Origin of the sequence: Rothia sp. HMSC072B04 (genome assembly GCF_001813725.1) — a bacterium.
Classification (GTDB): domain Bacteria; phylum Actinomycetota; class Actinomycetes; order Actinomycetales; family Micrococcaceae; genus Rothia; species Rothia mucilaginosa.
In genome coordinates this window covers 378678-436348 of sequence record NZ_KV813803.1, presented here as the reverse complement: position 1 = coordinate 436348, position 57671 = coordinate 378678, and the positions used below count along the sequence as shown (strand labels likewise).

At 58.3% G+C, this 57671-nt stretch carries 41 protein-coding genes (2 of these 41 cut by a window edge); 8 read left to right on the top strand and 33 right to left on the bottom strand.

The features are described 5' to 3' along the window. From HMPREF2928_RS06100 to HMPREF2928_RS06035, 14 genes are all read right to left on the bottom strand, one after another. Positions 1 to 1515, bottom strand: the 5' portion of a protein-coding gene (locus HMPREF2928_RS06100; protein WP_070687717.1) for a RelA/SpoT family protein. It extends 963 nt beyond the left edge of the window; 1515 of the gene's 2478 nt are visible here — the first part of the coding sequence; it begins with the start codon at positions 1513 to 1515; its stop codon lies beyond the left edge, outside the window. A 295-nt stretch (positions 1516 to 1810) separates the two neighbouring features. Further along, positions 1811 to 2989, bottom strand: coding sequence for a protein translocase subunit SecF (gene secF, locus HMPREF2928_RS06095; protein WP_070615798.1), 1179 nt, complete (start codon positions 2987 to 2989; stop codon positions 1811 to 1813). Between the two features lie 2 nt (positions 2990 to 2991). After that, complete coding sequence (gene secD / locus HMPREF2928_RS06090) at positions 2992 to 4683, bottom strand: protein translocase subunit SecD (protein ID WP_070687715.1); 1692 nt, start codon at positions 4681 to 4683, stop codon at positions 2992 to 2994. 99 nt (positions 4684 to 4782) lie between these two features. After that, a complete protein-coding gene (gene yajC / locus HMPREF2928_RS06085) occupies positions 4783 to 5142 on the bottom strand; it encodes a preprotein translocase subunit YajC (RefSeq protein ID WP_049342021.1) in 360 nt (119 codons plus the stop codon). 392 nt (positions 5143 to 5534) lie between these two features. Then, on the bottom strand, positions 5535 to 6521 hold the full coding sequence (gene ruvB, locus HMPREF2928_RS06080; RefSeq protein ID WP_172855776.1) for a Holliday junction branch migration DNA helicase RuvB: 987 nt from the start codon (positions 6519 to 6521) through the stop codon (positions 5535 to 5537). 171 nt (positions 6522 to 6692) lie between these two features. Then, the gene (gene ruvA, locus HMPREF2928_RS06075) at positions 6693 to 7313 is read right to left on the bottom strand and encodes a Holliday junction branch migration protein RuvA (RefSeq protein ID WP_005505871.1); all 621 of its coding nucleotides are present in this window, start codon (positions 7311 to 7313) and stop codon (positions 6693 to 6695) included. A 231-nt stretch (positions 7314 to 7544) separates the two neighbouring features. Further along, on the bottom strand, positions 7545 to 8201 hold the full coding sequence (ruvC, locus tag HMPREF2928_RS06070) for a crossover junction endodeoxyribonuclease RuvC (RefSeq protein ID WP_070687860.1): 657 nt from the start codon (positions 8199 to 8201) through the stop codon (positions 7545 to 7547). 265 nt (positions 8202 to 8466) lie between these two features. After that, positions 8467 to 9225: a YebC/PmpR family DNA-binding transcriptional regulator gene (locus HMPREF2928_RS06065; RefSeq protein ID WP_005508777.1), complete on the bottom strand. Its 759-nt coding sequence runs from the start codon at positions 9223 to 9225 to the stop codon at positions 8467 to 8469. Between the two features lie 133 nt (positions 9226 to 9358). Further along, on the bottom strand, positions 9359 to 10126 hold the full coding sequence (locus HMPREF2928_RS06060) for a type 1 glutamine amidotransferase (protein WP_070687713.1): 768 nt from the start codon (positions 10124 to 10126) through the stop codon (positions 9359 to 9361). After that, positions 10126 to 11409 (bottom strand): Mur ligase family protein, encoded by a 1284-nt coding sequence (locus tag HMPREF2928_RS06055; protein WP_049342027.1) that lies wholly within the window; start codon positions 11407 to 11409, stop codon positions 10126 to 10128. Before HMPREF2928_RS06055 ends, HMPREF2928_RS06060 begins: the two co-directional genes overlap by 1 nt. Before the next feature lie 191 nt (positions 11410 to 11600). Beyond that, positions 11601 to 12782, bottom strand: coding sequence for a hypothetical protein (locus tag HMPREF2928_RS06050; protein ID WP_070687711.1), 1182 nt, complete (start codon positions 12780 to 12782; stop codon positions 11601 to 11603). A 514-nt stretch (positions 12783 to 13296) separates the two neighbouring features. Next, positions 13297 to 13872 carry an HIT family protein gene (locus tag HMPREF2928_RS06045; protein WP_070687709.1) on the bottom strand — a complete coding sequence of 192 codons (576 nt, stop codon included), beginning with the start codon at positions 13870 to 13872 and terminating at the stop codon, positions 13297 to 13299. A gap of 87 nt (positions 13873 to 13959) precedes the next feature. Then, the gene (locus HMPREF2928_RS06040) at positions 13960 to 14607 is read right to left on the bottom strand and encodes a hypothetical protein (protein WP_070687707.1); all 648 of its coding nucleotides are present in this window, start codon (positions 14605 to 14607) and stop codon (positions 13960 to 13962) included. A 467-nt stretch (positions 14608 to 15074) separates the two neighbouring features. Beyond that, positions 15075 to 16757, bottom strand: a complete 1683-nt coding sequence (locus tag HMPREF2928_RS06035) for a potassium channel family protein (RefSeq protein WP_070687706.1) — start codon at positions 16755 to 16757, stop codon at positions 15075 to 15077. Positions 16758 to 16870: 113 nt separating this feature from the next. Between HMPREF2928_RS06035 and HMPREF2928_RS09090 the strand changes: the two genes are divergently transcribed. The 3 genes from HMPREF2928_RS09090 (at position 16871) to HMPREF2928_RS06025 (ending at position 21502) form a co-directional block, all read left to right on the top strand. Beyond that, on the top strand, positions 16871 to 17101 hold the full coding sequence (locus HMPREF2928_RS09090; protein ID WP_141744435.1) for a hypothetical protein: 231 nt from the start codon (positions 16871 to 16873) through the stop codon (positions 17099 to 17101). Positions 17102 to 17241: 140 nt separating this feature from the next. Next, entirely contained in the window at positions 17242 to 18237 is a 996-nt protein-coding gene (locus tag HMPREF2928_RS06030; RefSeq protein ID WP_070687704.1) for a restriction endonuclease, read from the top strand. Between the two features lie 355 nt (positions 18238 to 18592). Next, entirely contained in the window at positions 18593 to 21502 is a 2910-nt protein-coding gene (locus HMPREF2928_RS06025; protein WP_070687700.1) for an FAD-binding and (Fe-S)-binding domain-containing protein, read from the top strand. Between the two features lie 102 nt (positions 21503 to 21604). Here the strand turns inward: HMPREF2928_RS06025 and HMPREF2928_RS09270 are convergent, their stop codons facing one another. From HMPREF2928_RS09270 to HMPREF2928_RS05985, 8 genes are all read right to left on the bottom strand, one after another. Then, positions 21605 to 22084 carry a hypothetical protein gene (locus HMPREF2928_RS09270; RefSeq protein ID WP_246823573.1) on the bottom strand — a complete coding sequence of 160 codons (480 nt, stop codon included), beginning with the start codon at positions 22082 to 22084 and terminating at the stop codon, positions 21605 to 21607. Beyond that, on the bottom strand, positions 22066 to 22491 hold the full coding sequence (locus HMPREF2928_RS06015; RefSeq protein WP_070687699.1) for a hypothetical protein: 426 nt from the start codon (positions 22489 to 22491) through the stop codon (positions 22066 to 22068). The genes HMPREF2928_RS09270 and HMPREF2928_RS06015 overlap by 19 nt, the downstream gene beginning before the upstream one ends. 388 nt (positions 22492 to 22879) lie before the next feature. Continuing rightward, positions 22880 to 24076, bottom strand: coding sequence for an STAS-like domain-containing protein (locus tag HMPREF2928_RS06010; protein ID WP_168165533.1), 1197 nt, complete (start codon positions 24074 to 24076; stop codon positions 22880 to 22882). A 1027-nt stretch (positions 24077 to 25103) separates the two neighbouring features. Then, on the bottom strand, positions 25104 to 27137 hold the full coding sequence (thrS, locus tag HMPREF2928_RS06005; protein ID WP_070687695.1) for a threonine--tRNA ligase: 2034 nt from the start codon (positions 27135 to 27137) through the stop codon (positions 25104 to 25106). Positions 27138 to 27269: 132 nt separating this feature from the next. Continuing rightward, entirely contained in the window at positions 27270 to 27695 is a 426-nt protein-coding gene (locus HMPREF2928_RS06000; RefSeq protein WP_005508792.1) for an ArsR/SmtB family transcription factor, read from the bottom strand. A 128-nt stretch (positions 27696 to 27823) separates the two neighbouring features. Further along, entirely contained in the window at positions 27824 to 30538 is a 2715-nt protein-coding gene (locus HMPREF2928_RS05995; protein ID WP_070687693.1) for a Rib/alpha-like domain-containing protein, read from the bottom strand. A gap of 867 nt (positions 30539 to 31405) precedes the next feature. After that, positions 31406 to 32296, bottom strand: coding sequence for a fumarylacetoacetate hydrolase family protein (locus HMPREF2928_RS05990; protein WP_049356817.1), 891 nt, complete (start codon positions 32294 to 32296; stop codon positions 31406 to 31408). 68 nt (positions 32297 to 32364) lie between these two features. Next, positions 32365 to 33063 carry a lipoate--protein ligase family protein gene (locus HMPREF2928_RS05985; RefSeq protein WP_070687691.1) on the bottom strand — a complete coding sequence of 233 codons (699 nt, stop codon included), beginning with the start codon at positions 33061 to 33063 and terminating at the stop codon, positions 32365 to 32367. A gap of 142 nt (positions 33064 to 33205) precedes the next feature. On the opposite strand from HMPREF2928_RS05985, the gene HMPREF2928_RS05980 reads away from it, so the two are divergent. Beyond that, the gene (locus tag HMPREF2928_RS05980; RefSeq protein WP_070687858.1) at positions 33206 to 34687 is read left to right on the top strand and encodes a glycoside hydrolase family 1 protein; all 1482 of its coding nucleotides are present in this window, start codon (positions 33206 to 33208) and stop codon (positions 34685 to 34687) included. 166 nt (positions 34688 to 34853) lie between these two features. Here HMPREF2928_RS05980 and HMPREF2928_RS05975 read toward each other — a convergent pair whose 3' ends face one another. The 10 genes from HMPREF2928_RS05975 to HMPREF2928_RS05930 all read right to left on the bottom strand — a co-directional run bounded on the left by HMPREF2928_RS05975 (position 34854) and on the right by HMPREF2928_RS05930 (position 50488). Then, the gene (locus HMPREF2928_RS05975; RefSeq protein WP_246823572.1) at positions 34854 to 35933 is read right to left on the bottom strand and encodes a GNAT family N-acetyltransferase; all 1080 of its coding nucleotides are present in this window, start codon (positions 35931 to 35933) and stop codon (positions 34854 to 34856) included. Positions 35934 to 36045: 112 nt separating this feature from the next. After that, entirely contained in the window at positions 36046 to 38934 is a 2889-nt protein-coding gene (gene uvrA / locus HMPREF2928_RS05970) for an excinuclease ABC subunit UvrA (protein WP_070687687.1), read from the bottom strand. A gap of 140 nt (positions 38935 to 39074) precedes the next feature. Continuing rightward, the gene (locus HMPREF2928_RS05965; protein ID WP_070687685.1) at positions 39075 to 39848 is read right to left on the bottom strand and encodes an MBL fold metallo-hydrolase; all 774 of its coding nucleotides are present in this window, start codon (positions 39846 to 39848) and stop codon (positions 39075 to 39077) included. A 1358-nt stretch (positions 39849 to 41206) separates the two neighbouring features. Then, positions 41207 to 42919 (bottom strand): formate--tetrahydrofolate ligase, encoded by a 1713-nt coding sequence (locus tag HMPREF2928_RS05960; RefSeq protein ID WP_005505800.1) that lies wholly within the window; start codon positions 42917 to 42919, stop codon positions 41207 to 41209. A 233-nt stretch (positions 42920 to 43152) separates the two neighbouring features. Further along, a complete protein-coding gene (locus HMPREF2928_RS05955; RefSeq protein WP_070687683.1) occupies positions 43153 to 44196 on the bottom strand; it encodes a zinc-dependent alcohol dehydrogenase family protein in 1044 nt (347 codons plus the stop codon). 300 nt (positions 44197 to 44496) lie between these two features. Next, positions 44497 to 45474: a class 1b ribonucleoside-diphosphate reductase subunit beta gene (gene nrdF, locus HMPREF2928_RS05950; protein ID WP_005508801.1), complete on the bottom strand. Its 978-nt coding sequence runs from the start codon at positions 45472 to 45474 to the stop codon at positions 44497 to 44499. A gap of 147 nt (positions 45475 to 45621) precedes the next feature. Continuing rightward, the gene (nrdE, locus tag HMPREF2928_RS05945; protein ID WP_070687681.1) at positions 45622 to 47802 is read right to left on the bottom strand and encodes a class 1b ribonucleoside-diphosphate reductase subunit alpha; all 2181 of its coding nucleotides are present in this window, start codon (positions 47800 to 47802) and stop codon (positions 45622 to 45624) included. Next, positions 47775 to 48305 (bottom strand): class Ib ribonucleoside-diphosphate reductase assembly flavoprotein NrdI, encoded by a 531-nt coding sequence (nrdI, locus tag HMPREF2928_RS05940; protein ID WP_049342045.1) that lies wholly within the window; start codon positions 48303 to 48305, stop codon positions 47775 to 47777. The genes nrdE and nrdI overlap by 28 nt, the downstream gene beginning before the upstream one ends. A 74-nt stretch (positions 48306 to 48379) precedes the next feature. Next, positions 48380 to 48604 carry a glutaredoxin-like protein NrdH gene (nrdH, locus tag HMPREF2928_RS05935; protein ID WP_005505794.1) on the bottom strand — a complete coding sequence of 75 codons (225 nt, stop codon included), beginning with the start codon at positions 48602 to 48604 and terminating at the stop codon, positions 48380 to 48382. Between the two features lie 774 nt (positions 48605 to 49378). Then, positions 49379 to 50488 carry an App1 family protein gene (locus HMPREF2928_RS05930; protein ID WP_060824702.1) on the bottom strand — a complete coding sequence of 370 codons (1110 nt, stop codon included), beginning with the start codon at positions 50486 to 50488 and terminating at the stop codon, positions 49379 to 49381. Positions 50489 to 50665: 177 nt separating this feature from the next. On the opposite strand from HMPREF2928_RS05930, the gene HMPREF2928_RS05925 reads away from it, so the two are divergent. Together HMPREF2928_RS05925 and HMPREF2928_RS05920 are read left to right on the top strand one after the other, a co-directional pair. Then, entirely contained in the window at positions 50666 to 51775 is a 1110-nt protein-coding gene (locus tag HMPREF2928_RS05925) for a polysaccharide deacetylase family protein (protein WP_060824701.1), read from the top strand. Positions 51776 to 52016: 241 nt separating this feature from the next. Next, the gene (locus HMPREF2928_RS05920; protein WP_070687679.1) at positions 52017 to 52757 is read left to right on the top strand and encodes a DsbA family oxidoreductase; all 741 of its coding nucleotides are present in this window, start codon (positions 52017 to 52019) and stop codon (positions 52755 to 52757) included. Positions 52758 to 52979: 222 nt separating this feature from the next. Here HMPREF2928_RS05920 and HMPREF2928_RS05915 read toward each other — a convergent pair whose 3' ends face one another. Continuing rightward, positions 52980 to 55571, bottom strand: a complete 2592-nt coding sequence (locus HMPREF2928_RS05915) for a Z1 domain-containing protein (protein ID WP_070687677.1) — start codon at positions 55569 to 55571, stop codon at positions 52980 to 52982. Between the two features lie 337 nt (positions 55572 to 55908). Here HMPREF2928_RS05915 and HMPREF2928_RS05910 point away from each other — a divergent pair, with 337 nt between their 5' ends. Together HMPREF2928_RS05910 and HMPREF2928_RS05905 are read left to right on the top strand one after the other, a co-directional pair. After that, positions 55909 to 57024, top strand: a complete 1116-nt coding sequence (locus HMPREF2928_RS05910) for a DNA cytosine methyltransferase (RefSeq protein WP_246823571.1) — start codon at positions 55909 to 55911, stop codon at positions 57022 to 57024. A 22-nt stretch (positions 57025 to 57046) separates the two neighbouring features. Then, positions 57047 to 57671, top strand: the 5' portion of a protein-coding gene (locus HMPREF2928_RS05905) for a restriction endonuclease PLD domain-containing protein (protein WP_070687673.1). The gene runs 560 nt beyond the window's last position; 625 of the gene's 1185 nt are visible here — the first part of the coding sequence; its start codon is at positions 57047 to 57049; the stop codon falls past the right edge of the window.

Genomic DNA, 57671 nt, shown 5'->3' with positions numbered 1-57671 from the left:
GAAGTCCACGGGGGTGGATCCGTTGGGCAGGGCGATTGCCTCGCCGTTGGGGGTAAGGACCACGATTTCGTCGGTGTCAAGGGTGTCAGCGAGCGACTCGTAGAACTTCTCCGACTCCGGGTTGGAGTTCGAAATCTCGGCAATAGACTGCAGGATGCCGACGTTCATCATTGCCAAGGTCTGGGTGCTCGGCTCCTTCGGGTCCTTCGCGGGCGCGCCTGCGCGAGGCGCAACCTTCTCGCCGCGCGATGCCGCCTTGTAGCGCCAGTGCGCAGCCACACCGTACTCGGCCTCTTCGTGCATCTTGTAGGTGCGGATCTGAATCTCAAGCGGCAGGTTGCCCGGACCGTACACGGTCAGGTGCAGCGACTGGTAGTTGTTGTTCTTCGGGTTCTTAATGTAGTCCTTGAAACGGCCAGTCATCGACGGCCACAGGGACAGCACGTGGCCGAGCACGGTGTAGCATTCCGCCTCTTCCTCAACCATGATGCGCACGGCGAGGATGTCATTAATCTCGTCGAAGCTGCGGCCCTTCGTCTTCATCTTCTGATGAATCGAATAGTAGTGCTTCGGGCGGCCCGTCACGGTCGCGTCGATGCCCACCTCTTTCAGGCGGTCCGTAATCTTGGTGCGCGCCTCGTTCAGGAACTTTTCGAGCGCGGGGGTGCGTTCGCCGACCATGCGCACCATTTCGGCGTAAATTTCCGGGCTCATGGCGGCGAAGGACAGGTCCTCCAGCTCCCACTTAATCGTGTTCAGGCCCAGGCGATGCGCGAGCGGCGCGTAAATTTTCAGGGTCTCTTCTGCCTTCTTCGCGGCAGAAGCCTGCGGCACAAAACGCCAGGTGCGGGCGTTGTGCAGGCGGTCGGCAAGCTTGATGAGCAGCACGCGGATGTCCTTGCTCATGGACAGCACGAGCTTGCGGATCGTCTCAATGGAGGCGTTCTCGCCGTAGGTCATCTTGTCCAGCTTGGTCACGCCGTCGACCAGGTAGGCGACCTCCTCACCGAACTCTTCGGTGAGCTGCTCCATCGTGTAGTCGGTGTCTTCCACGGTGTCGTGCAGCAGGCCGGCAGCGAGCACGGGGCCGGTCGCGCCCATCTCCGCAAGAATCGCGGTCACGGCGACCGGGTGGGTGATGTACGGGTCGCCACTCTTACGCTTCTGACCCTCGTGGCAGCGGTTCGCCACCTCGTAGGCGCGCTGCAGCACCTGGATGTCCTCATCCGGGTGGTAGCGGCGTACGGCACGCACGACCGGCGCAATCATCGGGGAGAAACGGATGGTACCGCCGTGCGAATCGGACGCCTCCATCTTGCTGCTGCGGCCACCAAAAACGAGGCGGTTAGGCACACGCCCGCTAGCAGCCATGACACGGTGCGAGCCGCGCTTCCTCTTCGCATCAGACGAATCAGTTTCAGGCAGAGGAATCGGGCCAGCGGGCCGAACCGCGGGCTTCTCGGCGGTCCCTGCAGGGTTCTCAGCGTTGGTGTTCACGGCAGGTTCTGCACTCATTCCGGGCTCCTTTGGACGTAACAGCGATGACCTGAGCCCCCGAATCTGCTCGTCGTTGAAAGGCGTGGATGCGGGCGCGCAGTATCTTCTACCTTTATCCTACCCAGCACACGGATATGAGCCAAAATATGCGCGTAAACTATGCCGCACTGTGACACATTAGACCTGTGAAATATTAGGCCGGCAGGAACAGACCAGCGGGTATAAGACCCCGGGCACGCTAAAGGGGAGCCGACACCTTTCGGTATCGACTCCCCTATCGTTAGCAACGCCAGTAGCGCTGGCGGAACGCTGGCTAACCGTTCAGGTTCACGCGGTGAATCTCAATGGTTGCACGTGCCGGCTTCTTAGCAGGCTTCTCGGTTGCCTTCTCGTCCTCGGTCGCCTTGTCAGCAGATTCCTCAGACTTCGCAGCCTTCTCAGCCTCGGCGGGCTCCTCCGAAGAGTCACCCTCAGCCTCGTCAGCATCCTCAGCGTCCTTGAAGCTGCCGCTCTCCACCTTCGCGGTGTGCTCACGAATCTGAGCCTCACCCAAACGCAGCGAAGCATACAGCGGCGCAGACACGAACAGCGTGCCGAACATGCCCACCAGAATACCCACGAACAGCGACAGGGACAGGTCCTGCAGAGTACCCGCACCCAGGATGAACGCACCAATGAACAGGATCGCGCCCACCGGCAGAACACCCACAATAGCGGTGTTAATCGAACGGACCAGAGTCTGGTTCACCGCCAGGTTAATCTGCTCGGCAAAGGTCGTGTCGCGGCGTTCCAGCACATCCTCAGTGTTCTCACGGATCTTATCGAACACCACCACCGAGTCGTATAGCGAGTAGCTCAGAATTGTCAAGAAACCAATAATCGCACTCGGAGTGATCTCGAAGCCGAACGCGGCATACAGGCCAACCGTCACCACCACGGTGAAGAACAGGCCCGCAATAGACGCCAGCGACATCTTCCAGGTACGGAAGTAGAACGCCATACCAATCAGCGCAAGCACCACAAACGCGACCAGACCCCAGAACGCCTGACGGGTCACATCCGCACCCCAGGTCGGGCCCACAAACGAGGAGGTCACGTCATTCTCAGAGACGCCGTAACCCTCCTGCAGAGCCGCCTTCACCTGCAGAGTCTCATCATCGCTGAGCTTGCTCATCTGGGCACGAATCGTACCCGGCGCAATATTGGTCACGCGAACATCCGAAGCGTCCTTCGCCTTCTCGTGAATAATGCGCTCACCCGTAGCAGTATCAACGTGCGCAGTCTTCGAGACCACGAACTCCGAACCGCCACGGAAATCAATACCCAGGTTGAAGCCGCCACCAACAGCCGGAATCAGAACCGAAACCGCCATCAGCACAGCCGCAAGCAGCAGCCACAGGCGGCGCTTACCCACGAAGGGGTACGAGCGGGCGCCCGAATGCAGGTCATTACCGAAGCGGGCAAAAGCATTAGGTTTCACATCGGTAGCCATGCTTAGCTCTCCTTCTTCTCATCAGAAGCAGACTCGTCAGCCTCAGCGGCAGCACGCTCTGCACGGCGACGCTCAGCAATGCTCAGCTGCTTCTCCTCCGGGGTGCGGAGGCGACCGGCACCACGGTACAGCGGCGTAGCGCCCAGCGACTCAGGCGACAAGCCCGAGTGGCGGTGACCCTCACCGAAGTAGCGGGTATTCGCCAGCAGAGTCAGCATCGGGTGGGTGAACAGGTACACGACCACAAGGTCAGCAATCGCAGTCAAACCAAGGGTGAACGCGAAGCCCTTCACCGAACCGACCGATACCACGTACAGCACCACAGCAGCCAGCAGGTTCACAGCCTTCGACGCCAGGATAGTGCGGGATGCACGCTGCCAACCGTGGTTCACCGCCGACGGGATCGTGCGGCCCGCACGGATCTCATCACGGATACGCTCAAAGTAGACGATGAACGAGTCAGCCGTAGCACCAATCGCCACAATCAGACCCGCCACACCAGCCAGGGACAGGCGGTAATTCAACGCCCAACCCAACAGCGCAATCGCCTCGTACGAAATAATGCCCGCAACAACCAGCGACGCAATCGTCACAAAGCCCAGCAGACGGTACTGGAACAGCGAGTACACAAACACCAGCAGCAGACCAATCAGACCGGTCAGCAGACCCACGCGCAACTGCTCCGAACCCAGGGTCGCAGAAATCTGCTGCTCCGACTGGATCGTGAAGCTAATCGGCAGGGCACCGTACTTGAGCTGATCGGCGAGAGCCTTCGCCTCCTGCTCAGTGAAGTTACCGGTAATCTGCGGCTTACCATCAGAAATCACAGCCTGCGACACCGGGGAAGACAGCACCTTGCCGTCCAGCAGAATCGCGAAGCGGGCACGCGGATCATGTGCGTTCTGCGCACGAATCGCGTTCAGGCGAGAAGTAATGTTCTGGAACTTCTCACGAGCCTCATCGTTGAACTGAATGTTCACAGCCCAACGGCCCGTAGTCACGCCCTGACCGCTCGTCTCCTGCGAGTGGCTTGCGGTAGAAATATCGCTACCGCTCAGCTCCACAGGACCCAGAATGTACTTCTCCTGACCGTCAGTGGAGCACGCCACCATCGGCTTAGTCGGGTCCGCACTATCGGCGTCCTCATTGCGTGCCGCGGTGCAGTCCTTCGCCTCGTACTGCTTGTACAGGTCCGCCGTAATCCAGTTACGGTCCGAACCATCAGTCGGCTCCGCAGACGGCTTGGGCAGCTTATCGTCCGCAGTGCGGGCATCCTCAGCCACCGCAGTACCGGCACCAGAAAGCAGCACCGGGCGGAACGTCATATTTGCAGACGCCTGAATCAGCTGACGAGTCTCAGCGCTAATCGTTCCGGGAACCGAAACAACTACGTTATTACCCGAGCCGAAGGAGGTGGTAACCTCCGCCTCCGAAACGCCGGCACCATCAACGCGCTGACGAATAATCTCAACCGCCTGGTTCAACTGCTCCTGGGTGACGTTCCCATCCGAAGAGCCATTGACCTTCGGAGAAAGAATCATCTGAGTACCACCCGAAAGGTCCAGGGCGAGCTTCGGTGCCCAAGAACCTCCCGAGTAGGTGGTGCCGAAAATACCGGCAGCCATAACAACCATGAGCAGGACCATCGAGAGGAGTGCCCCTCGCGCGGCTGCAAGCGGTGAACGCTTAGCCATAATGTTCCTTCTTCGTGTGAATAGTATTGAGTGTTCTACAGATTCCGTAACGCGAAAACCCGACGCCGCTCACTGGGCGCCGGGCTCATACGCGCTGAATTACTTAGCAGTATCAGAAGAGGTATCGGAAGCGGGAGCTTCGGATGCGGTAGCCTCGTACACGTCCTCGGTCAGGGGCGCTGCGGGGGCTTCCTCCTCAACGACGGCCATAATCGCGTTCAGTGCCAGGGTGATAACAACACCGTCCGCAATCTGAAGCTGCAGCTTGTTGTTCTCAAGGTCAGTGCTGACAACGGTGCCGTAGATGCCGGAACCAGTCATCACCTGGGTGCCGGGGACGAGAGACTGCTGCATTGCGCGCAGTTCCTCCATCTGCTTACGCTGACGCTTCTGGGCGGAGAACATCATCCATGCCAGCAGCGCCATCATGGCGATCATAATCAGGAGGTTAAAATCCATGGTCTCACTTTCACATCCGCACCCGTGCCGCTCACCGCGAGGGTTGAGCGTACCAGAAGGTGTGGAATCGTAGATACAGTACGTATCCATCCTACGCGAGAGCATGAGCTTTAGCGCCCCGAACCAGCGTTTTTGTGAGGTTAACCTGAGTTTTGGACTCTCTCGGCGTAATTTTATGTCGCCGACAGAGCCCGGTAGAGCCCAATGGAACCCGACAGCGCCTGCAGAACCGGTAGAAGAGTGCCGCGCCTGCAGAAGAGTTACCGCCCCTGCAGAAGAGATACCGTGCCTGTAGAAAAGCTACCGGGGCACAGAGAAGCCCGCAGGAGGCGGATACCTCCCACGGGCTACTACAGTGTTATCAGCTGGTGCGGGCCTAAGCTGATACGGATCTAGAGTTGAATCTCGGGCGCTTCCAAGCCGAGGTGCTCCCACGCCGCGGGCAGAGCCACACGACCGCGCGGGGTGCGACCAATCAGGCCCTCACGCACCAGGTACGGCTCGGCAACCGTCTCCACGGTCTCCGTCTCTTCACCCACCGCAATGGCGAGGGTGGACAGACCCACCGGGCCACCGCCGAACTTGTGAATCAGCGCCTCCAGCACGGCGCGGTCCAGACGGTCCAGGCCGCGCGAATCTACCTCGTACATGTCCAGCGCGGTTGCGGCATCGGTCGCATTGATGCGGTCCACACCGTTGACCAGTGCCCAGTCACGCACACGACGCAGCAGGCGGTTCGCAATACGCGGCGTGCCGCGGGAACGACCGGCAATCTCGGTGAAACCCTCGGAGGTAATCTGCATATCCATCAGACCAGCGCTACGGCGCAGCACCAGCTCCAGCTCCTCCACCGAGTAGAACTCCAGGTGACCGGTAAAACCGAAACGGTCACGCAGAGGACCGGGCAGCAGACCCGCACGGGTCGTCGCACCCACCAGAGTGAACTGCGGCAGCTCCAGCGGAATGGAAGTCGCACCCGCACCCTTACCGACCACAATGTCCACACGGAAATCTTCCATCGCCATGTAGAGCATTTCCTCAGCCGGGCGGCTCATACGGTGAATCTCATCCAGGAACAACACCTCACCGGGAGTCAGCGAAGACAGAATCGCCGCCAAATCACCCGAATGCTGAATCGCCGGACCGGAGGTGATGCGCAGCGGCGCCTCCATCTCTGCCGCAATAATCATTGCGAGAGTGGTCTTACCCAGACCGGGAGGGCCCGACAGCAGCACATGGTCGGCGCTACGGCCACGCATCTTCGAAGCCTCCAGCACCAGGGACAGCTGCTGACGCACACGGCGCTGACCCACAAAGTCGTCCAGGGACTTAGGGCGCAGTGCTGCCTCAATCATCTTCTCTTCAGGCTCTTCTTCCATCGCCACCAGGCGCTGGGCGGGAGCTGAAGACGCCTGCGTGCCGGGCACCTGACCGGGAAAATACCCGCCGGAAACCAGGGACGCCGCGGGCTGCGGCTCATAGGGATTCTGGCTCATAGAATTCTTCTTTCACAAAAGTTTGAGTGGGATACATCGAACAGGGCGCGCCGCTTAGTGGCGGCCCACCGTGTTCTGAGTACCCAAGGATGCGAGCACACCACGCAGAGCCACACCCACCGGCTCAGTCTCTGCGGCAGGGTTGTGCTGCACGTAAGCGTCAATAGCGGCGGAAGCGTCCTTCTCGCTCCAGCCCAGAGAGGTGAGAGCGTCAAGCACCTGCGGCTTCCAGACAATGCCCTGGCTCAGCGGCAACTCATCGGTCTGGCCATCGCTGAGAATCAGCTTGCCGGCAAGCTCCAGCACAATACGGCGGGCACCCTTCGGACCAATACCGGGAACCTTCGTGAACGCCTTATCGTCACCGGTCGCCACGGCGCGCTCCACCTCAGCGGCAGTGTGAACACTCAACACCGCCAGAGCAATACGCGGACCAATACCGGAAACCGAAAGCATCATATCGAACACTTCACGCTCGGCAGGCTCCGAAAAACCGTACAGAGTCATCGACTCTTCACGCACAATCATGGTGGTCAGCACGGTAGCTTCCTCACCGGTGCGCAACTTGGAGAGAGTACGCGCGGTAGCGTACACAAGCATGCCGAAACCGTTCACGTTAATCACCGCATGATCAAGGCCCACCTGAGCCACACGACCGGTCAGGGATGCAATCATTTCTCTCCACCTTTCAACACCGCGCCCACAGATTGAGGCTCGCGGCAGTGTGAGGGCACCGGGCACTCCGGCACCCACAGAACGCACTCCCCCAATTCAACGGGGAGACATTACAAGTATATTAGAATATTTCTTCTGGAATCAAGCATATATTCGAACTTCTTAGCGAATACATGCGAGCCAGCAAGAGGTACGAAAAAGCCCACGAAGGCACCTCTAGCGGCGGCATCTCTAGCGACGAGCGCGCGCCTCCGCCTCCATCCAGGCACGCTGCGCCGGAGTCAACGACCCACCACGGCGAGCCTTTGCCGGGCGTGAACCCTGGTGAGTCTGCGTCTGAGCGGACATATTAATGCCCGAACCGATACCGCCGCCACGCCAGCCGTGACAGATCGCAATCGCCAGGGCATCGGCAGCATCGGCGGGCTTCGGCATGGATTCCAGCCCCAAAATGCGGGTCACCATGCGGCCCACCGACGCCTTGTCCGCGCGGCCGCTACCGGTCACCGCCGCCTTCACCTCCGAGGGGGTATGGAAGAACACCGGCACGCCGCGCATCGCCGCAGCAGAAATCACCGCGCCCGAAGCGTGCGCCGTACCAATCACCGTGTTCACCTGCTCCTGAGCGAAGATACGCTCAATCGCCAGGGCATCCGGCTTGTAGGTGTCGAGCCAGTGGGAGGCGGCGTTGAAAATCCAGAGAATACGCTGGTCCAGGGACTCCGCCGGGATTGTGCCGGCAACACCCACGTTCACGAAGTGCGCCTTACGGTCGGCGGTCATATCGAGCATGGAGAAGCCGCAGCGGGTCAGACCCGGGTCAACACCCATGATGCGGGTTGCACCCGGCACACGCTCCACAGCGGCGGCAGTACGGTTCTCACGCATGCTATCGCGTGCGGCAGGTTGAGCAGCGGCCATCATCTCCCCTTTCGACAAACTCCCTCTAGAATCTCTAGATTCTAGCCCTTCAGAATCCTAGCACCCGGCACCGGGGCACGCCACGGGAACGGTCACCGCACGCGCCCTCAAACGCAACATCCCCAGACGCTAAGAAGCCACTCCCCCAACCAGCCACCGCGCGGCGGCTCGGTTAAAGGAGCGGCTTCTTCAAGCATCAGATATCAGAACCTGAGTGATTACTCAGCTGTGATTACTCAGCTTCCAGCTCTGCCATGACCTCAGCAGAAACGTTAGCGTTCGAGTAGACGTTCTGAACGTCGTCGAGCTCTTCAATAGCGTCTGCCAGCTTCATGAACTTCTTAGCACCCTCAGCGTCCAGATCAACCTGCATGGTCGGACGGAAGACCGGGTCGTCGTTGTTGTACTCCAGGCCAGCCTCGTCCAGTGCCTTACGGATCTCGGGCAGGTCGGTCGGTGCGGAAACAACGGTGAACACGTCGCCCTCGTCCAGAACCTCTTCGGCACCTGCATCCAGAACAGCCATCAGAACGTCGTCCTCGGTCAGACCGTCAGTCTTGGTGACCTCAGCAACGCCCTTACGCTCGAACAGGAACGCAACCGAACCCTGGTCAGCCATGGTGCCGCCGTTACGGGTCACAGCCAGGCGAACCTCAGACGCTGCACGGTTACGGTTATCGGTCAGACACTCAATGTACAGAGCGGTACCCTGCGGGCCGCGTGCTTCGTACATGATTTCGGTGTAGTCAATGGTCTCACCGGTCAGGCCAGCGCCACGCTTGATTGCGCGGTCAATGTTGTCGTTAGGAACGGAGTTCTTCTTCGCCTTCGACACAGCCAGGTCAAGAGCGGGGTTACCAGCAATATCAGCGCCACCCATACGTGCCGCAACTTCAATTGCCTTAATGAACTTCGCGAAAGCCTTCGCGCGCTTAGCGTCGATAGCAGCCTTCTTGTGCTTAGTAGTCGCCCATTTAGAGTGACCGGACATTCGTATCTCCCTTAGTCAAAACCTCTGCACGGACACGGCGAAACGCCCCGCGCACTGTACTATAACTCAATCAACTATACCGTAGCGGAGGCGCACACCACCTCAGAAAGTGCACGCCACCGCCAGGAATAGGCTAGCGGGGGCGGGACGCAGCCGAAGCGCGCGCCTTCTCCACCAGCGAGTCGTCAATCGTGTTCGGCGTGAACTCGCCAAACTTACGCTGAGCCGCCTGCTTAATCAGGTAGTCCGAAATCTTCGGGTTCTTCGGCAGCAGCGAACCGTGCAGGTAAGTGCCAATCACGTTGTGCACGCGCGCACCCTCATACGCATCGGTCACGTTGTTGCCCTCACCCTTGGTGACGGTAGCCAGCGGGGTGCAGCCGGAACCCAGGTAAGTCAGGCCCGAGTGGTTCTCAAAACCAATCACGGTGCCGAACTCCTCAGACTCCGCAACAATATTGCCGATCAGGCGGTCATCGCCGCCGACCGTGTGCGCATCAAAAATGCCGATACCCTTCAGCACCTCACCCTCACGGGTGCGGAATTCCTTGCCGAACAGCTGGTACAGGCCACAAATGACGAGCATCGGCACGCCAGCCTCAGCCAGCGAGCGCAGCGTATCACCGTTCGCGTGCAGGTCATCCTGAATCACGGACTGACCGGAGTCCTGACCGCCACCGCCCAGAATAATGTCAACATCTTCCGGGAAAGGCTGACCGGGGTTGTGGTCCAGAATCTGCACGTCAAAGCCGTGCGCCTGCGCGCGACGAGCCAACGCCAGAGTGTTACCCCAGTCGCCGTAAATGTTCATGTCGAGCGGGTACAGCTGCAGAATACGCAGAGTCTTACCGTTATTGGGGCCGGAGGCGGGGGTGCCCTCAAAAGTGTGAGTTGCCGTCATTAGGAAACCCTCTCAACGTCAGTGATCTTTGCGAGCTCTTCACGCAGAGCCAGCATTGCGGTGTAGGTGCAGAAAATACGCATGGGCGCGTTACCGCTGGAGGCAATGAAGCCCTTGAGCGCATCGGCGAGGTTCTCGTTGACCTCGTCAACCTTCACGCCGTCATGCTCCAGGCGCAGCGCCATATCCCAGGCGCGCACACCCGAAACCATCTGCACGCCGGTCTTCTTCAAGCTGTCGAAGTCAACATCCCACAGCCAGGACACGTCACGGCCGTCAGCGTACTGGTCGTTAATCGTAATCATGGTGGCGTAGTCGTCAGCGTTCGCGCTCGCCAGGGACAGGCGGAAACCGCTCGGGTTCTTCACCAGCAGCAGCTGCAGCGGGCGGCCGTTCACGTTCAGGGTCTCACCGCGACCGAAGGCGGGGGTAATCTTCGCCAGCTCCGCGATGAGCTTATCTTCATCGAGCTTCTCGCCCATGACGGCGCGGGTCAGCGCCATAGCGCCAGCCGCGTTGAAGATGTTGTAAATGCCGTAGAGGTTAATCTCGCCGACTCGCTCCACACCCGCCAGGTCGAAGGTTGCGGAGGTGCCGGAGAACGCGGTCAGGGTGACGTCGGCATCGGGCAGGGTTGCCTTCGCGACGGTGCCGCCGCGCATCTCATCGTCCGAGGGGAAGTACGAGCGCAAGGACTCATCCAGACCGTAGTACTTGACGGTCACGCCCGGCTGCACGTTCTCAGCGAGGGAGCGGATGCGCGGATCCTCACGGTTGAGCACCACGGTGCCGGTCGTTGCGGAGGCGACAGTCGCCAGCATGCGGCGGGTCGTGTCAATCTCACCGAAGCGGTCCAGCTGGTCACGCAGAACATTCAGCAGCAGAGCGTAATCGGGCTTGACGGCCTTGACGAAGTGCACGGCGTGCGCCTCGTCCAGCTCAAGCACAGCGATATCAGCGTCAAGCTTGCCGCCGAGGGTCATCTCGCCCAGCAGTGCCGCGGCAACACCGCGCACAAAGTTCGAGCCGGTGCGGTTAGTGAAAACCTTCAGACCCTGAGCTTCAAGCAGCTGCACAGCCATCTTCGTGGTGGTGGTCTTACCGTTCGTGCCGGAGACAACAACCACGCCGTAGGGCAGCTTCGCGAGCTCTTCAGCAACGAAGTCGGGGTGCAATTTTTCCATGACAAGGCCGGGGAAGGCGGAGCCGCCGCCGCGAAGCTTAGTCGCGGCGCGTACGCCCTGGCCGAGAAGACGAATGAGGGGTTTGGACATGCTTACCATTTTAGTACACGCACGCCAGCGGCTGAATGGTTCGCCCGGCTCGTTCGCTCATGCCGGACGGGGCGGGGTTACTGGGGTTTTGGCGCAGGGGGTGCGGGGGTTTTGGTTCAGGGGGTTTGGTGTGGGGCTCCGGCTAGAGCGGAGCGCCGGGGGTATTAGAACAGCGAGCCCGCCTAGTACAGTGAACCCATCTAGAACAGAGAACCCTGCACCCTCACCCGCGTGAACTCCTGCGCAGGCTCCACCAGCACATTCCGCCACGCGGCAGTATTCACCAGGAACGCCGCGTCAGCATCGCCGGTGTGGGCGCTCAAAAACTGACCCGCCGCACCCGTACAGAAGAAGCCAGTTGCCCCGCTCTCCAGACCAGGATCACAGGGCGCCAGCGGTTCGGGCGATTGCGCGCGCAGAGCCGCGTACGGGCGGTTCATGGCGAGCGACGGAATCCACGGCTCATCCAGGGCGGTGAGCGGCACCTCCGAGTCGGTGCGCGCCAGTTCGGCGAGCGCTTCGCGGGCGCGGGCGACCGCCTCCTGATGGGCAACACGAAGCTGCGCGCCGGGCAGCGGGTTCGTCCAGGCGCGGTACTTGCTCGCCACCTGCTTGACCTGCGGAATCTTCGTGAGGGCGGTCACGGCGTCTTCGGCGCGGCGAATGGCAAGCCCATCGGGTGCGAGCGCAATGTAGGTGGCGGTGGCGACCGCCTGCTCATCCAGGCGGCGCGGGGTCGAATGCAGGGAGCTCGTGCCAACCTTGTGCGTACCGTCGGGGAACGTCGCGATGTAGAGGCGATGCTCCAGCATGGCGTAGGCGCGCATGGATTCGGTGAGCGTTCCGGGGTACAGGTGCGCGCTGTGCAGGGCGGTGAATTCGTCGCGGGCGGTGCAGCGTGGGCACTGCTGGCCACGCCGGATGCGGGTGCCCTCGGGGCAGGGTACGCGGCGGATTCCCGCGGATTCGGGGGCGGCGTCATTGCTCGTGCCGGTGGTGTAGCCGGCGCAGTAACGGTAGAGTTCCCCCTCGCTATCGCGCGGAATACGCAACCCCAGATAGGCGCCGGGAGTCAACGAAATCTGGATGCGAACCCCGCTCGGAACGCCACGCTGCGCGGGGCTTCTTTCCTGGTTAGGGGTGCTCTCTCCCTCCGCTTGAGATGCCCGGTTATGAACTCCTTCAGGGACCCCGCCGGGCACGACCGGTTCCACCTCAATGAGCGGGCGGCGGTTGGACCAGCGGATCTGCCTCCAGATAAGTAGCTGCGGCGCGCCTGCAGAATCACCAGCGGCACCATTACCGGCGGCGGGCACAGTAGCTACAGTGGGCGCGGCAGGCATCTCGTCGAAAGCAGTCTCAAGCAGGTTGGGGTAGTCCATAGCATTCCACTCTAGCGGGTCTGGCGAGTTCTTTCTCGCGGGGCGCGGTGCATCCGGGTATCACGTCTTCGGCGGCGCATCCTGGCGCAACATCCCCGAGGGGCAAAAGCAGCGCCCTCGAAATGCAAAAAGAGGCCAGCGTCCTTCACGCTGATCCGCACCCCCGCAGTGTTGCCGTGCGTTCACGCACGACGGGGTGGGTTCTCAGCTGAGGCGCTGACCTCTGTGGTTGAGGCAGGGCGCTTACCCTGCCAAGTCCGAAAGCGATCGGTGACCGCTATTTTTCGGTGAGCTATGCGGTGTTTCTGGAAGCCGGAAGCTTCCCCGCAGCGTCGCTGCATTTAAAACTTTGCCATATCCAATGGACATAACATCATTCAAATACGCATCGACTGCCCAATCTGCGCATTTATGACGCAGAATTTCTATGCACTAGCTGGCAAATTGAAGCAATTAGTGCAAAATTTCAAAATCACCAAGCCACCCAGACTATCTGACGGATGAACCACGCCATCTAGCTGAGGCGGGCAAACCCCTCCGCAATCGCAGAACGCATATCATCCAGCGTGCGAGACATGGTCTTGGTGTGAGCGATAATCGGCAGGAAATTCGTATCCCCACTCCAGCGCGGCAGAATGTGCTGATGCAGGTGATCAGCAATGCCCGCGCCGCCAACCTTGCCCTGGTTAATACCGATATTGAAGCCGTCATTATGCGACACCTCGCGCAGAACCTTCATGGCGAGCTGGGTCAGCTGCGCAATCTCCATGGTTTCTGCCTCGGTCGCATCATCATAGAACGGGATATGGCGGTACGGGCAGACCAGCAGGTGCCCGGGGTTGTACGGGTAGAGGTTGAGAATCACGAAGGCGTGCTCGCCGCGGTGCACAATCAGCGACTCTTCGTCACTGCGGTTGGGCGCAGTGCAGAAGGGGCAGGTCTTCTCGGTATAGTCCTTCTGGCCACCGCTCACGTAGGCGGTGCGGTGAGGGGTCCACAGGCGCTGGAACTGATCCGGTGCGCTGGGCAGCTCGAAGGAATCCTGCACCGAGGCTGCGGTGCCATGCTCGGGGGTCGTGTTCTCGCTCATAGTCCCATTCTATAGCCCGCACGCGGCAACGGGAACGCCCCGTCCGTCATGCGTGCCAGATATGAGATAACTCCCCCGGCAGCGCGCTTAGCTGTGCTGCTTTTCCAGGTGAATGATGCGGGTGGCACCCTCAAAGGTCATGGGGAAGCTCAGCACGCCGTCCTCCATGACGAATTCCTTAGTTTCCTTATCGGAGGCGTACGGCGCGTGGCTCAGCTTCGCATGGTCCACGTGCGAAATGTAGCTGAAGTTGCCGGTCTTCGCCTCGAAAGTGCCAGCCCAGAAGGGGGTTGCCAGCTCTTCGTGGTTCAGGTGGTAGGTGACCTCGATAATGCCGTCGTGAATGACGGCGTCCATGTAGTTCTCAAGGTTGGTAGAGTCCTGCTGAACCCAGGTGCCGTCCATGATTTTCTGCGAGCGCGCAACGGCTGCCGAGGAAGGCATGGGCGCCGCGGTGTATGCGGCAGGCTCCTGGTTACTCGTGTTGTCCGGCGCGGGGGTCTCAGTAGGCTGGGTCGCAGTCGGGTGAATCGACGGGTCATGCGAGACATTAACCGCCGCCTTAATTCCGGTGCTGTCGTCGCCGGGGGCGGGAACGGCACTAGGCTCGACGGTTTCAAAAGCTGCGGGGTCAACAACCGCACTTGCGGAGGCGTTATTCGGTGCGGGTGCGCACGCGGTGAGGGAGAGCGCGCCGAGTAGAGCGAGCGCGCCCAGAGTGGACTTAGGTACCACGAACGTGTCCTAACAGAGTATGTGTTTGAGTGAGTTTGTGAGTTGAGTGGTGCCTCCCCGTGAGTGAGGTGGGGATACGACGACACCCCGTAGCGCATTGAGGCTACAGGGCGTTCGATAACCGGCACGGTAGATAGTTTATAGGCTCTGGCTAGGAGTTTCACCAGTGGCGGCCATTTTTAAAAGATAGTTTGGTCACATTAGATCTTAAGTTGAGGGGTTTTTCACGCACACGAGCCCCGATTTGCACTCCGCGGGCTAATTTTGCCTCGACAAGGCAAAATATCCCGCACGGTGGCGTGGGCGGTGATTTTCTTGCCTTCGCGTGGGCTCGGCACCCAAACCCACCGCTTCAATAAGTATGCGGTGTGGGTTTGAGTGCCGAGCCTCAACCAAACTGTCATATCTGCGCTACCGCAACCGAGCCGCTACAGCCCGGTTACTGTCCGCGGGTATTTGCGAGCGGGCTACTGCTTACGGGAACGCAACGAGAACTTCTCACGAATAATCGTGAACGTCTGGCGAGTCTCCTCCAGCAGGGCGACCGGCTCCTGCTCACGCACAGCGACCTCATGAGATACCGAGGAATCGGCGGGTTCACCAGCCCGCGCGGCGCCGGGCGCGGTGTTCGGGGTAGCCTCCGCAGAAGCTGCCGCAGCAGCACCCGGAGCGCCAGGAGTACCAGGGGCAGTAAAGCCCGCGGCGGCGCTGAAACCGGCGCGGCGTGCCGCCTCCGCATCCGAAGGAACCGGGTGCACACCGTCTTCATCCACGACCTCACGCAACGTGTAGTCGCGGGCTTCACGGCGCGCATACTCACGAGCCAGCAGGGCACGCAACTCAGAAATCTCCTGGCGAAGATCGTCCACGTCAGCCTTGGTTGCGGGGTACTCCTGCTCCTCCCTGCCACCAAACTTTTCGATAATCCAGCTCGCGAGCGCACCGGTAGCAACCGCGACCAAGCCCCCGCCGTACAGCATGACGATCACGGCGATGACCCTGCCGATACCGGTGACCGGGTAAACGTCTCCGTAGCCGACCGTGGCGAGGGTCGTGAACATCCACCAGTAGGCGGTGGGCAGGTCACGAATCATCGCGCCCGGCTCGGAGGACTCCACCGAATAGATCGACAGGGCAAACATGATGATGAAGATCGCGGTGTAGCCGAAGAGCTTCATCCCCAGTTCGGAGAGCCTCTTATATTGGCGGTTGGTGGTCAGGTGCATCATGGCGAGGAAGCTGACAATACGCCACGGGGGCAGCAGCACGATGGCCAGGTTCATCAGGTTGTGCGTGATGAAGTAGAGTCGCCGCGGCGCCAGGTACAGGCGCACGCAGTAGTCGGCGGCGAAGAGGCCCCACAGAATCATCTGAATGATGTTGAGGTACCCGTCGTACGGCTCCTGAATGCGTGTGCTCATGATGGGCGCGGCGAACGCGAGCAGGTACAGCACGGACGCCACGAACATGGGCGTGGAGGAGCGGTCTTCCCACGCGGCCAGGTTCTTCTCGCCGCGGTACTTGCTGAGCGTGCGGAAGAGGCGGGTTCGCGGAGTGCGACGCGGCGGGTCCGTGACGGTGCGGGTGACCGTGCGGATGGTCGTGGTGTGCGTTTCAGGTTCGTCTACATCAATAATCTCGGCGTCACCATCGGGGTTACCCTGGGTGCCCGCTTTCTGGTCGCCCTTGCCGTGCGGGTGATGCGTGGTGCGGGTGATGCGACGCTCCTCGCGGTGCGTACCGTCCGGCGCGTCGGTGGTGGCGTATTCTTCGACGACCTCTTCGTAGTCGTCGGGGTCCAGGTCGGTGGAGTAGACGGAGTGGGTGCTGTCCAGGCGGGCGCTATCAATCTGCACGGCATCAACCTGTACTGCCTCCATGCCGGGGGCGGTAGCCTCTGCGGGGCTACTTGCTGCAGCACTAGTTTTGGCGGCACTGGATTCTGCCGGTGCCGACTGGGTATAACCAGCCTTCGTGGTATTCTCAGCGGCGGCTTCAGATGCGGTAGTTTCAGATGCAACAGTTTCAGGGCGCGCAGACGCACCCACCGGGCTGTTCCCCGGAATATTGCCCGAGGTATTCCCCGAGGTATTGGGTGCTGTGCCGTTCTTTACCGTGTTGTCTGTCTGGTTCTGTTCTGCCTTATCCATAGTGTGAATGATACTCCACGCCGTTGCGTTTGCGTTTCTATTTCGTTGCACTGTGACCTTGTGCTGTGACCTTTGGGCGGCGGTCTTTACACCGCGGTTTTGTGCACGATACTGTGTCGAAATCGGGCGGCGGTTCGGTTGCGGTGGAGAACCGTTCGGGTGCGAAGATGACGGTGTATTGTGCGGGTGTGGATCGTAAGGAGCGTAGTGTGCCTGCGGGTGGCCGCGTGTTTGTGGAGGATTTGGGGGTGCGTGCTTCGGCGGGTTCTCCCCTATTTTGTGGTGTGGTGACTTCTGATAGTACTGCTAGCTGGAATGTTACGGCCCTCGGCGGGCGTGCCTAAGAGCAGCTGCGGCGCTAATAAAGCCTGCACAAGGGAAAACAGGCACCTCTGGTAACGATTATCTTTTGTATTAGAGGTATATTAAGAACGGACTACCCGCCGTTATTAACCAGCCGTTATCAATCAATGGAGATACACCGATGACCGCTCAGTCGCCTGATACCACTGAGGTTGAACTTCCCAAGTTCTACGAATTCATTCCCAGCATTCTTGCTTACCTATCTGACGGCAACTCCCGCACCAATAAAGAGATTTATAGCGCTGTAGCAGAGCGCTACCCGCTTTCTGACGAGCAGCTACTACCCTACCTGCCGAACGGCAAGCGTCCCGTCTATGTGGACCGCATTAGTTGGGGCTTGACCTATCTCAAGATGTTCGGTGCGGTTGATTCCCCTCGCCGCGGTCAGCAGGTTATTTCTGACGAAGGCTTGAAGCTGATTGAGGCTCATCCTGGGGGCATCCCCGATGATGTCGTCGCGCATATCGTTCGTTCCGCCCGCAGCACGCGTGAGCGTTCCCAGTCTGATAGTTCCGAGCAGGACCCGCAGGAAACCCCGAAGACCGCTACCAAGACTGTTGCCGTCACGACTGCACCCTCTGAGGTGTCTGATAGCACCCCGCAGGAACTCATTGATGAAAGCATCACTCAGATTGAGTCCGCGCTGACGCACGATATTTTGGAACGCGTCCGCGCAATGTCTCCGACTGCTTTTGAGCATCTGGTGGTGGATGTTCTGTTGGCGATGGGCTACGGCGGCCCGGCAGGACGCGGCACCGTTACTCCGGCTTCCAATGACGGCGGTGTTGACGGAATTATTGACCAGGACGCTTTGGGTCTTTCGAAGATTTATGTCCAGGCTAAGCGTTACGCCAAGGACAATGTGGTGGGTCGCCCCGACCTTCAGAACTTTGTGGGTGCGATGCACGGCAAGGCGACTCAGGGCGTGTTTATCACGTCGAGTTCCTTTACATCTGGTGCACGCACCTATGCGGAGAATCTTGGTAGCGGAGTTTCCCTAGTCCTTATTGATGGCGGGCACCTGGCGCGCCTCATGATTAAGTACGGTGTTGGTGTACAGGTGGCACGTACGTACACCATCATGAAGCTTGATGAGGACTTCTTCGACGAAGCCTAAACGTTACACAAGCGTGGGGTGGAAAGCATGTAGCTTTCTGCCCCACACTTTCTTTTGGGCTAGCCGCCTTTTTGGTGAGCCGCTGGAATGTTACGACCCTCGGCGGCTGCGCCTAACAGTAGCCGCGGCGTTCAGCGTGTGGTGGGTGCGCCTCCGCAGGCCCGGGCGTATTTCCCCGGAAAACCAGCAAATAGGCGGCAAAAACGCGCATCGGCACGGTGTATATCCCACCCCCTTTATGGTGACAAGTAGTCGCCAAGCTTAGCCATAGCTAACCGGAAAAGACGGCGTTCAAAGGAAGATACTGGAATAAGGACAGCATTCACACACCTGTCACCAGTAAGGAAGCAAGATCATGACCACCGTCGTGTCAAACACGTCCGAAGCACTCAAGTCCCCCTACGAGGACACCCTCAAGCGCCTACTCTCCGATGCGCGCGCAGAAGCCGTCGAATCCAGCGTCTCCGAACTCGAGCGCCTGGCAATCTCCCACGACGCATCCCACTACCTGCTCGTGCCCGCCGGCCTGATCCGCCCCGACTCCGCCGAAGACGTCGCCAACATCTTCCGCGCAGCCGGCGACCTCGGCCTGCCGCTGACCTTCCGCTCCGGCGGCACCTCCCTCTCCGGCCAGTCCAGCGGCGACGGCCTCATGATTGACACCCGCCGCCACTTCAAGAAAATTGAGGTCCTTGAAGACGGCAAGAAGGTGCGCGTGCAGCCCGGCGCGACCATCATGATGGTCAACAACTACCTGGCACCCTACGGCTACAAGCTCGGCCCCGACCCGGCATCCTGGTCCGCATGCACCATCGGTGGTGTGGTTGCGAACAACTCCTCCGGTATGTCGTCGGGCACCAAGTACAACACGTACAACACCCTCGACTCCATGGTGTTCGTGCTCCCCAGCGGCACTATCATCGACACCGCTGAGCCGGACGCTGACCAGAAGCTGCGCTCCCTCGAACCTGAACTTCACGAGGGCCTGCTGCGCCTGCGCAAGCGCGTCACCGAGAACCCCGAATCCATGGCGAAGATCCGCCAGCAGTACTCCATGAAGAACACCATGGGTTACGGCCTGAACTCCCTGGTCGACTTTGAAACCCCCGTGGACATTCTGCAGCACCTGCTGATTGGTTCGGAAGGCACCCTCGGTTTTGTTGCTTCGGCAACCTACCGCACCCTGCCGATTCTGAAGAACATTTCCACCGGCCTGCTCGTGTTCGACAACCTGATTGATGCTGCACGCTCCGTGCCCGAACTGGTTGCTAACAAGCTGGCAACCGTCGAGCTGATGGACGCCACCAGTATTCGTGTGGCTCAGCGTACCGGCCAGGCTGCGGAGGCGCTCGCCGCCATCGACGTGAAGGACCACGCCGCCCTGCTGGTTGAGTTCCAGGGCAACTCCGAGCAGGAGCTGAGCGACCTTGCCGCCGCAGCGGCACCCATGTTTAAGAGCCTGCCGGTGGCTTCGCCGGTGTCGATGACCAGCAAGCTGTCTGAGCGTAACGCACTGTGGGCGGCACGCCGCGGCCTGTACACCACCGTTGCGGGTAACCGCCGCTCCGGCACCAACGCACTGCTTGAAGACGTGGTTGTTCCTGTTGAGGTTCTGGGTAACACCTGTAGCGACCTGACCAAGCTGTTCGACGCACACGGCTACCAGGACTCCGTGATCTTCGGTCACGCGAAGGACGGTAACATCCACTTCATGCTGAACGAGCAGTTCCGCGACCCGAAGCAGCTGGACCGCTACCGCGACTTCACCGAAGAAATGGTTCAGCTGATCCTTTCCGCTGACGGCTCGCTGAAGGCTGAGCACGGTACCGGCCGTATCATGGCGCCGTTCGTGAGCCGCCAGTTCGGTGAGGAACTCTTCGACGTGATGCGCCAGATTAAGCGCCTCATTGACCCGAAGGGCTTCATGAACCCGGGCGTTCTGCTTGCCGAGCCGGACACCGACTACGTGACCGACCTGAAGGTCGCTGAGACCGTTGAGGAAGAAGTCGACCGCTGCGTGGAGTGCGGCTACTGCGAGCCGGTCTGCCCCTCCCGCAACCTGACCCTGACCCCGCGCCAGCGCATCGTGATGCGCCGTGAGATTGCTGCCGCTGAGGCGAACGGCGACCACGAGCTCGCCGAGCGTCTGCGCAAGGAGTACGAGTACAACGGCATCGACACCTGCGCCGTGGACGGCATGTGCCAGACCCGTTGCCCCGTGAACATTAACACTGGTGACCTGATTCGCCGCCTGCGTTCCGAGAACCAGGACAAGCTGGCTGCTACCGGCTGGAAGGTTGCCGCGCAGCAGTGGGGCATCATGGACAAGGTCGCAGGTAAGGCCCTGACTGTGGCTAAGAAGCTGCCGTTCCCCGTGGTTCACGGCACCACCAACATTGCCCGCAAGGTCATGGGTGATGACATGGTGCCTTCCTACAAGAAGGACCTGCCGGTCGGTGGCCCGGCACGTAAGCCGCACAAGGACGCAACCGCTGAGATTGTGTTCTTCCCCGCCTGCGTGAACTCCATGTTCGGCGGTGTGGATGGCGACGGCAAGCACGACCCGGTCAACGCAACCCAGGCGTTCATCCGCCTGTGCGAGCGTGCGGGCGTGAAGTACCGCATCCCCGACAATATTGGTGAGATGTGCTGCTCCACCCCGTGGAAGTCGAAGGGCTTCACCGACGGCTACTCGATTATGAGTGACCGTGTGCTGAAGTCCCTGTGGGAGGCTACTGACGGTGGCCGCCTGCCGGTCGTGTGTGACGCTTCGTCCTGTACTGAGGGCCTTGAGGTGATGCGCGAGAAGGTTATTAAGGCGCTTGAGCACAAGATCGTGAACGGCCTGAAGCCGGGTGAGCCGGACTACTCGCGTCTGCGCATGTACGATGCGGTTCAGTTCGCCGCGGACAACATGCTGGATAAGCTGAGCGTGTCTGCTCCCCTGCCGTCGATTGCTCTGCACCCGACCTGCTCCATGACTCACCTGGGTACTCAGCCTGCGTTTGAGAAGATTGCGAACGCGATGAGTGACGACGTGTACGTGCCGAAGCACTGGGGTTGCTGTGGTTATGCGGGTGACCGCGGTATGCTGCACCCGGAGCTGACTGCGAGCGCTACGGAGGCGGAGGCTGCGGAGCTGAGCGAGCAGAAGCAGTTTGCCGCATACATTTCGGCTAACCGTACCTGTGAGCAGGGCATGACGGAGGCGACCGGCCACAGCTACCAGAACGTGCTGCAGCTGCTGGAACGCACCACCCGCTAACGGGCTGAGCACATAGCGGCATAAAGAAGGGACCCGGCGGGCTATCTGATGTGATAGTCCGCCGGGTCCTTTCTATCTGTTTCAGTGCTTCTAGGCTTTTCTTTAGGCAGTGACCAGGTGGGTTCCTAGCGCGTTCTGTGCAACTGCCTGCACCGGGCTCAGGTCGCCTTCTAGAACAACTGAGCCGTTCGGGATCATCTGTGCGTACTGCAAGAAGGTGCCGATTGTCAGGTCTTCGTGTGCGGTCTCCGGCTGAGTGACACCGGATGCGCTGGCAACGGTTGTTACGCCTCGTGAGTCTTGTCCAAGGTTTCGGACGCGTTCGGCTTGGATGATTTGGGCGTAGAGCGTTCCGTTGATTTCGGTGACGATGATGACGGCTGATTCTCCAGCGACGTTACGGGAGCGGCGGAAGACGTCAGCGACTTTCTCGCCGGGTGCTGCGGGGATGACGTGGCATTCTCCCCCGGCGCGTTGAGCCGCTAGGGCTACGAGTGCGCGGTGTTCTGGATTGCGGCGGGCAGACAGGTTGAAGCGTCCCGCGATGCGAGCTCGTTCTTTCATCACTTCAATGCTTGCCATTCTTCAATCCTTTCAAATGCGCCTTCTACGATAAAGGCTGTTGCTTCTTCGTAAGCGGCGTTGCTTTCCATAATACTATTCAGGGGTCGGTTCTCTTCGACTACGGAGCGGTCACTGCGGTATTTGTAGCGGTGGTAGTGGAAGTTCCGGTGGGAGGAACAGCCACGAATCACCTGCCAGTACTGCTCCTTTGCCTCTTCGTTGCGGCAAGATAGGGCAATGCTGAAGTTGTACGCCATGTCTCGAGCCGGGTCGGTAGCGGTACAGGTTGTGTGGCGGTCTGTGATGCGGAGGGTGTTCTCATCGTCGAGGTATGAGATAACGGGAGGGTAATCCCAGGTTTCGCTGCAGCTGGGGCACCGACAGTAGAATTTCTCGCCGGATATGAGGCGTTTCTTTTTTGCCATGGTTTTCACTCCTTCACGTGGGTATATGAACCCTACCGTGATTTTGAGGAGCTTGGGCGTTCGTTCGGCAATCTGTGGAAAACTAGCCCCGAAATCGAGAAAAAGACGACTTGTGGAAAATAGTGTCAGCGGCCTTAATGTCAATAAAGTTCATAGCTTGCAACTGTTGGTCAGGCTATTCACCAGATGCGCTCTTACAGAACCTTGGGACTCTCAGGGGCCAACCTGTTCCCCAAGATACATAAAGGAGGGGTCGGCATGCTATCCAGTTGGATAGCATGCCGACCCCTCCTATAAATTAATAAATTATCATGCTTATCATCAAGGACGGGGATAATACTTTTCCGGTTTTATCCATAAAGAAAATTCATAGCCAAGACATATCTAGCTAAATTTTCTTACGGTCATTACGCGCATACTTAAGCACAAGATCAATATCATCATTTTGATTTATGAAAAATATTTTACGATGATACAATATTTCAGCTTTAATTATCTCGTCAGCAAAACTTGATGATATGACATCAATTGACTCAAAATCTAAAACGATATATTCTGCACCATCATTTACTAAATTTCCAATAATATTAGATATTTTAATTCCACCGTTTCTGGTTGCCACATTAGCCGCATATTGACGCATATGAATAACATGCCCCTGAAGGTCTTCATCATAATATTCATCTGTCTCATCCGAGATATAGTCAACATTTAAAATGCTGCTCATATGCACGGGATTAGAGACATCCAGGCTCCAATTGACACATGTTAAATACTTAACATCACTGCTATCCTTATTCTTAAATTCAATCGGTGAATTTCCAAAATTACGAGTCTCAATGGGATTATCTTTTGCCATATTACACTCATAGGCGCCTTTACCGGAATCAATCATGAACGTACCACCATTTTGCATGACAGATTCAGTGAGACCATAAAGACCCATGCCTTTATTTCTGTTACCTTTAGAAGTGACACCCTTATTCACTGCATATTTAATGATTTCCCCATACTTACTATTGCTAAAGTAATCCATAAAAATATCGGAATCAACCTTGGAATCAGCTACCCCAACCCCCTCACTCATACTCCTAATAATTCCTTTTCCAATATCCGTAACCGCTATATTCAATCTCTTTGAACTAACATGATACTGCATAGAAACATACCCATAGTCCGCCCCACTGTGCTGGAAAACGTTGTCCATTACCTCATACAGACTCCACGCAAATGTCTGCAGCAACCCCTCTTCCAGAACAATATTGGACATTATCCACTTTTTATATTTATCAACAATGAGGCTAATATTTTCCTCCGAATATTTAAATACTGTATACAATGAACTATGCATTTTTATAGATATGTCATTAACTACTACAGGGCTATTAATTGAGGACCCCATCTTTATTGACTGCGGATTACTTAACACAACATTCCGGTCTCCTTCATTTTTATAGTATTCACAAATCGCAGCCAGCCATGTTGCCCTGTCCTGAAATACAGGAACTCCTTTTGATATAGATATCTCAATGTTAGAATCATTAGAAGATTCAATTCTTTTGACAATTCTTCCAAATTCAATCATTCTCTTTGATTTCATATATATTTTCATAAGAGCCTCCAAAGTTGTAAATTTCTTGGTCAAATGCGAAAAATAAGAATTATTTATGCGCAAAACATCTTATGTAAGCTTGTTTATCACCTCCATATTAGAAACCGTAGACCAGCATATTCCGCAGAGATAACACGCATTCGGTGCTCATTTGCCGCACTGACATCCTTATCCGAATCGTACAATTACCGGAACCTCCGAACGGCAACGAACGTAAGTACCATCATTCACATTAGCACGAAGACACCCGCCCGGACTAGGAAAAACTCCCCACAACACAACTTTCTGCACCCAACCACACTCCCCCACCCGCACCTCCTCAAAGCACATAGAAACCACCCCCTCCGCAGCTTCCGCCGCAAAGGGGGTGGTTTCTATATATAGGCTCGGTGCCAGTTCGCTAGCTTAGCTGGCCACGGTCAACTGCAGTCAGCCCGCACCGGCCACAGCTACCAGAACGTGCTGCAGCTGCTGGAGCGCACCACCCGCTAAGGGCTGAGGGCATAGCAATGCTATAAAGAGGGACCCGGCGGGCTATCTGATGGATAGCCCGCCAGGTCCTTTTGTCAGTTGCAGCACTTATTTTCGATTATTAAATAGTCCAATAATCAATACCGCTATTGAGATGCCGTAGAGAATTCCAATCACTAGGTCGCTGACATTTGACACTACGTTCAAGATAATTGCCAGGATCAAGAACAGCATCCCAACAGGAATATACTTATTCGACTTCATACGCTCGTGCTCCCTCAATAATCAACATTGGGACATCATTTTCAGGACCATCCAGCTACCCATTTTCTGAATGGCTGTGGAAGTTCGCCTTACTACCACGCTAGCACTCTGGAGCTAAAAACTAGCCCGCGACACAACTTTCCCCACCCAACCATCCCTCCCCCACCCGCGCCTCCCCAAAGCACACAAAGAAACCACCCCCTCCGCAGCTTGTCGCCGCAAAGGGGGTGGTTTCTATATATGAGTTAGACCAGAAAGCCTAGTACTACTCAGCAGCCTCCGTGCTGGGCTTGGGGTCTTCGTTCACGCGGTTGCGGATATGCTCCACAATACGTGCCACAGCCTCGTCCACGGGCACGCCGTTCTCCTGCTTGTTACCGCGGAAACGGAACGAAACAGCGCCGTGCTCCGCATCCTCACCGCCAGCAATCAGAATGAACGGAACCTTCTCAGTAGACGCAGTACGGATCTTCTTCGTGAAGCGATCCGAACCGTAATCCACCTCAACACGCACGCCGTGCGCACGCAGCTTGTCCGCGATCTCAGTCATGTAGTCGTTGAACGCCTCAGCCACCGGCACACCAATCACCTGGACCGGCGACAGCCATGCCGGGAACGCACCCGCATAGTGCTCAGTCAGCACACCCAGGAAGCGCTCAATCGAGCCGAACTTCGCCGAGTGAATCATGACCGGTTCCTGCACGGTACCGTCAGCAGCCTGGTACTCCAGACCGAAACGGCTCGGCTGGTTGAAGTCGTACTGCACGGTCGACATCTGCCAGGTACGGCCAATCGCGTCCTTCGCCTGAACCGAAATCTTCGGGCCGTAGAACGCAGCACCACCCGGATCCGGGACGAGCTCCAGGCCGGTCTCCTTCGCAACCTGCTCCAGAACCGCGGTAGCCGCCTCCCACTGCTCATCAGTACCGATGAACTTATCCTTCTTATCACCCTCAGTGTCGCGGGTGGACAGCTCAAGGTAGAAGTCAGTCATGCCGAAGTCCTCAAGCAGGCTCAGCATGAACTTCAGCAGGTGACGCACCTCGTCCGGTGCCTGCTCCTTCGTCACATACGAGTGCGAGTCGTCCTGGGTGATCATGCGCACGCGGGTCAGGCCCTGCAGCACGCCGGACTTCTCGTCACGGTACACGGTGCCGAACTCGAAGAAACGCAGCGGCAGCTCACGGTACGAACGGCCACGAGAACGGTAAATCTCGTTGTGCATCGGGCAGTTCATAGCCTTCAGACGGTAATGACCGTTATCCAGCTCCATGGGCGGGAACATGCCGTCCGCGTAGTACGGAAGGTGACCAGAAGTGTAGAACAGGTCTTCCTTCGAAATGTGCGGGGTGCTGACGTACTGGAAACCCTCCTGAATGTGGCGGGTACGCACGTAGTCTTCCATCTCGCGCTTAATCACGCCACCCTTAGGGTGAATCACCGGCAGGCCGGGGCCAATGTTCTTCGGGAAAGAGAACAGGTCCAGCTCACGGCCCAGACGGCGGTGGTCACGGCGCTCCGCCTCAGCGATGCGCTCCTTGTAGGCGACCAGCTCGTCCTTGCTCGGCCATGCGGTACCGTAAATACGCTGCAGCATGGGGTTCTTCTCAGAACCGCGCCAGTACGCGCCACCGGCACGCATCAGGGCGTAACCGTTAGCAATCAGCTTGGTGTTCGGCAGGTGCGGGCCGCGGCAGAGGTCCTTCCAGACGGTCTCGCCGGTCTTCGGGTGCACGTTGTCGTAAATGGTGATTTCACCCTCGCCGACCTCCACGGATGCGCCCTCGGCAGCATCCGCACCAGAACCGGGGCCCTGGGTCAGGGAGAGCAGCTCCAGCTTGTACGGCTCGTTCGCCATCTCGGCGACAGCCTCGTCGTGGGTGACCACACGGCGGCGGAACAGCTGGCCGGACTTGATGATCTTAATCATCGACTTTTCGATCTTCTTCAGATCTTCCGGGGTGAACGGCTCAGCCACATCAAAGTCAAAGTAGAAGCCGTCAGTAATGTACGGGCCAATGCCCAGCTTGGCGTCCTTGCGGTACTCCTGCACCGCCTGCGCCATCACGTGCGCAGCGGAGTGGCGCAGAACGTTCAGGCCGTCCGGTTCGTGAATGAAAACCGGCTCAACGGAGTCGCCAGCAGACAGCTCGTGGGAGAGATCAACAAGCACGCCGTTCACGCGTGCCACAACGATCTTCGGGTCGTCAGCGAACAGCTCAGCGGCAGTCTTCGCGGTGACCTCGCGCTCCTCACCAGAAACGCTAATAACAATTGCTGAAGAATCAGCGGCAGACATAAGTCTCCTTAACTCAGGCGCAAGCGTGCCACTCGGGGCGCCGCCGGTGCGCATACTATTCCGCACTGTACTGGTGCACGGACACACACCATCTTACAACGGCTCCCAGCCAACGCTCAGCTTGAGGGCAAACTAGTCCGCATGATGCTCACGCGTATGCTCATACACGTCAACCACAATGTGGCTAATATGGTCGTCCTTCAGACGGTAAATGGTGGTGCGGCCCTGCTGCTCACGGTCAATCACGTGCGCCTCACGCAGGATGCGCAGGTGGTGCGAAGCGAGCGGCTGCGAAATGCCCAGGCAGGTGTGCAGTTCGCTCACGCTGTGCGGGCGGTGCATCAGGTGGTGCGCAATCGCCAGGCGTAGCGGGTTCGCTAGCGCAGAGAAAATCGCCACGGACGGGCCAAACTGTTCCTCCCAGTCTTTGGGGCCGCTGCCTTCGAGGAGGGGCGCGTTGGTGGGCACCTCGTGGGTATGATCCGATGCATGCTCGTGGGCATGGTCAGTGTGGGTGGTGTTAGTTTCGGTCTGGTCTGTGTGCTGGCTCTGAGTCATAGTATTTTCACCTTATGTACAGGAAAGGGGGCACGTCAAGGAAGTTACGCCTGCGCGGCGTGCTTTCTTGACGTGCCCCTCTCCCCTAACTGCGCATCAGCTCGCGGGCTTGCAACCCTAGCGGGCCCTTAGCGGTTAGCGACTGCCACCTGCAGGTAACCTTCAGCGGACTTTACGCCCTTGTCGGTCACTGCGCGGTAGCGGACCAGCGGCGCGAAGCCCTGCTTATTCTTAGCGGATACCGCGATGCCCTGGGTGCCGTCGGGCAGGGTCACCACACGGTAGGTGCCGTATTCGTCGCTGTATGCGCTGACGGCCTGGCCGCGCTGGTTGAGCAGCTCGAGCTTCTTCACGGTTTCGCCGCGGCTGTATGCGCCGAAGGATGCTTCGTCGTTGTTCAGGACTGCCACGTTCTGGGTGGTGCCCGAGTACAGGGAGACGGAGTCCTCACGCGCGATGGGGCTGTTCTTATCGACCACGTGAACCTTCAGCGGGATCGAGTACAGCTGCGCGGCGGAGCCCCTCTTCGCCTTCACATCAGACATGCGTGCGGGTGCCTTGCCGGTGCGGTTCACGGTGATGTTCGTACCGTTGTCGCGGCGCAGATCCCAGGTGGTGCCGGTGACTTCGTGAGTGTTCAAATCGATCGAGTAGGTGCCGGTCTTGCCGTTGGAGGCAAAGCGGATGCCGGTCTCCGCGCTGGAGAACTGGCCGCCAGCAGTGTTGACCTTCTCCTTGTTGACCCAGCGGCTGGGGCGGAAGTTCGGGGTCTGCTGGATTTCCTGGAAGTTGTAGTCGCGCGCGTAACGGTAGTTCGGGGAAACCTTGTGCGACTGGTGAACACTCTGCGCGACTGCGGTCTCGCCGGAGTAGACGGTGGCGTGGTGCTCGGCGGGCTGGTAGAACACGCCGGAGCCGGTGCCGGTCTTACCGTAGGAATCCGAGGGGTACTTGAACTTCACGGCGTCCGAAGCCTGGTTCACTGCCGCGTTCTGAGTCTCGGCGTCGCTGATGCGCACGGCCTTGGGGGTGCGCACGGCGGAGCGGCGCACGGTCACGGGGCGTGCAATCTTGTGCGCGTCAGCGTTCGAGTCGGCAGCCTGGTTGTTGCTCTGCGGCAGAACCTGGGTGCCCTCGCGGCGTGCAGTGTTCTCAGCGGACTCGGTGTAGTTCACGGGCATCCACTGCACCTGCTGCCAGGGGAACTGGTTGCCGGTGAAGCCGCTGGGCACGAAGTTCGCGAACATTGCCGCCAGCTGCGGGTCTTCCTTATACACGTTCTTACCCTGGCGGGCGTAGGGCGCGTAGGAGCTTGCCGCCTCCAGGTTGAATGCGTTGGTGAAGAGGTTGTGGTCCGTGAGGATGAAGCCGTATTCCTTCATTGCGGTCAGGATCATGCGGGTGAGCTGGTCGTCAGCGTGGCCGGTGTTTGCCAGGTGCTCTTCCACATCAAAGCTTGCGGGCAGGAAGCCACGCTGACCTGCGCGGGGTGCGTTCGGGTACTTGCTCGCGTCAATCTTGCCGTCGGTACCCTTCGCGGGGAAGGAGGAGACCAGTGCAGCGTAGTCAGCCGCGGTGATGGACACCATGTGGTTGATCTTGCCGGCCTTGAGCTCGTCCACACCAATCTGGGTGAGCTCATTTGCCAGGCCCACCACGGAGGAGGTGCCGTTCTTGAGGGTCAGCCAGTAGTTGTCTTCGCCCACGCCGCCGAAGTTCGGCTTAGCGAGCATGTAACCGCCGGAGGACACGTGGTAGGTCGCCGGGTAGTCAACCGCAACGGGGATGTCCACGGTGCCGCGGGTGCCTGCGGGAATCTTGTAGGTAATCTCGCCGGTGGTCTCGTTGATGGACGCGCCGGGCACGTTCTTTGCCAGGCGGAACTTCGCGCCGCGAGCAATCGGGTAGGAGGTGCGGGCGTTGCCGGACTTCGCATCGATGCTGACGGGCGCCTTGATGGTGACGGTCTGGCCTGCGTTGCCGCGGCCAACGTTGTCGTACTGAATCTTGGCGCTCTTGGGGGTGGAGGCGTTGCCGCCGCCAACCTGCACGCGGGCGGTGCTGGTGTAGGTCTGTGCGTCTGCATCCTTGACGAACTTGAAGTAGGAGCGCCAGATGCCGGTCGCCTCATCGTACAGGGCGACGGACTGGTCGCCGGAGAGGCCGTGGTCCTCAGCGAGCCAGTTCGGGATCGGGATGCCGCCGGTGAGAATGCGCTTGTTCTCCGCGTTAGCGTTGACGCGCTGGTCGCGGGAGACGACCTCGACGTACTCCTGGTGGGGGTTCGCGGAGTTCACGGCGAGGGTCGGGATATTCTCGTGGCCGCCGACGGTCTGGGTGCGAATCTTCTTGAGGGTACCGCCGTTGATGGCGGTGGTGACGGGGTGGTTGCCCGCATCGCCGCTGTATTCGAGGAAGGTGCGGCTAATTTCGCTGCTGTTGGGCGCGACGGCTTCGGTGCCGGTGAGCTTCTGGGCTGCGAAGGAGTCGCTGGCGAGCTTGCCGCTCAGCGGCGAGGTGTTCTCGGTGGTGGTCAGCTGCTCCTTGGTGAGGGAGGAGTTGACGGGTGCGAGAGTGTCGATGGTCTGTGCCTGCTGGTCGGGGTTCCAGTAGCAGGTCGGACCGGGCGCGACGTTGGTGATGTTAGCGAGGGTCGGCACGGTGCGGTAGCCTGCGTCGACGCAGGTGGTACCGGATACGTTACGGGTGGAAGCGGTCGCACCGAAGGTCGCGGGGAGGTTCGCGCCGGTGATGACGGTTGCCAGTGCTGCGGAGGCAGCGATGGTGGCACGGCGGCGGTTTGTCGGGCGCTGTGCCGGGTTTTTGGTTGCAGTTGTGGTCATGTTTTTCTTCCGTTCGTGTCGGCTTGTTTGAGTGAGTGCGTTTGTATGAACAAACACGGACGTGAGTGAAATATGCATCCGAGGGTGTACCCGGGCGGGTTCTGATCTTCTGGCAGGAATTCTCAGGGAACTCTCAGATAATCCCCATACCCTACATAGTCTTTTGGGTGAACGCAAAACGAGTTTGTGATTCAGGGCACTGATTTTTTGCTAAAGGTTCAAGCTTAGACTCATATTTCTTTACACCTGCGTGCATTGATAGATGTTCAGGTTTTCGGAATTTGCACCGCAGTGTTTTAGCGTTACTCCTAGTCAAGCGAGTTTAGCTTCAGAAAAACGAAAAATGCGCACGGGAAACTAAACCCTCAACCTCAAAGTTCCCGGAATGACGCGCCAAAACGGTCTGTTGAATTTCTCACACGTGACCACAATTTGGGATTCCGTACCGAGGGTAGGTATGGTCTCAGTCACTGAAACAGGGCTTTTGTGAGCCCCATCAACCATTTTCGAGTCGCAATCACCACCGGGGAGCACCCCTTGTTTCCCCCTACAGACCCACAAAACCCACCCAAAACCCTAAAATTTAGGTCAAAGTTTAAAGTTTGCGTGTGTTTAACAGTGTGTAACCATGCATGCACCACACTCCCCCGCGCAGGACACCCTTCACTGTACATTCCAAGAATTCCAAGCCGCCCACCGGGAGCTTTAGAAAGCATAGAAACACCCCGCATGCGCCTCAAAAACACATGCGGGGTGCATAGATATTCACTTGTGGGTGCCTTGCGGTGCACCCAATAGCAGGTGCCGCACCCGCCTCCGTGGGTTCAGGTGGGTTCAATAGCGATTACTCACAGAGCTACCGGATAGCTACAGGGCGCCCGCCTCCGAGCAGACATTCACCAGCTCACCAATGCCCTCAATGCGGGTGCGCACCGTCTGCCCCGGCTTCAACCACTGACGCGGATGCAGCGACAAGCCAACCCCAGCCGGGGTACCCGTCGCCACCAGGTCACCCGGCTCCAGGGTCATAAACCGCGAAATATAGGACAGCAGCTGCGCCGGAGTGAACACCATATCCGCCGTCGTGCCGCGCTGACGCACCACACCATCCACCTCACAGACCAGCTCCAGGCCGGCAACCGGGTCAACCTCATCGGGGCTCACAATCACCGGACCAAACGGAGTCATCGCATCCCAGTTCTTACCCTGGAACCACTCCGAGGAACGACCCTGCCAGTCGCGCACCGACACATCATTCATGACCGTGTACCCCATCAGAGCCTCAAGTGCCTGCTCCTCCGTGGCATTACGCAGGCGAGCGCCCACGACCAGGCACAGCTCAACCTCCCAGTCGATTTTCGTGCTGCCGGTGCCGTCGGCGGCGGGCATGCGGATCTGCTCGCCGGGGCCAATCAGCGCGTTCGGGAACTTCGCGAACAGCGCCGGATGCTCGGGCACCTCAAGGTTCATTTCCGCGGCGTGGTCGCGGTAGTTCAGGCCGGCGCACACAATCTTGCCGGGCTTATCCAGCGGGCGAATAAAGGGTAGGGAGTTCCACAGCTCCTCGCCGTGACCCATGACGGTCGCGCCGTTCTCCTTCAGGATCGCCACGGCGTTCTTCGGGTCGCCAAAGTTCAGCCGGAACCGGCTGTAGAAATTCAGTAGCGGGCTGAGCTTCGCCGGAAGCTCGTACACGGTCTCTTCGAAGAAGCAGACCGCGCGGCTGCCCTTCGAGTCTTTAATTTGTGCCCAACGCATGGATGCTCCTTCGCTTCAGGTGGGGATATCTCGAATAAGTTACGGATAAAAGTCAGAAATAAAACAACCTAGTGAAAGCCGTTTTGGGCGTACACCTCAACGATGGCGTCTTCCAGGTCTTCCATGAGCAGGGCAGGGTTTGCGTCCTGCGCCGCGCCGACCGTGGCGGGGTCCAGCTCCATGCCGAGGGCACGGTACACATCCGCGGTGACCACCCGCAGGGGTGCAGAGTCAGAGACCACGATGCCGGTGCTGAACCACCAGCCGCCAGTCACCACACGCTGGGCAGTGCCGACCAGTTTAATGCGGCCACCACCTGCGGAGGCGGGAAGCTGCGCGTGCACCGAATACTCGCCGGGGCAGTACTCCCCCGGAATCTCGCCCATGCGCGCATCCACGCCGACCTCGCGGAGCGCCTGCGCGTACATGGAACCGAACAGTTCGTAGCGTAGGGTGTTGCCGCTGCGGGCATCGGAGGCGGGCTGAAAATGGTCCACGACCAGGCACCCCTGATGGTAGGCGGCGGCGTGCCCGCCGACCTTGCGCACCAGCACCTCAAAGCCGTGCTCGGCGCACGCCGCGGCGGCTTCCGCGAAGCCGGGGTTCAGTTCGTCACGGCGGCCGAACGCGACCGTCGGGTTTGGCTGATACATGCGCAAGGTGGCTTCACGCTGCCCGCTTGCCACCTCGCGGAGCATCTGCACCGTCTGGTCGTGGTGAATGAGGATATCGCCGGATTCGGGACCGGTCTCTCGAATAATCTGCACGTTCCTATTTTACGGTTACGCCCGCCACAGCTCCTACGTCTCCCCACAATGCGAAAACGCCCACCCGGGTAGCTAAAACCTAGTAATCCCCCACCCCCTCCGCTAGGGTAGAAGAAAACCCCAAAACACCTTGGAGGATGCCGTGCATCAGGACCAGCACATCACCGCCCAACCCGCCCCTCTGCCCAACTCCAACCCGGCACTGACCGAGCCGCAGCCGCTCGGCGCGTTCCCCGCCGGCTTCCTCTTCGGAGGCGCCACCGCCGCCAACCAGTTCGAGGGCGCCTGGAACGAAGACGGCAAGGGCCCCAGCCTGCAGGATGTGCTGCCCGCCGGCGGCCTGCATCCGCGCACCGCCGAACCCACCGAGGACAACCTCAAGCTGGAGGGCATCGACTTCTACCACCGCTACCGTGAAGACATCGCCCTGCTCGCGGAGATGGGTTTCAAGGTTTTCCGCTTCTCCATCGCCTGGTCGCGTATCTTCCCCCGGGGCGACGAAGAAACCCCGAACGAGGCGGGCCTCGCCTTCTACGACCGCGTGCTCGACGAGCTTGAAAAGCACGGCATGGAGCCGCTCATCACCCTCAGCCACTACGAAACCCCGCTGCACCTGGTGGAGCAGTACAACGGCTGGACCAGCCGCGAACTCATCGGCTTCTACGAACGCTACGCCCGCACCGTGTTCGCCCGCTACGGCAAGCGTGTGAAGTACTGGCTGACCTTCAACGAAATCAACTCGATGCTGCACCTGCCGTTCATGTCCGGCGGTATTAACACCCCGGCGGATCAGCTCAGCGACGCCGACCTGTACCAGGCGATGCACCACGAACTGGTCGCCTCCGCGCGCGCCACCGCTGCGGCACGCGAACTGGCGCCCGGTGCCCAGGTCGGTTGCATGATTCTTGCCATGCCCACCTACCCGCTCACCCCCGACCCCGCCGACGTACTCGCCGCCATGCAGACGGAGCAGGCGAACTTCGCGTTCGGTGACGTGCACGTGCGCGGCGCATACCCCGGCTACTTCCTGCGTGCCCTGCGTGAGAAGGGCGTGGAGCTGAATATCACCGAGCAGGACCGCGAGGACCTGAAGAACACCGTGGATTTCGTGTCGTTCAGCTACTACATGTCCACCTGCGCGACCGGCGACCCGGCACGAGGCGAGCGCGGCGAAGGCAACATCCTCGGTGGCGTGGTGAACCCGACCCTACCTGCCAGTGAATGGGGCTGGCAGATCGACCCGACCGGTCTGCGCGTGGTCCTCAACCAGTATTGGGACCGCTGGCAGAAGCCGCTATTCATCGTGGAGAACGGCCTGGGCGCCCGCGACGAACTGGTCGAGGTGAACGGCGAGCTCACCGTGGAGGATGACTACCGCATCGACTACCTGCGCCAGCACCTACAGGCCGTGCGCGAGGCGATTGAGGACGGCGTGAACGTGCTCGGCTACACCACCTGGGGTTGCATCGACATGATTAGCGCCTCCACCGCGCAGATGTCCAAGCGCTACGGATTCATCTACGTGGACCGCAACGACGACGGCACCGGCACCCTGGCACGCTACCGCAAGAAGTCCTTCCACTGGTACCGCGAGGTAATTACCAGCAACGGCGCGGAGCTTTAGAAGCTGAGGCTCTAGAAGTTGTTCCTTATGCGGCGACTCTAGACACTGAACCCCGCGCGGCTAACACGCGAAACTCAGTAACAGAAAGCCCCCGAGACTCTGAATCTCGGGGGCTTTCGCGCATATGCTGTTTGTCTAGTGCCTGTTATGCCTAGCGCAGACGGCTCTAGTCCATGGGTAGGTCGTTCAGGCTGGTGGATACGTACTCCCACCAGGTCGGCACCAACCCGGCATTCATCGCAACCCTCTGCGACAGCATGTGCGACGGGCTCGTACCGTAGAACGGCAGGTACCCTTCCGCCAGGGCCAGGCGTGCCGCATCACGCACCAGCACGCTGGCGATACCTGCGCCACGCCAGGCGGGCAGCACATCAATGCCGATCTGACGCATAATCGGTGAATCGTCACTCAGGCCAACCATAGCGATAGGGTCTGCGAGCGCGGGGCTCTCCCCCGCCGCGGGTGCATCAGGTGCCTTAGATGCGTTCTCATCCACCGGGTATGCGGCGAGCACCAGCACATCCGGGCGGCGTTCGCTAAAGCCCAGCGCGTTCGAGTAGCGTTTGTCCCCGCGGAAACGCTCAAACTGTTCAGCGTCCAGCAGCTCCACGCGCAGGCGGGTTACGCGCGCCTCGGTGTCCTCTGGGTCGACCTCAAGGGCACCCGCGGAAGCGTTCGCCTCCCTGCAGATGGTGCGCTCGCCCGTGATTTCGGCGAGCAGCGCAGCCTTCAGCTCGGCGGGGTCAACGCGGCGCATCATACCCACACCGGGCACGGCGCACTTGACCTCCTGCGCCTGCACGCCCTCGGGTACGACCGAGTTCAGCAGGGCGCGGCCGGGCGTGTAGTAGATGCTCGTGCCGCTGACCTGCTGGGTGTAGGGGGTGAGCAGTTCGTTGAGCTGGCGCAGCTGCGCGTAATCGCCCAGCCAGTTCGACTGGTCACCGAGCATGTAGTCGATGGCCTTGTCCAGCACGCGCGGATGCTTGGCGCAGAGAATGCCGACGCTCGCGTAGTTGGCGACGCGCAACTCCCAGATGTCGTCGTTGCGGCGGCGTGCGGCACCCATCTTCTCGGAGGGAGGCTGCACGGTGGCGAGTAGCGGCAGGCTCTCGGCGTCCGGGTAGTCGCGTAGCTCTTCGAGGGCGCGGCTAATCGAGCCGGGTGCCTGGCAGAAGTCCGCCTCCAGCTGGGTGTGCAGGATGTGCCGCGCACGGTCCGCGGTGGTCACAGCGCCACGGTTCATAGCGCCACGGCGTGCTCCAAAGCCCGCTGCACCCGGAGAGCGCTCGGCTCCCCGCGTGGGTTCAGTTCCTTGAGTATCAGTCACGTAGGTTTCCTCTAGGGCAAATTTTTGACTAGTTCAGGATCTCGGCAAGGAACGCGCCGGTGTGCGAGCCCTTCACCTGAGCCACCTGTTCCGGGGTTCCTTCAGCAATCACGGTGCCGCCGCCGCTACCGCCTTCGGGGCCCATGTCGATGATCCAGTCGGCGCACTTGACCACGTCCAGGTTATGTTCAATAGTGATGACGCTATTGCCCTTGTCGACCAGCGATTGCAGCACGGCGAGCAGCTTGCGGATGTCTTCAAAGTGCAGGCCGGTGGTCGGCTCGTCCAGCACGTAGATGGAGCGGCCGTTGGAGCGCTTCTGCAGTTCGGTTGCGAGCTTCACGCGCTGCGCTTCACCGCCGGAGAGGGTGGTTGCGGGCTGGCCCAGGCGAATGTAGCCCAGGCCCACGTCCACGAGGGTGTTCAGGTGGCGCGCAATCGGGGTGAACGCGGCGAAGAACTCTGCGGCTTCTTCCACAGGCATTTCGAGTACGTCGGCAATGGTCTTGCCCTTGTAGTGCACTTCGAGGGTTTCGCGGTTGTAGCGCTTGCCGTGGCAGGTTTCGCAGGGCACGTACACGTCCGGCAGGAAGTTCATTTCAATCTTCAGGGTGCCGTCACCGGAGCAGTCCTCGCAGCGGCCGCCCTTGACGTTGAAGGAGAATCGACCCGGGGTGTAGCCGCGCATTTTCGCTTCGCTGGTCTCTGCGAACAGCTTGCGGATGTGGTCGAACACGCCGGTGTAGGTGGCGGGGTTCGAGCGCGGGGTGCGTCCGATGGGCGACTGGTCCACGTGAATGACCTTGTCCAGGTGTTCCAGGCCGTCGATGCTCTTGTGGCGGCCGGGTACCTGTTTGGCGCCGTTGAGCTTGTTCGCCAGGGAGGTGTACAGAATGTCGTTGACGAGGGTGGATTTACCCGATCCAGACACGCCGGTCACCGCGGTGAATACGCCCAGCGGGAAGGATACGGTCACGTTCTTGAGGTTGTTTTCGCGGGCGCCGCGCACGGTCAGCTCGCGTTCCTTGTCCACGGAGCGGCGGGATGCGGGCACCTCAATGCTACGGCGGCCAGCCATGTAGTCGCCGGTAATGGACTTGGTATTCTTCAGCAGCTCCTCAAAGCTGCCGGAGTGCACGATTTCGCCGCCGTGCTCGCCGGCGCCGGGTCCTACATCCACAATCCAGTCGGCCTCGCGCATGGTGTCTTCGTCGTGCTCAACCACGATAAGCGTGTTGCCCATGTCGCGCAGCTTGGTCAGGGTTTCAATGAGGCGGCGGTTATCGCGCTGGTGCAGGCCGATGGAGGGCTCGTCGAGCACGTAGAGCACGCCGACCAGACCCGAACCGATCTGGGTTGCGAGGCGGATGCGCTGCGCCTCACCGCCGGAGAGCGTACCGGCGGAGCGTGAGAGGGTCAGGTAGTCCAGGCCCACGTCCAGCAGGAACTGCAGGCGCGCGTCAATTTCTTTGAGGACCTGCTCGCCAATCTTGGCTTCGCGGGCGCTGAGCTGCAGGCTACGCACGAAGGCGAGCGCGTCAGCCAGGGACAGGTCGGTAATGTCTGCGATGGACTGGCCGCCGACCTTCACACCGAGGATGGTCGGGTTCAGGCGCGCGCCACCGCAGGAGGGGCAGGCAACCTGGCGCATGTACTGTTCGTAGCGGTCGCGGGCGAAGTCCGATTCGGTTTCTTCGTGCTTGCGCTTGATGTACGCCTTCACGCCTTCGAATCCGGAGGTGTAGCGGCGTTCGCGGCCGAATCGGTTGCGGTAGGACACCTCAACCTTGTAGTCCTTGCCGTCCAGGATGGCGGCGCGGGTCTTGGCGGGCAGGTCCTTGAAGGGGGTGTTCAGGTCGAAGCCGAGCTCCTCCCCCAGGCCTGCGAGCAGGCGTAGCCAGTATTCGGTGGTTGCTTTGCCCTGCGACCAGGGAGCGATAGCGCCCTCGCCGAGGGTCAGGTCGGGATTGGGTACGAGCAGTTCGGTGTCTACTTCCAGGCGAGAGCCGATGCCGTCGCAGGCGCTACATGCGCCGAACGGCGAGTTGAAGGAGAAGGCGCGCGGCTCGATGGTGTCAATCTGCAGCGGGTGATTATTGGGGCAGGCGAGGTTTTCACTGAAGGAGCGGGTGCGTTCGGGGTCGTCCTGCTCGCGGTCCACGAAGTCGATGAGCACGCGGCCGTCGGCGAGCTTGAGCGCGGTTTCGATGGAATCGGTCAGGCGCTGATGGATACCGTCCTTAATGACGATGCGGTCGACGACCACCTCGATGGTGTGCTTGTACTGCTTGGCGAGCTTGGGCGGGTCGGAGAGCTGCACGGTTTCGCCGTCCACACGGGCACGCGAGTACCCCTGGGTGAGCAGATCCTTGAAGAGGTCTACGAACTCGCCCTTATGTGCGCTGACGACGGGTGCGAGGATCTGCAGGCGGGTGCGTTCGGGGTACTCCTGCAGAATATCCACAATCTGCTGCGGGGTCTGCTGGGTGATTTCTTCGCCGCATTCGGGGCAGTGCGGGTGGCCGATGCGCGCCCAGAGCAGACGCATGTAGTCGTAGATTTCGGTGATGGTACCGACGGTTGAGCGCGGGTTCTTGGAGGTGGACTTCTGGTCGATAGACACCGCCGGGGAGAGGCCCTCGATGAAGTCTACGTCGGGCTTGTCGACCTGTCCGAGGAACATACGCGCGTAGGAGGACAGCGACTCGACGTAGCGGCGCTGACCTTCCGCAAAGATGGTGTCGAAGGCGAGGGAGGACTTACCGGAGCCGGAGAGGCCGGTGAAGACGACCATCGCATCACGCGGAATGGTGAGGTCTACGTTCTTGAGGTTGTTTTCGCGGGCACCCTGAACCCGGATGCTGGTCAGATCGTTCGCTTTGAGTGCGGTGCTACCGTGTGCCGGGCGGGGTGTCATCGAAAATCCTTTCGTCTTATCTTCGAACTTAAATTCTACACCCTCACGCCTTTCACCAGCGGGATTATGCGGCGGGTGAAGGCATGAGGGTGCAGTACTTATATGAGGTGGACTAGGAGGCGCAATTCATCAAGTGCGGCCTACCAGCCGCGGGTTCCCCACTCTTCCAGGTGGGGGCGCTCGTCGCCAAGGGTGGTGGAGCGGCCGTGGCCGGGTAGCACGATGGCGTCATCTTCGAAGCCGCCGAAGAGCTTTTCGAGCACGTTGGAGAAGAGCTCACCGAACTGCTGCGGGGAGTCGGTCTTACCCACGCCGCCGGGGAAGAGAGTGTCGCCGGTGAACAGCAGGGTTGCGGGGGTACCGTCTTCCCAGGTGGCTTCGAGGGTGTAGACGATGGATCCGGGGGTGTGGCCGGGCACGTGCAGGGCGCGGATGACGGTGTCGGAGAGGTAGAAGTCGAAGCTTTCGCCGCCGGTCAGTTCTTCTTCGACGGTGTAGTCTTCCAGTTCCTTAATCTCAGCAGCGTCAGCTGCACCCGCGGAGGTCACGGCACCGGTGAGGTGGTCGAGCTCCTTAATAGCGCGGATGTGGTCCCAGTGGCCGTGGGTGACCAGGATGCCGGTCAGACCGATTGCGCGGGGCCTGATGGAGTTGAAGTCCTCTTCCTTCTCCATGACGCGCACGCGGCGTTCTTCGCCGTCTGCCAGTTCAAGCTGCGGGCAGTCATTCAGGAGCGCGTCGAGAGTGAAAGCGTAGAGTTCTTCTGCGTCGTCTGCAGGGTCGATGAGCACCTGCTCGCCGGTGGCGCGCATGGTGATGAGGTAGACGCTGTTGTCCATCTCGGAGACGCTGAACGCACGGACGGTCAGTTCGGGGTTCTCGAAGATGAGGGTGGGTTCGGGGTAAGTAGTCATAGTTCCAGTGTAGGGGTTGTGACCGCACAGCATGCGCCTATGCGGTTCGCTCCCCTATCAGCGCATTCGGCGTTGAACGCGCGGGATACATGTACGGGTGCATGTGCGGGTTGTATGTATAGGATGCACAGGGAACAGATTCTGGAGCACGCTCGGTACGGATTGGGTTCAGCGCGGATTAGGTTTCGGCTGGATCCCGCCCGGCTGAGGGTTCAGTGAAATTCAAACAGCGAAATTCAAAAGTTAAACAGAGAAGCGACTGCGCATCGATACACAGTCGCTTCTCATGACACCCAGGGGTATCTATCACTCACTCAAACACAAGCAACCCGAGGACTTTGGAAATCTCACGATTACTTGATGACTCAATAGTAGCGAACTTTTTGGGGGCTGTTTTACCACCCAATTTGGTACGGAGAGCCGGATTTAGTGACCCGCACCTCATTGTAATCATTCTGTAATAAAAACAGGTGTTTTTTAGGGTATCCATACGTACCAATTTCATTTTTTTCGAGTTTTAGCGTGACTTATTTCACCCAAAATAATTTTAGAATTTCCCTCTTTTGGCACTTCGGTGCACCTTTAACTTAAGCTCCGCACTCGGCAATCCCAAAGGTTCAATACCCAGTTTTAGCCCGGTATTCTGCGGAAGTAGAGGGTTAAGGTGAAAGTATCTTCAAGTACTTGCAACTTCATAAGCGGGAAAAAATGTACTGCTCACCGTTCAAAATCTACACAATTATTCGCGCGAGGGCAAAATCAATTGGTCTGTTTTACCCCTGTAGGTACCCCCTAAAGTAGAGGTTTTATTACAAAACAATAACATCAGCCCCACTTTCAGGTTCACTGAGTGCACCCATTAAAACCCCTTTCAAAAAGCAAAATACCTAGTCAATGCCGTATTTTCACAAAATGCAAGACAGTGTGTCACTAAAAAATCAACCTCTACAGATTGTTTAATAAAACCTGACCTTCAAGCACAAATAGAGCCCAATTATTAACCAGCACGTACCAATTCCGCCCTCAAAACAGGCGCTATAGAAGCCTCAATGAAAGGTTGAAAGACCCCTCCACTAGGGGTTTCAGGATCCTTCACTCCCCCTGGTTGATGCCTGGTTGCAGCCTAGTTTCAGCCCGGGTTGTAGCCTGGCTGCAACCTAGTTTCACTCTATTTTCAAGAGCTCCGCTCCCCCGCCCTCAAGCGTTGCGCACCTCGTATTCGCCCCTCATGCTTCCATATATCTGGGGCAGAGCCACTCCACAAAAGCGCCACAGGCTACAGCAAAGGCGGCGCCTCTCCCCCGCTGTGGGGAAGGAGCGCCGCCTCCACTAGCTATAAATCAGCTGGAACAGCCGCCTTAGGACAGGCCGATCATCACGCCATTCTCGTCGAAGCCGATGCGCTCAGCTGCGGGGCTCTTGCTCAGACCCGGCATAGTGCGCATGGTGCCGCAGATAGCGTAGACGTAGCCAGCACCTGCAGCCAGGCGAACCTCGCGCACGGGCAGAGTCCAGCCGGTCGGTGCGCCCTTCAGAGTTGCATCCGAAGAGATGGACAGGTGGGTCTTCGCGATAACCACGGGCAGGTGCGAGTAGCCCAGCTCAGCGAAACGCTTCAGCTGCTTAGCGGCAGCGGGAGCAATCGAAATGCCGTCCGCGCCGTAGACCTTGGTCGCAACCTTCTCAATCTTGGTCTCGATGGAGTCCTCAAGATCGTAGGTGTACTTCAGATCCGAAACGTCGTCACATGCCTCAGCAACCACGTCCGCCAGGTCGGTGGTGCCCTTACCGCCCTCAGCCACACCGCGGTGGATAGCGACGCGAGCACCGGCTTCCTCAGCAATACGGCGGATGGTCTCGTGCTCGGACTCGAAGTCGGTCGGGAAGGCGTTGATTGCCACGACCGGCTGAACACCGAAGTTGCGCACAATCTCGATGTGCTTCTTCAGGTTCTCTGCGCCCTTCTCCACGTCGGAGGGGCTTTCCTGCAGCATGCCTTCGGGCAGGGGCTTGCCCGGAACGATCTTGTACAGGCCGGAGTGGGACTTCAGGGAGCGCACGGTTACGACGAGCACTGCTGCGTCCGGCTTCAGGCCGGAGACGCGGCACTTGACGTTGAAGAAACGCTCCGCACCCATATCGGCACCGAAGCCAGCCTCGGTAATCACGTAGTCGGAGTACTCCAGACCAACGTAGTCGGCGACCACGGAGGAGTTACCGGTTGCGATGTTGCCGAAGGGGCCCGCGTGAATCAGTGCGGGGGTGTGCTCCAGGGTCTGCAGCAGGTTCGGGTTGATTGCGTCTGCCAGGATGACGGACATTGCGCCGTCAGCCTTCAGGTCGGCTGCGGTGACGGGCTCGCCGTCGTAGTTCAGGCCGATCACAATCTTTGCCAGGCGCTCGCGGAGGTCCTTGAAGGAGGTTGCCAGCGAGAGAATCACCATGATTTCGGAGGCGCTGGTGATGTCGAAACCGGTCTCGCGGACCACGCCGTCCATGCGTTCGCCCAGGCCCACGACGATGTTGCGCAGGGAGCGGTCGTTCATGTCGATAACGCGGCGCCACTCGATTGCGCGCGGGTCGATGCGCAGCTCGTTGCCGTGGTGCAGGTGGTTGTCGATCATGGCGGCAAGCAGGTTGTGTGCTGCGGTGACGGCGTGGAAGTCGCCGGTCAGGTGCAGGTTCAGCTTCTCCATGGGAACGATCTGGGAGTAGCCGCCGCCTGCTGCGCCGCCCTTGATGCCGAAGGTCGGGCCCATTGCGGGCTGGCGCAGAGCCAGGATTGCCTTGCGGCCGGTCTGTGCGAAGCCCTGTGCGAGGGAGACGGAAGTTGCGGTCTTACCTTCACCGAGCGGGGTGGGGGTGACTGCGGTAACCACGATGTACTTGGAGCCGCGCTTGCGGGCAGTCTCTGCGTTGGTGGTTTCGTCGAGGAGGACCTTAGCGACATACTTGCCGTAGGGTTCAAGGCGATCTTCGCTGATGCCGTTGTCTGCTGCGATCTTGTTAATAGGCCAAAGATCGGCGGCAAGTGCGATTTCGAGGTCGGAAGGGAAAGGCTTCTTCGTCATTGTCATCCTTCGAGTTGTACGAATCATGCTCTTTTATTCTATGCCTTGGCTCACTCATTTGTCCCTCACCTCGCCGGAAGGTGGCAAATAAACCCAATTTTTAATGCACTAATCCCCGCGACCGGCACCCTGCGCTCACGTGGAGCGGCAGGATCGGTGCGGGGATTAGTAGCGCATATACGCCGGGTTGCGGGTACAGCAGCCGGTATAGGAACCGGCGATACGAGCGGCTATTACGGCATAGTCAGCAGAACCTTGGTAGCGGTACGCTGGTCCATTGCCTCGTAACCCTTAGCCGCCTCGTCAATGGGCAGAACCAGGTCGAAGACACGGCCGGGCTCAATTTCGCCCTTGTAAATCAGGTCGATGAGGGTCGGCAGGTACTTGCGCACGGGGGCGGGGCCACCTTCCAGGTGAACCTGCTTGCCGAAGAGCTTATCGGTGCCGATGGAGCTGTCGTGCGGCACGCCCACGAAGCCGATGTAGCCGCCGTGGCGTACGCAACCGAGAGCCTGGTCGAAGGACTGCTGAGTGCCGACAGCCTCCGCGACGCCGTGTGCGCCCACGCCGTCGGTGAGCTCCAGAACCTTGGCGATGCCCTCTTCGCCGCGCTCTTCCACAATGTGGGTTGCGCCGAATGCCTTAGCGAGCGCCTGACGTTCGGGGTTGCGGGACATGATGATGATCTTCTCCGCGCCGAGCTGCTTAGCGCCGATAACTGCGCTCAGGCCGACCGCGCCGTCGCCAACAACGACGATGGTCTTGCCGGGGCCTGCCTGCGCTGCGTCTGCTACGTACCAGCCGGTGCCGAGCACATCGGATGCCGCCATCAGGTGCGGGATCTGCTCTTCGGTGGGTGCGGCGGGGGTCTTGACGAGGGTGCCGTCTGCGAAGGGTACGCGGGCGTATTCTGCCTGGGTGCCGTTGGAGCGTGCGCCAATGAAGGCGTCGCCTGCCGCGATTGCCTTGAGGCAGCGGGAGGGGTAGCCTGCGGTGCAGGTTTCGCATTCGCCGCAGGAGATGCAGAAGGAGCCTACGACGAAGTCGCCGGGGGCTACGGTGGTGACCTCGGAGCCGACCTCGACGACCTCACCGATGTATTCGTGGCCCATTGCCCGGTGGTCAACGGGCTGTGCGCCGCGGTAGGGCCACAGGTCGGAGCCACAGATGCAGGATGCGGCGAGCTTGATGATGGCGTCGGTGGGTTCGAGGAGGGTCGGCTTGTCGACTTCGTTGACGACGACTTTGCCGGGGGCTTCCATGACAACTGAACGCATGATGTTCCTTTCAAATCTGCGTTGATGGTTAGTCGTATCAGAGTACGCCCCGCACCCCGATATATCAATAATTTTTTATGCTACGGGGTGAAGGTAAAAATTCCGACAGTCGGAACCAGAAAGACCGCTCCAACTCCCCCGATTCCCCAGCGCTTCCACGCCAGGTTACACCGGGAAAGTCTGGGCATCTCGGCACACTAGATAGCCCGGTTAAACGGCGGAACCCCCGCGCATCCACAGTGGACACGCGGGGGTTCCGCTCGGTTTATTCAGCCTTATATCTGAAGGCGAGAAGGGTGCTTAGAAGTCCCAGTCCTCGTCCTCGGTGTTCACGGCCTTACCGATCACGTAGGAAGAGCCGGAACCGGAGAAGAAGTCGTGGTTCTCATCAGCGTTCGGGGACAGTGCCGACAGGATCGCCGGGGACACGTTAGTCACGGTCGCCGGGAACATCGGCTCGTAGCCCAGGTTCATCAGAGCCTTGTTAGCGTTGTAGTGCAGGAACTTCTTCACGTCCTCACTCCAACCCACACCGTCATACAGGGAGTGGGTGTACGCCACCTCGTTCTCGTACAGTTCGTACAGTAGGTTGAAGGTGTACTCCTTCAGCTCTGCCTGACGCTCCGCGGACTCCTTCGCCAGGCCGCGCTGGAACTTGTAGCCAATGTAGTAGCCGTGCACTGCCTCGTCACGAATAATCAGACGAATCAGGTCAGCGGTGTTGGTCAGCTTCGCGTGCGAAGACCAGTACATGGGCAGGTAGAAGCCCGAGTAGAACAGGAAGGACTCCAGCAGAGTGGAGGCAACCTTCTTCTTCAGCGGGTCGTCACCGGTGTAGTAGGACAGAACAATCTTCGCCTTCTTCTGCAGGTGCTCATTCTCAGCAGCCCAGCGGAACGCCTCGTCAATCTCCTTAGTGGAGGCGAGGGTCGAGAAGATCGAGGAGTACGACTTTGCGTGCACGGACTCCATGAACGCAATGTTGGTGTACACGGCCTCTTCGTGCGCGGTCACAGCGTCCGGCAGCAGGGACACAGCACCGACGGTACCCTGGATGGTGTCCAGCAGGGTCAGACCGGTGAAGACGCGCATGGTCAGCTGCTTCTCTTCCTCGGTCAGGGTCTTCCAGGAGGGCACGTCGTTGCTCAGCGGCACCTTCTCCGGCAGCCAGAAGTTACCGGTCAGACGATCCCAAACCTCAAGGTCCTTCTCGTCCTCAATACGGTTCCAGTTGATAGCCTCGACCACGTGGTCGACGAGCTTCACCTTTTCGCTCATTAGTAATTCTCCGATTCTTAAGGGGCGGTTACGGTGCCACGCGCGGCCAGCCAGTCGCGCAGGCGGTTTGCGTGTTTACCGTAACCGCCCCTTCCAGTCTTTAGTTATAGTGTGCCAGCTCAGGCTGAATGCGTCACAGCATTCGGGCTAGAGCATGCAGGATACGCAGCCTTCAACCTCGGTACCTTCAAGAGCCATCTGACGCAGACGGATGTAGTAGATGGTCTTGATGCCCTTACGCCATGCGTAAATCTGGGCGCGGTTGATATCGCGGGTGGTTGCGGTATCGCGGAAGAAGAGGGTCAGCGACAGGCCCTGGTCCACGTGCTGGGTTGCCACGGCGTAGGTGTCGATGATCTTCTCGTAACCAATTTCGTAGGAGTCCTGGTAGTAGTCCAGGTTCTCGTTGGTCATGTACGGCGCCGGGTAGTAGACGCGGCCGAGCTTGCCTTCCTTGCGGATCTCAATCTTCGAAGCGATCGGGTGAATCGAAGAGGTCGAACCGTTGATGTAGGAGATGGAGCCGGTCGGCGGAACAGCCTGCAGGTTCTGGTTGTACATGCCGTACTGTGCCACGTCAGCAGCCAGCTGAATCCACTCTTCACGGGTGGGGATGTGGTGCTTAGCGAACAGTTCGCGGGTACGCTCGGTCTGCGGTGCCCATTCCTTCTCAATGTACTTTGCGAAGAACTCACCGGATGCGTACTTCGAGTTCTCGAAGCCCTCGAAACGCTGGCCGCGTTCCTTAGCAATCTGCATGGAGGCGCGGATTGCGTGGTAGGCGACGGTGTAGAAGTACATGTTGGTGAAGTCCAGTGCTTCTTCGGAACCGTAGTAGACGTGCTCGCGTGCCAGGTAGCCGTGCAGGTTCATCTGGCCCAGACCCACGGCGTGGCTCATGTTGTTGCCGCGCTCGATGGAGGGTACGGAGCGGATGTCGGACTGGTCGGAGACGGAGGTCAGCGAACGAATCGCGGTTTCCACGGTCTTGCCGAAGTCGTCGCCGTCCATGGTCAGTGCAATGTTCAGCGAACCGAGGTTGCAGGAGATGTCCTTACCGACGGTCTCGTAGCCGAGGTCAGCGTGGTAGGTGGACGGCTCAGAAACCTGCAGGATCTCGGAGCACAGGTTGGACATGATGATCTTACCGGCGATGGGGTTCGCGCGGTTGACGGTGTCTTCGAACATCACATACGGGTAGCCGGATTCGAACTGGATCTCTGCGATGGTCTGGAAGAACTCACGCGCGTTGATCTTGGTCTTGGTGATGCGTGCATCGTCGACCATCTCGTAGTACTTCTCGGAGACGTTGATGTCGGAGAAGGGCACGCCGTAGATGCGTTCCACATCGTACGGGGAGAAGAGGTACATGTCCTCGTTCTTCTTCGCCAGCTCGAAGGTGATGTCGGGGATGACAACGCCCAGGGAGAGGGTCTTGATGCGGATCTTCTCGTCAGCGTTCTCACGCTTGGTGTCCAGGAAGGCGTAGATGTCGGGGTGGTGTGCGTGCAGGTACACGGCACCGGCACCCTGACGTGCGCCGAGCTGGTTTGCGTAGGAGAAGGCGTCTTCCAGCAGCTTCATGACGGGGATAACGCCCGAGGACTGGTTCTCAATCTTCTTAATGGGCGCACCGGACTCGCGCAGGTTGGTCAGGGCGAATGCCACGCCGCCGCCGCGCTTGGAGAGCTGCAGTGCAGAGTTGATGGAGCGGCCGATGGACTCCATGTTGTCTTCCATGCGCAGCAGGAAGCAGGAGACGAGCTCGCCGCGCTGACGCTTACCTGCGTTGAGGAAGGTGGGGGTTGCCGGCTGGAAACGGCCGGAGATAATCTCGTCGACGATGTCTTCGGCGAGCTTCTCGTTGCCTTCTGCCAGCAGCAGTGCGACCATGCAGACGCGGTCTTCGAAACGCTCCAGGTAGCGCTGACCGTCGAAGGTCTTGAGCGCGTAGGAGGTGTAGAACTTGAAGGCACCCAGGAAGGTCGGGAAGCGGAACTTCACGGCGTAGGCGCGCTTGAACAGGTTCTTAATGAACTGGAAGTTGTACTTGTCGAAGAGTTCCGGCTCGTAGTACTGGTTCTCGATCAGGTACTCGATCTTCTCTTCCAGGTCGTGGAAGAAGACGGTGTTGTTGTTGACGTGCTGCAGGAAGTACTGACGTGCCGCCTGACGGTCTGCATCGAACTGAATCTGGCCGTTCTCATCGTAGAGGTTCAGCAGTGCGTTCAGCTCGTGGTAGCTCATACCCTTGAACTTCTCGGGCACGCTCTTGCCGTTGTGGCTCGCACCGAGAGTTTCTAGTGCTGAGGGCAGTTTTGCGTCCAAAATGCTTCCAATCCTTCGTTGACTTTTTCTACATCTGAATCGGTGCCCATGAGCTCAAATTTGAAGAGCACGGGCACATCGCACTTCTTGGCGACAATGTCTGCCGCGATACCGAAGAGCGGACCAAAGTTGGTGTTGCCGGAGCCAATCACACCGAGTATGTGGTGGCGATTCTGCTCCACGTTCAGGAATTTAACCACCTGCGGGGGAACGTTACCGGCGCCTTCGGGCTTGCCGTAGGTGGGGACGATGAGCACGAACGGCTCATCAAGAATGAGGGTGTCTTCGCCGGTGCGCAGCGGCAGGCGGAGGCGGCGGGCACGGATCTTCTCCACGAACTTGTGGGTGTTACCGGAGATGGAGGAGAAGTACACGATGAGTGGCGCTGTATCGTCCAGTTCGTCCTCGGTCGCTCGACCCTCGGAAGCATTGCGTGCATCCATAAGAATCTTGCGGATTTCTGCGTGCTCGTCGACGGGGTTGGGCGTGAGGGCGGTACTCAATCTGTACTCCTTATTCTCGTGGGCCGGTGTGGTTCCGTGCCGATTTTCCGTTTGTACGGGTTTCGGCAGGGTTGTTACGCTGCCAGAGCGTTGATCTTGTCGGGCTGGAAGCCGGACCAGTGCTCGTCGCCTGCGATGACGACGGGTGCCTGCATGTAGCCGAGGGACTTGACCATTTCGAGGGCCTGAGCGTCTTCGGTGATATCAACCTTGGTGTAGCTGATACCCTTCGCGTCGAGGGCTCGGTAGGTCATGTTGCACTGGACGCACTGGGGCTTGGTGTACACGGTCACTACCATGGGAGTGCCTCTTACTTTCTCCCGCTCGGGCGGGCTTATCTCGTGAATGAATCTGGCGTGTTTCGTCGGTGGTTCACCACGTGTTATTTACGGCGGGCGCTGTGCCGTCCACTGCCCCCTCCTAGTGGGGCGTGGCGGTTTCCTGCTCTGGGGCAGGGCGCCTAAAAGTGCCGTAGTGGTGGAACCGAGTATTAATACTACATCTAGTGTCGAGATTTTTCTGCACCACAAGATGATGTGGTGCGAGGGTCGTGTTTCGTTCGATAAACCCACAGTTGAACCCACTTAAGAGGGGGTGTCTACAGCTTATCCACACCCTGCCGCGGGGCTAGTTCGCCGTATTTTCGCGGGGTGTGCCGGGTTATCCACAGGTGGGGTTTAAGTTGGTCAGGATTTTTAAGGGTTCATTCGCCCGCTGAGTTGAGGTTCAGTTAACCTCATGTATGCGTTTGGGGGCATAAAACCCGGCAGATTCGGGCTTGATTTTAAAGAGATTTCCGCTCTCACCCGTTCTTGCGCGGAACGGCGCGGTTTTAAAGCAGAACGGACTTTCTTAAAGGCGGGGGTTAACCCCCTTCGAGCGGGTTTAAGCTATGTGATTAAGGCTGTAGAAAAGATTTTTAACTCTTTTTCAGCAGCCGGTGTGTCGTGGGTTTAAGTTGGTTAATTCCGCTGAAACACCAAAACCCACCGCATATACCGGCATTTCGCGGTATTTGCGGTGGGTTTACTGGGTATCCATGCTGGTTTTAGCAACCGGTGAGCAGTAACCGGCTAGAAATCGATCAGGCCCAGCTCGCGCAGCTTCTTGCTGAGCGTTACGCCATCGGTGGCTTCAATCCACAGCGGCGAGCGCATCATCTGTTCGGCGCGGTAGTCGCTCCACACGCGGCCGGAGGCGAGCATGGTCTCCCCCACGGTCAGGTTGCGGATGACGATTGCCGCCACGTTGTCCGGGTAGCGTACCGCGAAGCCGTTGTAGATGTACGGGTCGCGCTGCCCGTCGTCGCCGACGAGGATCCACTTCATCTGCGGGAATTCCTCGGCGAGGCGGCGCAGGGACTCGACCTTATGGTTGGTTCCGGAGCGGAACCAGCGGTCGGGGGTGGGGCCCCAGTCGGTGAGCAGGAACGTGCCGCGCGGGTAGCCGTTGCGGCTGAGGAAGCGGCGCAGGGTCGGGGTGATGTTCCAGGCGCCGGTGGACAGGTACATGAACGGCGCATCCGGGTGGCTGCGGCGGATACGGTCAGTCATGACCGCCATGCCGGGGGTGGGGATGCGTGCGTGCTCGTCGAGAATGAAGGAGTTCCAGGCAGCGACGAGGGGGCGCGGCAGCATGGTGACCATGACGGTGTCGTCGACGTCCATGATGACGCCGAGCTTCTGGCTTTCGGGAACGATGTAGACGCTGGTTGCTACGGCGCGGGAGCCGGGCACGTACATGATGACTTCGTGCATGCCGGGGTCCAGGTCGATGCTGAGTTTGACGTCGAGCACGCCGCCGCGGTCGGTGTACGCCTCATACTTGGTGCCGTCGATGACGATGGTGACGGGCGCATCGGACATTGCGGTTGCGGTGAAGGAGCGCCAGCCGCGCATGGGGTTGGCGGTGTCTTGGGTGCCTTCTACGACCTGCAGCAGGCGTTCGAGGTTGACCGTCTTGTAGAGTGCACGGGCGATGATGCGGACCCAGCCGGGGTTTCCTTCGGAGGCGGCGCGTCCGTAGCCTTCGGTGGGCACGAGGATAGGCTCGCGACCGGCGGCGATGGCGCGCTTTTCGCGCCACCTGTGCAGCCGGTCTGCAACACGGTAGCCGATGTTGACTGCCTCATCGGCAGCATCGTTCACAAGGTTGCGCAGTTCGTGAGTGCCCAAATTCTCCATCCCACTAGTGTAGCGGAGCGTTACCGGCTTGCGGCTTTAGGATTTTGTGTTCTTATACCTAGTTTTTATACCTATTAATACTGTGGTGCTGAGCGCGGGGTGTGATGTGCACATTATTTAGGGTGTATTCGCTGTTCAGATTCGTTCCTTGCAGGTGGGGGCGTTATCCTGGAGAGTATGACCCACTCACAGCCTAACCGCCGACTTTTTGTGCTCGGCACTGCTATGCTTCCGCTGATTGCTGCCTGCTCGAAGAAGTCGAATGACTACGACGGCACCAGCGGTAATTTCACTCCGTATCAGGCTGGCGGCGAGACCTCTGCTGCTACTCGCCCCGCACCCACGAATTCGCCGACGGTTGCCGCTGCTGGCAACCCGGTTGATAAGCCGCGCGAATGGCCCGGTATCGGCAACTCCCTCATTGGTGACGGCAAGTATGTTGCGTGGACTGTTGATGACGGCGCAAGCCCGGAGGCGATTCGCGGCTACGCTGAGTTCTCGAAGCGTACGAATACTCGCCTGACGTTCTTCATTAACGCTTCTTACACCGGGTTTAAGGAGCATGTGTCGTTGTTGCGTCCGCTGGTTCAGAGTGGCCAGATTCAGGTTGCGAACCACACGTACAACCACGCTGACCTGACCACCCTGGATGCTGAAGGTGTGAAGGAAGAGCTGCAGCGTAACGAAGACGAGATTATGAGCATGTTCGGTGTCTCGTCGAAGCCGTACTTCCGCCCGCCCTACGGCCGCTACAACGATGCGGTGCTGAAGGCTGCCGGTGAGATTGGTTTTACCCGCCCGGTCATGTGGAACGGCACTACCGGTGACGAGGCGAAGACCAGCTCCCGCGTGATTTACATGCGCTGCATCCGCTACATGCTGCCGCAGCAGATTGTGCTGGGTCACTTGAACTACGAGACGATCATCCCGATCCTCGATAAGGTGAAGGGCCTGCTCGATGACCGCGGCCTGACTGCGGTGACGGTTCGTGACTACTACGGTGACGCATCCGAGGAAGAGATTAAGGCGGCGGCTCCTTCGCCGACCCCCACCCCGGAGGAGAACACCCCCTCCCCCGAGGCGACTACGGAGGCGCCGGCCCCTACCCCGGAGCCGACTACTGAGGCTCCGACTCAGGCGCCGACTACCCGCTATGAGGATGAGGTAGCGGCTACCCAGCAGGCTACGACTGCACCTGCGGCGGCAACCACTACGGCTCCGCCGGCTCGTGCGACCGCCGCTCCCGCGGCTACTGCCACGACCGCACCGGCGGCTGCCCGCCGATAGGGCCGCGTATTTCGCGTGTGCTAAGCCCCCTTGACCCGGTTCCTGTACAGATATTCCTATACAGAGATTCTGTACGAACCGGCGCGAGGGGGCTTTGCCGTACCCGGTGGGAATAAACTCTGGGGAACACCCGCTGAGGAATAACGCTGGGGAATAGCCGGGAATAAACACGGTAGCCGGGGCGTTAGGTGAGCATACAGGCGGCAGTGTGCCGCATCCGAGTATGAGAGGAATAGATAACATGCGTATTGATATTTGGTCCGATATTGTGTGCCCCTTCTGCTACGTGGGCAAGCGTAACCTGGAGCAGGCGCTCGCCGAGTTTGAGCACCGTGACGAGGTTGAGGTGGTGTGGCATAGTTTTGAGCTGGACCCGTCGGCTACGGAGCATCCTGCCGGTTCGTTGCCTGAGATGATTGCCGGTAAGTATCAGATGTCGTTGGAGCAGGCGATTGCGAGCCAGGAGTCGTTGGCGGAGCGTGCCCGCGAGGTGGGTTTGGATTTCAATTGGCGTCAGGCGCGTTACGGTAACACGTTTGATGCGCACCGTGTGATTCATTATGCGGCGGAGCAGGGTTTGGCGTCGGCAGCGCAGGAGGCGTTTAAGCTGGCGTACTTTACGCAGGGCCGTTCGGTGCAGGATCACGAGTCAATTCTGGATATTGCTTCTGAGATTGGCCTGGATACCGCCGAGGTTGAGGCGGTGTTGAAGAGCGACCGTTACGCGGCGGATGTGCGTGCTGATGAGCAGTTGGCGCGCCAGCTGGGCATTAATGGTGTGCCGTTCTTCTTGATTGAGTCGAAGTGGGCGGTCAGTGGTGCGCAGCCTGCGAAGATGCTGGTGCAGGCGCTGCGTCAGGTGTGGGAGGAGACTCACCGTGTTGAGTTTTTGAACCCTCTGGCGGGCGCGGCTGGTGACGCAGCAGGTGACGGTGCTGCGGAGGCGGGTCCGTCCTGCGATGTGAACGGCAACTGCTCCTAGTAACAGTCCTGGATAGGGCTGTCCCGGCAGGGGTGCTACTCCCCTAGCTCCCCCCACCTGGCTGGTGTCCCCAGTTTTAGTGAAGCAGCAGATATAGCGAAGCCCCCTTGTCCTGGTTCTTGGTTGAACCGTGGCAAGGGGGCTTCGTCGTATACAGTTCTCTTAGAAAGAAGCCGCTTTCAGGTACATGTTATGGCTCAAATAGTTGAGAGAACACCTTTCCTAGTCTTTCTCACTAGGCTCCACGCTATTCTTAATTAAATGACCAACTGAAACGCCTTCTTTGTCAGAACCAACAATTTCAGGAAGCACAATTGTATGCAGAACAACGGGTGCACTAGCCTTAAGGTCACGACGGTTAGGTCTATTGGCTTTTGATTCAGGGTTTACAACGTAAATAAACAGCAAAGGAAAATTTCCGTTTGAAGAGCGAAACAATTTTCGCTCATCATCATTATTATTATTTTCTGCATTTTTAAAGTCAGCTTCAGAAATTTTAATTTTTCCATGATGAGCTAAAATGCGAAGATCTAACACGTAGGTCAGAGGATTAGCAAGACTCTTTATATCCACGATACCCTCAGTTGATTTACTTTTCACCGCAGTACGATCTGCCATACGAATTTCATATCCTGCAAAATCTCTCTTAGGCCTATTCTCATCAGTATCTGAATAGATAACTACATTCCAATTATCAGCAGTATTCTTATCAATCCACTCAATCAGCTCATTCGAACCTACTTCGCTGTTCAAAGAACGCCCATCGTAATCTTTGAGATACGCAAGAATATTCTTTACAGGGACTCCCTCGAAGAGATAGCTACCGTTACTTCCAATCTGCAACTCTTTATGAGTACTACGGATAGATTCAATAAGTGATTCAAGAGCCTGAATATTATGCTTCAGAAGCTTATCATCCTGCTCTTCGAAGCGAGTTACTTGATAAGACTTACCACTATGGTTGATATTGACAGGTGCCGCATTACGCATCTTATTTCGGGAGGTAACGTTCAGCTCATCCCAGCAGGCAAGAACTTTAATAGCAGTCTTAGAGGGTTCCTCAACCTTGCGAATCTCATCACGTAGTTGATCCTCAACCTCCGCAAGCTTACAATAGTCTTCCTGAATATCTACAGTAGTCCACAATCGGATAAGGTCCTCGTAACCGGGACGGAAACCAAACCAACGACCCATCTGCAGAAGAGAGTCATAGTTCTTACTCTCCCTAATATAGTAAGAACTAACTAGACCTTCAAGAGTCAGACCACGAGAAAGTGCGTTACCACCAATTACTATATAAGTAGCAGGTTCATCTTCCTTGTAAACCAGCTCTTCCTTTTGGTTTTTCATAGAGCTATTTTTTACAATGCACTTAGTATCATTAATAACATCGACTACATCAATCTTGAGATCATCCCATGCAGGATAAACCTTATTAGGATTAATACCCTGCATGCGATTAACTTCACGCTCATACAGGTCCCGCATAGCTTTATCTTTCTCAGGCTTTCCGTAATCCTGTTTCAAGCTTGATACATATTCCTCAATAAATTGACGAGCCTCGAAATGATTATCCATCTTGTGCGAAAGGTGAATCATCATAGAGCTATGCTGTTTTCCATTAACACGTAAGCGGCGAAGAGCCGTGGCAATCATAAACCAGTGCACTGCATCCTGTAGACCAGGTACCTCCCAGTCATGCTTCTTATCAGTTTGTTCTTCCTTTTGCGCCAAAGCCCGCAGAATCTTGGCTTCTTCTTCTTCTACATACCGTACGGCATCGATAGCTACTTCATCTATAGCATCACTACCAAAGAAATGCGGTACACCGATATACCCCTTCGGGCAATCTAGAGCGTAAACAAAGTCAGAGGGGTACAGGCCAGGGTAGCGTTCGATTCTCTTATTACTAAGCTCCCCTAGATTATCCAACTCTGCAGAATCGCTAGAGCGCTCCTCCTCATCTGGATGCATCAGAACATTTGCAAAGGGGGTTGCAGTGTACGCTACATAGGAACCCTGTTGAACCTGGTCCCAAATCTGGCGGATAAGCTTATTAACCGTAGAGTATTCTTCACGCTGTTCCGCCGTATTAGGCGTTGCTTGATCTGACTCATCATCAATTATAAGTACCTTCACATTATCAAGCTTATCTTCACTTTTTGCTTTTTCCATTAAATACAGGAGAGCTTGTAGCCTATCACTTTGCTTCTTAACGACAGCGAGGGACATAGCCGTTGGACGCCACGGCACATCCTTATCAATATCAACCTCTCGGTGAGTCAAGAGCTGGATATTTTTATCCATATCTATATATGCCGTCTCAATATAGTCTTCCATGCGCTTCTGCGTCTGCTCTCGAAGAATGTTATGCATACCAGCCAAGACAATAATAAATCGATAACCCTGATCAATTGCTCTCGCAATCACTGCAGAATAATTTGTGGTTTTACCTGACTGAACATAACCAACCACAAGTCCCTTACGCTTCGGTTTGCCCGCTCCAGAACCTACTATAAGGTCGAGGATTTCTCCAGATTCCCGATCAATGGTTTGGATTGCCTCAGGGCTAAGCCACTCTAACAGATTATCTTTCATTACAGGCCAGACTTTACCTTGACAGCGAAGAAGCGCACTCTCATAGGTAGACTTAATTTCTGACATGTTCTCTTCCGAAACATCTTTACCAATAATACAATTACCAAATTCACACTTGCAGGCATCCTCCGGAGTAAGACGCTTGCTGTCAATCGCAGCCCTAATCTTCTCCGTTGCCTCTGCGACTAGTCGCTTCCGGTCGTTATCTTTCGCCATGCGTTTTTCTCCTCGTTGAAAACTAAAACACTAGAAACCTATTGGCTCACGGACGAGTATAGCATCTAGCTCATGTCTAAATATTGTTATACTTCGCAACTATTACCAGCTTATCCCTGCTCTCACCGCTGGACATGCTCCTACAAAGCTCTTGCCACATCAGCCCGCTCAAGATGACCAAGCTAGCTGCTTTCTACCTGAAATATTGTTACCCTTAAAATCCATGCAGGACATCTGGAACATTCGATGTTCTTTTCTAAAACAGAGATTCAAACCACTACAAGCGGAGAACCTTATGGCTGAGAAGCACACGTCATCCCCACCCACAATCTACAAAATGGGTGAGCTCTTCTGTGGCCCCGGCGGCATTGCCCTGGGCGCGCACAACGCTGCCGATAAGGTACCCGGAGTCAAGGTTGAGCACGCCTGGGCTAATGACTACGACCCCACGACTGCGGATACCTACCGCGAAAATACCCCCGGTGCGTCTGAAGAGACCGTCTACGTCGGTGACGTTCGTGAGCTCGATACCGACGCGCTACCCCCGATTGATGGTTTTGCGTTCGGTTTTCCCTGCAATGATTTCAGCCTCGTAGGAAAGCAGAAGGGCCTAGACGGTACCTACGGCCCCCTTTATTCCTACGGAATCAACGTGCTCAAGAGTCACAAGCCTGAATGGTTCGTGGCAGAAAACGTGGGTGGTCTCTCCGGTGCTAATGAGGGTCTTGCGTTCCCCTACATCCTGCGTGAAATGCAGCGTGCAGGGTACACCGTTGTCGCTCACAAATACCGCTTCGAAGAGTACGGCCTCCCCCAGGCTCGACACCGCATCATTATCGTAGGCCTGCGTAATGACATTGCCGCGAAGGGTACAGAGTTCAAGGTTCCAGCCCCTACCACTCTTGAACCTTCAAAGATGCGCACCTCTAAGCAGGCGATTACCGAACCGCCCATCCCCGAGTGGGCAACCAACAACGAGCCGACCCGTCAGTCTGAGGTGGTGAAGCAACGCCTCGCCTACATCAAGCCCGGCGAGAACGCTTTCAACGCTACCGATATGCCTGAGGAACTGCGCCTCAATGTACGTGGCGCTAAGCTCAGCCAGATTTATAAGCGTCTGGATCCCAATAAGCCCGCGTACACCGTCACCGGCTCCGGTGGCGGCGGAACGCACATCTACCATTGGGAAGAGCCCCGCGCTCTCACCAACCGCGAGCGCGCACGCCTGCAGACGTTCCCTGACTGGTACAAGTTCATCGGCAGCAAGGAGAACGTCCGTCGCCAGATTGGCATGGCGGTTCCCCCGGACGGTGCACAGGTCGTGTTCGAGGCTCTTTTCAAGACTCTTGAAGGAATCCCCTACGAGAGCATTGAACCGAATATTGATGTAGAGAAGCGCATTCAGGCGATGGAAGATAAACTCGAGGCAGAGAAAGAAAGCACTCTTTTCTAGGTGAAAGAAGGACCTTATTCCCATGAAAATTTATTCGTCACTCATGGGCGACGACCTTGTTAAAGATGTTCTCCATTCGCCCTATCTTGAAGGTGATTGTGCCGGACAAGAGCTATGGGCAGTAACAGGTTTTGTCTCCCCAGCCGCTATTTTGTATACCCTATATCAGAGAGATGCCACGCCCCAAAAGGGCAAGGGTAATAGCTGGGGCGATTTGAATACTTTTGAACCTAATGGTACTACTCCTAAGATTCATCTTCTGGTTGGTATGGCACGAGACGGTGCGATAAGCACCAGAACCCACGAGCTTTTTAAAGAGTGGGTTAAATCAAGCCGCGAGTATCTGGATATCCGATACCCAGATCCCCGTCTCTCTCCTCTGGTGCATACCAAGCTCTACGCTTGGGCGAAGAACGGCTCCTTCGATATTGCCTACGCCGGTTCAGCTAACCTTTCAACGGATGGGTTCAATATCGGTCGTGACGCTTCAGGATGTCAACAGGAGAACATTCTTGTGCCGGTGTCGGTGGAGTACGCAGAGAACTATCTCGACACACTTTTCGATGCTTCGTTGAGCTGCACCGACCCTGTGGTTGATTCTCTCTTCGCTTTCCCCGAAGCACCCGCAGATGTCCTGGCGAACAAAT

What these genes read in the sequence shown, in the direction of transcription:
- secF (WP_070615798.1), bottom strand. Translation starts at nt 2,989, where the DNA reads ATGGCTACCGATGTGAAACCTAATGCTTTTGCCCGCTTCGGTAATGAC.
- secD (WP_070687715.1), bottom strand. Translation starts at nt 4,683, where the DNA reads ATGGCTAAGCGTTCACCGCTTGCAGCCGCGCGAGGGGCACTCCTCTCG.
- yajC (WP_049342021.1), bottom strand. Translation starts at nt 5,142, where the DNA reads ATGGATTTTAACCTCCTGATTATGATCGCCATGATGGCGCTGCTGGCA.
- ruvB (WP_172855776.1), bottom strand. Translation starts at nt 6,521, where the DNA reads ATGGAAGAAGAGCCTGAAGAGAAGATGATTGAGGCAGCACTGCGCCCT.
- ruvA (WP_005505871.1), bottom strand. Translation starts at nt 7,313, where the DNA reads ATGATTGCATCCCTGACCGGTCGTGTGGCTCAGGTGGGCCTTGATCAT.
- ruvC (WP_070687860.1), bottom strand. Translation starts at nt 8,201, where the DNA reads ATGCGTGAGAACCGTACTGCCGCCGCTGTGGAGCGTGTGCCGGGTGCA.
- HMPREF2928_RS06065 (WP_005508777.1), bottom strand. Translation starts at nt 9,225, where the DNA reads ATGTCCGGTCACTCTAAATGGGCGACTACTAAGCACAAGAAGGCTGCT.
- HMPREF2928_RS06060 (WP_070687713.1), bottom strand. Translation starts at nt 10,126, where the DNA reads ATGACGGCAACTCACACTTTTGAGGGCACCCCCGCCTCCGGCCCCAAT.
- HMPREF2928_RS06055 (WP_049342027.1), bottom strand. Translation starts at nt 11,409, where the DNA reads ATGGTAAGCATGTCCAAACCCCTCATTCGTCTTCTCGGCCAGGGCGTA.
- HMPREF2928_RS06050 (WP_070687711.1), bottom strand. Translation starts at nt 12,782, where the DNA reads ATGGACTACCCCAACCTGCTTGAGACTGCTTTCGACGAGATGCCTGCC.
- HMPREF2928_RS06045 (WP_070687709.1), bottom strand. Translation starts at nt 13,872, where the DNA reads ATGAGCGAGAACACGACCCCCGAGCATGGCACCGCAGCCTCGGTGCAG.
- HMPREF2928_RS06035 (WP_070687706.1), bottom strand. Translation starts at nt 16,757, where the DNA reads ATGGATAAGGCAGAACAGAACCAGACAGACAACACGGTAAAGAACGGC.
- HMPREF2928_RS06030 (WP_070687704.1), top strand. Translation starts at nt 17,242, where the DNA reads ATGACCGCTCAGTCGCCTGATACCACTGAGGTTGAACTTCCCAAGTTC.
- HMPREF2928_RS06025 (WP_070687700.1), top strand. Translation starts at nt 18,593, where the DNA reads ATGACCACCGTCGTGTCAAACACGTCCGAAGCACTCAAGTCCCCCTAC.
- HMPREF2928_RS09270 (WP_246823573.1), bottom strand. Translation starts at nt 22,084, where the DNA reads ATGGCAAGCATTGAAGTGATGAAAGAACGAGCTCGCATCGCGGGACGC.
- HMPREF2928_RS06015 (WP_070687699.1), bottom strand. Translation starts at nt 22,491, where the DNA reads ATGGCAAAAAAGAAACGCCTCATATCCGGCGAGAAATTCTACTGTCGG.
- HMPREF2928_RS06010 (WP_168165533.1), bottom strand. Translation starts at nt 24,076, where the DNA reads ATGATTGAATTTGGAAGAATTGTCAAAAGAATTGAATCTTCTAATGAT.
- thrS (WP_070687695.1), bottom strand. Translation starts at nt 27,137, where the DNA reads ATGTCTGCCGCTGATTCTTCAGCAATTGTTATTAGCGTTTCTGGTGAG.
- HMPREF2928_RS06000 (WP_005508792.1), bottom strand. Translation starts at nt 27,695, where the DNA reads ATGACTCAGAGCCAGCACACAGACCAGACCGAAACTAACACCACCCAC.
- HMPREF2928_RS05995 (WP_070687693.1), bottom strand. Translation starts at nt 30,538, where the DNA reads ATGACCACAACTGCAACCAAAAACCCGGCACAGCGCCCGACAAACCGC.
- HMPREF2928_RS05990 (WP_049356817.1), bottom strand. Translation starts at nt 32,296, where the DNA reads ATGCGTTGGGCACAAATTAAAGACTCGAAGGGCAGCCGCGCGGTCTGC.
- HMPREF2928_RS05975 (WP_246823572.1), bottom strand. Translation starts at nt 35,933, where the DNA reads ATGAACCGTGGCGCTGTGACCACCGCGGACCGTGCGCGGCACATCCTG.
- uvrA (WP_070687687.1), bottom strand. Translation starts at nt 38,934, where the DNA reads ATGACACCCCGCCCGGCACACGGTAGCACCGCACTCAAAGCGAACGAT.
- HMPREF2928_RS05965 (WP_070687685.1), bottom strand. Translation starts at nt 39,848, where the DNA reads ATGACTACTTACCCCGAACCCACCCTCATCTTCGAGAACCCCGAACTG.
- HMPREF2928_RS05960 (WP_005505800.1), bottom strand. Translation starts at nt 42,919, where the DNA reads ATGACGAAGAAGCCTTTCCCTTCCGACCTCGAAATCGCACTTGCCGCC.
- HMPREF2928_RS05955 (WP_070687683.1), bottom strand. Translation starts at nt 44,196, where the DNA reads ATGCGTTCAGTTGTCATGGAAGCCCCCGGCAAAGTCGTCGTCAACGAA.
- nrdF (WP_005508801.1), bottom strand. Translation starts at nt 45,474, where the DNA reads ATGAGCGAAAAGGTGAAGCTCGTCGACCACGTGGTCGAGGCTATCAAC.
- nrdH (WP_005505794.1), bottom strand. Translation starts at nt 48,604, where the DNA reads ATGGTAGTGACCGTGTACACCAAGCCCCAGTGCGTCCAGTGCAACATG.
- HMPREF2928_RS05930 (WP_060824702.1), bottom strand. Translation starts at nt 50,488, where the DNA reads ATGGAGAATTTGGGCACTCACGAACTGCGCAACCTTGTGAACGATGCT.
- HMPREF2928_RS05925 (WP_060824701.1), top strand. Translation starts at nt 50,666, where the DNA reads ATGACCCACTCACAGCCTAACCGCCGACTTTTTGTGCTCGGCACTGCT.
- HMPREF2928_RS05920 (WP_070687679.1), top strand. Translation starts at nt 52,017, where the DNA reads ATGCGTATTGATATTTGGTCCGATATTGTGTGCCCCTTCTGCTACGTG.
- HMPREF2928_RS05915 (WP_070687677.1), bottom strand. Translation starts at nt 55,571, where the DNA reads ATGGCGAAAGATAACGACCGGAAGCGACTAGTCGCAGAGGCAACGGAG.
- HMPREF2928_RS05910 (WP_246823571.1), top strand. Translation starts at nt 55,909, where the DNA reads ATGGGTGAGCTCTTCTGTGGCCCCGGCGGCATTGCCCTGGGCGCGCAC.